Origin of the sequence: Nocardia uniformis NBRC 13702, from assembly GCF_001613345.1 — a bacterium.
In the GTDB taxonomy this organism is placed as follows: domain Bacteria; phylum Actinomycetota; class Actinomycetes; order Mycobacteriales; family Mycobacteriaceae; genus Nocardia; species Nocardia uniformis.
This window is the reverse complement of the sequence record NZ_BDCE01000087.1, coordinates 1-57,671: the sequence shown is the minus strand read 5'-3', so window position 1 is coordinate 57,671 and position 57,671 is coordinate 1. Positions and strand designations below refer to the sequence as shown.

The window sequence follows — 57,671 nt, the reverse complement described above, 5'->3', positions numbered from 1 at the left end:
CAGGATTCCCACGACACCCGCCGCCCAGCCGAACGCACGGAACTGTTGCGCCGCGCCACCGCCCCCGAAGACGCCACCGCCGCACTGGAACTGCTCTCCCGCACCCGCCTCATCACCCTCGAAGCCGACGCGGTCAACCTCACCCACGAAATCGTCCTCGGCGCCTGGCCCCGACTGCACGGCTGGATCGACGAGGACCGCGTCGGCTATCTCGTCCGGCAACGCCTCGAATCCGATGCGGCGGAATGGGCGGCACAGGACCGTGATTCGTCGCTGCTCTACCGCGGCACCCGCCTCCAGAACGCCGCCGACAATGCCGAACCACCACCGGTCGGCGACCTCGCCCGCGAATTCCTCACCGCATCAACCCGAGCCAGGGAACACACGCGCCGCCGCGCCACCCGCACCAAAGCCGCATTGGCGGTACTGGGTGTCGTCCTCCTGGTCCTCGGCTTCGCCGCCTACACCCAGAACGAGATTGCCCAGCAGCAGCGCGACGACAAGAATTTCGCTGCCATCCTGGAGGAAGCCGATCGGATGCGGGCCGCGGACCCCTCACTGGCAGCTCAGCTTTATCTCGTCGCGCAGCGGCTGCGCCCGGACGATGCCGATGTGCGCATCCGGCTGCTACAGACCCAAGATCTGCCGCTGGCATCGACGAGCCTCAACGACTCCGTCTGGCAGATGGCTTACCGGACCGGTGAGGTCCTGGCGACGATCAATACGAAAAACGAACTCCGACTGTGGAATATCCGGGATCCGCAGCAGCCGCAGCAGCTGGGCAACGCGATCAACACAGTCGCCTCGGTCGATTTCCATCGCGACGGCACCCTGATGATGACCAGCTCCGACACCGACATCCGGCTGTGGGATGTGAGCTCACCCGCGACTCCCCGCGAAATTTCCCGCCTGCCCGGTCTGACGGACGAAGCAGGGGCGATCACGGGGTCCTTTGTAGGCGACAGCCGGACACTGGTGACGCTGACACCCGCGGGCTTCACGCTCTGGGATGTGAGCAATCCCGCCACACCGGTGCCGGGTCCACTCCATCGGGTACACGACGAGCCCCCGAAGCAGGGACAACACCGAGCCATGGGCAGTATTCGGGTCAGCGCGAACGGCAATCTGCTCGCGATCGGCAGTGACCGTGACGGCGACAGCCTCACCGAATCGATCCAGTTGTGGGACATCACCAATCGCGCGGCCCCGATCAAGACCGTCGACCGATTGAGCATGGCCGAGGCCCACTTCAGGGACTTGGCCTTCAACCCCGCGGGTACGGTGCTGGCAGTCGGTAGAAACAGGGCAGCCAGATTCACATCCGACGATAAGGACGCGAGTGTCGAACTGTGGGACCTCACCGATCCCGCCCGACCCCGTCAGTTGGGAACACCATTGGCGGGCGGGGGTGATGTGGTGATATCGCTGGCGTTCACACCGGACGGCAGCACGCTGGCGGTAGCCTCCGACAGCGGAATCGCCCTCTGGAATGTCACCGACCCGACCAATTCGACCCTCATAACCGACCAGTTGTCGGTCCGCGCGGGTACCTGTCGATCACGCGTCGCCGCATACCCGTGTACTCGCAGAGCCCAGGGTCTCCATTTCACCCAGGACGGTCGCACGCTGCTCGCCCACGGTTCCAGCGGTGAACTCCTGGCCTGGTCGGTGCCGCCGTCCGTCCTTCCCGCGCACGTCGAGCAGGTCATCGCCTACGAGTTCGATAGCTCGGGCGACCGCATGGTGACCCTGTCGATAGCCGGACGAATCGCGGTCTGGGACATTCGGGATCGGCGACGACCGCAACCCATCGGGGAGTACCGAATGCCGCCGAACCTCTACTCGATGGCGCTGTCCCCCGACGGACGCACCCTGCTGGTCACCACCTACAAACCTGCCGAGACGCAGGTGCTGGATCTAGCCGATCCCGCAGATATCCGGTCGGTTGCGGGATGGCCACAGCCGCCCAGAGACGCCGGTTCGCCGTATTTCAGCAGAGATTGGCGATTGGCGGCGATCACCACCGATGACAAGGTCGAACTCTGGGACCTCACCGATCGCGTCGACCCGACCATGCTGTCGACCCTCACCATGCGGACCGCCTTTGCGTGGGTGGCCGACATCAGCCCCGACAACAAGACACTGACCGTTCTGCAGCGAATCAACCCCGGCGACAACGATGAACTCGTCGTCACCCGCTGGGACATCAGCGACCCGGCACGACCGGTCGAACTGGCGGATCTGCTGCGGCAAGCCGACGCCGGGGTAACCGCCGACGTACACATCACACCCGATCAACGCACCATGGTCGTAGTCGTCAATGAAAAGCTACGCAGCTGGGATATCAGCGATGCTCGGCGACCGCGCCCGCTCGGCGACGCGTTCGCCGCACACACCCTGATGGTGAATTCGGTCGGCTTCACCGACGATGGGCGAACCATGCTGACCTCCAGTACCGACGGCACCGTTCAACTGTGGGATTTCACTGATCCAGCCCAGCCGCATCGCATGGGTGGACCGCTGGTGGAGCCCGGTAAGAGCGGTCGGACCGTTGTGCTGCACCCGGATGGCCGGTCCGCGATAGGCAGCGACTCCAACAGCGGGCTTCGCATGTGGGACTTGGACGTCCAGCGCGCCGTCGACCGAATCTGCGCCGTGACCGGCGGAGGGTGGAGCGAGGAACTGTGGCAGCGCTACCTTCCGGCAGGAATCGGCTACAACCCGCCCTGCGACTGACCCCAACCTCAGGCCCATTTTCAGGGTTCCCCCCGATGCGCATCCCCCCTGCTCACGACGACCATGGAAGCCATGAACTCAGCGAGCGACTGGTCCAGTGGCGCCGGACGGGGCAGCTTCGGCGATCAGGTACACAAACTCTGGCAGACCCGGCCGGTGCGATTGCCGCGGCAGGGACCGATCGCGGGTGTCGCCGCCGGATTCGGACGGCGGTACAACGTCGATCCGGTTCTGGTGCGGGTCGCGTTCGTGATCTCGGCCTTCTTCGGTGGTGCGGGCATTGTGCTGTACCTGGCCAGTTGGCTGCTGCTGAATCAGCAGGGAGATCAGGCGTCGGCTGCCGAATCGCTGTTCGGTAAGGGACGTAGTTCGCAGTCGCCGACGAAGACCATTGTGCTGCTGGTGGCGCTCGGTATCGCGGTGACCACGGCGGGCCCGGTCGGGATGGGGCTCGGCGGATCCGGGCTGATCAGCTTCGTGCTCATGCTGGCCGGATGGTGGCTGCTCTATCAGCGGCAACCGGAACCGCCCGCGGGCGTGCTGGATCCGGGATTCCCGGCGGATGGCTACCCGGCCACCATCGGATACCCGGGCTCCACCCTGCCCAATGCGCCACAGTGGACCGGCTACCCCGGCACCACCTCCCCGTACGGTCCGTACACGCAGCTGCCCGACCACTACGAACCCGACCCGGCGCGGCGCGCCGCCCACGACACGGCTGTCCTGCGTTCGGAAGCCCCTGTGGAGCAACAGGCTTCGGAGCATCCTGGCGACGACGCGGCGGCACGGACCGAGGTACTACCCAAGGGCGATACCACACCCACCGAAGTCCTACCCACCGGCGCTGAGGCACGGACCGAAGTCCTCCGTATCGGAGGCGATGTGGTGGAATCGGTAGTCCTACGCAAGGATTCGACTCCCGACGACGCGTCGAAGGACTCACCGTCCCGCGATGCCGAAGAACAGATCGGCAATCCGACCCCGGCGCTGAAGCAGGATTCCGAGATCTCACCCTCGGAATCCGGTGCGGGTGCCGACATCCCGGAGAACCCCGAGAACGATCCGGGGGCCGGTTCGGCGGGACCCGATCTCCGCAAGGGCAGCGAAACCCCTGGACCACACCGGATTCCACTCGCATCCGAACCCGTCCGACGCGCCTACGGTCCGGCACCGGTCTCCCCCGACTTCGGCCCGACACCGCCCGGCTGGGACCCCCTCGGCGTAGCGCCGTTGGCCTGGGACCTCCCCGAGCCCAGCACATCTCAGGCCGTGGCGGTACAGCCCGCGCCGAAAGGCCCACGCTCCCGATTGACACCCATGGTCATCGGTCTAGCCATCCTCGCGGCGGCGGCCGCCGGTGCGGCCGCGGCATCGGGTGTGGACTGGATGACCCCCGGTCGCATCGGAGCAGCCGCCCTCGCGGTGGTGGGCCTGGGCCTGATCGTCGGAGCGTTCCTGCGACGCGGCTACGGACTCATGGTGTTCCTGGCTCCGCTGGCCGGATTCGTGGTGCTGGCCTCGCTGATCGGCCCGATCGACTTCGACCGCGGCGGTATGGGCGACCGCGTCTGGGTCGCACAGTCCGCCACCGACCTGCAGCCGGTGTACCAACTGTCGCTGGGCTCCGGCACTCTGGATATGACCAACCTGAAACTGACCGAGGACCGTGCCACCACAGTCGACGTCCAGATGGGCGATGTGCGGGTACTGCTGCCCGACGACCTGCGGGTGAACACCACCTGCAATGTCGATTTCGGCGACAGCAACTGTCGGGAGGGCATCACCGGCCCGGATACCGGACCTGTCCTCGACCTCACCATCAATGTCGAATTCGGATCAGTGGAGGTGCAGCGTGGCTGACAACAAGACCCGACGTCCGTCCTTCTCCCTCCTGCTCGCGGGCATCCTCGCCGTACTGGTGAGCGTCTGGGCCTTCATCGGCCCCGCCTCCTGGCCCGACGGCCTGTCCTTCGGCTGGATCGTGGTGATCACGGCCATCGTGGTCGGGGTAATCCTGGTGATCTCCCCGCGAAAACACAGGGAGTAGAACGACGAAAGAACCCCCGATCCGAAAGGTTCGGGGGTTCTTCACATTCCGGTGTTTGTCGCCCCGGTCACGCGGGGAGCTTCAGCAGACCTCACAGGATCGAAGCCCCCGATCACAGTGGTCGGGGCCGCCGTGGCTTTCACTCCCATTCGATGGTGCCCGGCGGCTTACTCGTCACATCGAGAACCACGCGGTTGACTTCCTTGACCTCATTGGTGATGCGCGTCGAAATGCGTTCCAGCACTTCGTACGGCAGGCGGGTCCAGTCGGCGGTCATAGCATCCTCCGACGACACCGGACGCAGCACGATCGGGTGCCCGTAGGTGCGGCCGTCGCCCTGGACACCGACGCTGCGGACATCGGCGAGCAGCACCACCGGGCACTGCCAGATCTGCTTGTCGAGACCAGCGGCGGTCAGTTCCTCGCGGGCGATGGCATCGGCCTGACGGAGCAGGTCGAGGCGGTCGCGAGTGACCTCGCCGACAATGCGAATGGCCAGACCGGGACCCGGGAAGGGCTGGCGCGCAACGATTTCCTCGGGCAGACCGAGTTCACGGCCGACGGCGCGGACCTCATCCTTGAACAGCAGGCGCAGCGGTTCGACGAGATCGAACTCGAGATCGTCGGGCAGGCCACCGACATTGTGGTGGCTCTTGATATTCGCGGTGCCGGTGCCGCCGCCGGACTCCACCACATCCGGGTAGAGGGTGCCCTGCACCAGATATTCGACCTTGGTCTCGCCCTGCTCGCCCACGACCTCGGCCACGGCGTCCTCGAAGGATCGGATGAACTCCCGGCCGATGATCTTGCGCTTCTCCTCCGGGTCGCTGACACCCTTCAGTTCGCCCAGGAACTTGTCGACCGCGTCGACGGTGACCAGCTTGGCCCCGGTCGCGGCGACGAAATCGCGCTGCACCTGCTCGCGCTCACCCGCGCGCAACAGACCGTGGTCAACGAAAACACAGGTCAGTTTGTCACCAATGGCACGCTGCACCAGGGCCGCCGCCACCGCGGAATCGACACCGCCGGACAGACCACAAATGGCGTGGCCGTCGCCGATCTGCGCGCGCACATCCTGAATCAGCGCGTCCGCGATATTGGCGGGCGTCCAAGCGGCCCGAATACCGGCGATCTCGTGCAGGAACCGGCTCAGGATCTGATGACCGTGCGGCGAATGCAGCACCTCCGGGTGGTACTGCACACCGGCGAGCTTGCGCTCCCGATCCTCGAACGCCGCGACCGGCGCACCGACCGTGGTGCCGGTGACCTCGAACCCGGCGGGCGCGTCGGTAACCGCGTCGCCATGGCTCATCCACACCGGATGCGTACCGGGCAGACCCCCGTGCAAAATGCCACCGTCGATACTGATCTCGGTGCGGCCGTACTCCCGGGTCCCGGTATGGGAAACCGTGCCACCCAGCGCCTGCGCCATGGCCTGGAAGCCGTAGCAGATGCCGAAGACCGGTACCTCGAGATCGAACAGCCGCGGATCCAATCGCGGTGCGCCCTCGGCATACACGCTCGAGGGGCCGCCGGACAGAATCACCGCCTGCGGCTGCTTGGCCGCGATCTCCTCAACGGTCGCCGTATGCGGAATCACCTCGGAGTAGACACTGCACTCGCGCACCCGGCGCGCAATCAACTGCGCGTACTGCGCGCCGAAGTCGATAACAAGGACGGGTCGCTGGGTATCTGCCACCCACGCAGTCTAGTGAGCGACCCAGAGCACACCTCCCCCGGCTCCCACGACTCCCCGAATCTTCAGCGGACAAACGTGCCTCCGCAAGGGCGGCGGGCCTCGCATCGTGCGTCTGCCATCGGTGACAACTGATTTCGGGCCGATCGGGGTAACTCACCGGGTACGCCCAGAATAGATTCGACTCCCAACCGCCGGCACGCGTGCACGACAGCCGACGGCTCTCGGCCGGGCGCTGAAGATTCGGGGAGGCGGGGGAGTCGCAGCCACACCGATTGGGCGTGACGACAGCGGGCAAAAGCATCGATCTCTGTCACTAGGTCTGGCTATCCTCATCTTCGTGCCATTCGCCCACGCGATCGATGCCGAAATCCATTACGAGGACAGCGGCGGCGACGGGCCGGTAGTGTTGTTGGGGCACGAATTCCTCATGGACCGAACGATGTTCGCGTCCCAGCGGGCGGCGCTGACACCGGAGTTCCGCATCGTGACATGGGATGCGCGCGGCCACGGTCGCACCCGCGACAAGGGTCTGCCCTTCACCTACTGGACCAGCGCCCGCGATGTGTTGACCGTCCTGGATCAGCAGGGCGTGCGCCGAGCCGTCGTCGGCGGCACCTCCCAGGGCGGCTTCACCGCGCTACGCACCGCGCTCCTCGCCCCCGAACGGGTTGCCGCGCTCATCCTGATCAGCACCGAGGCGCACGAACCCTCCGACCTGGAACTCGAGAATGCCAAGAAGTTCCTCGACAAGTGGTACGAGGACGGCCCCCGCCCGGCCCTCGCCGAACATCTCGCGCAGTGGCTGATCGGCGATGACGCCTGGTATCGCGCGGTCTGGGTGAAACGCTGGCTGGCCCGCGACCGCTACGCCACCGCGGTAGCGGCGGGCTGTTTCCTCACCCGCGACTCGATCCTCGACCGACTACCCGAAATCACCTGTCCCGCATTGGTAATCCACCCCACCAATAGCGGCTTCTCCCGCGCCCACGCCCGGGAACTGGCCGAGCGCCTCCCCGACTCCCGCTATCTCGAGGTCGAGGGCGCGCGCCAAACCGTCAATATGACCCACCCGGTCACCGTGAATGCCGCCATCCTGGAATTCCTACGCGAACAGGCGGTTTCACGCGCCCTCACCCACTCCCGCTGACACCACGCTCGTCACGCTGGTCGGATACTGATCCTCGAAACGCGAACAGCCCGTGTCGTTGTCGACACGGGCTGTGCGGTCAGAGATCTCAGGCGCGGACGTTCAACCCGACCCGCTGGAATTCCTTCAGGTCGCAGTAACCCGTCTTCGCCATGGAACGGCGCAGGCCACCAACCAGATTCAGCGAACCGAACGGGTCATTGGAGGGACCGTCCAGCACCTGGGTCAGTGGTACCCGCTCCTCCTCGATGGCATACGGCAGCAGCGCGCCGCGCGGCACCGACGGGTGCGCGGCAGCCGACGGCCAGTACCAGCCATTACCGGGAGACTCCGCGGCCAGTGTCAGCGGCACACCGAGCATGACAGCGTCCGCACCACAGGCAATGGCCTTGGCGACATGCCCGGAGGTGAGGATGTCGCCATCGGCGATGACATGCACATAGCGACCACCGGTCTCATCCAGGTAGTCGCGGCGCGCGGCGGCGGCATCGGCAATGGCGGTGGCCATGGGCACACCGATACCGAGCACCTCACCGGTCGACGTCGAACCCTGCATGGAGCCGTAGCCGACAATGACGCCCGCCGCGCCGGTGCGCATGAGGTGCAGCGCGGTGCGGTGATCGCTCACGCCGCCCGCCACCACCGGCACATCCAGTTCGGCGATAAAGGTCTTGAGGTTCAACGGCTCGCCGTCGCTTGCGATCGCTTGCGGATCGCTCGAAACAGCACTGCCCACATGCTCGGCGGAGATAATGGTGCCGTGCACCACCAGCAGGTCGATTCCGGCCTGCACCAGCGCGGGAGTGAGGGCGCGCGCGTTCTGCGGGCTCACCCGCACCGCGGTGGTCACCCCGGCGGCCCGCACCTGCGCGACCGCGGCGGCCAGCAGGTCCGGCTGCATCGGCGCGGCGTGCAATTGCTGCAGCAGTGCGACGGCGGCCTCGGTGCCTTCCTTCTCGGCCACATCGGTGAGCTGCTGGATCTTGGCTTCGACATCGGCGTGCCGAGCCCACAGGCCCTCACCGTTGATAACGCCCAGACCGCCCTGCTTACCCAGTTCGATAGCGAACTCGGGAGAGACGAGCGCATCGGTGGGGTGGGTCAGGAATGGAATCTCGAACCGATAGGCGTCGAGCTGCCAAGCCACCGACACCTGCTTGGACGAACGGGTCCGCCGCGAGGGAACGATGTCGACATCGTCCAGTTCGTAAGTGCGCCGGGCGGTCCGCCCCATGCCGATCTCGACGAGGTCGCGCATCGTCTCCAATTCCTCTTCTCGGTGACAGCCCTGTCGGCGAAAGCCGAACTCAGCGGGTGGTGTAGTTGGGAGCCTCGACGGTCATGGTGATGTCGTGCGGGTGCGACTCCTTGAGACCCGCCGCGGTGATCTGCACGAACTGCGCGGCCTGCAGATCCGGAATGGACTGCGCGCCCGTGTAGCCCATAGCGGCCCGCAGACCGCCCACCAGCTGGTGGATCACCTGGTCCAGCGGACCACGGAATGGCACCCGGCCCTCGATACCCTCGGGAACCAGCTTCTTCTCCGACAGCACATCGTCCTGGAAGTAGCGGTCCTTGGAGTAGGACTTGGCCTCACCACGTCCCTGCATGGCACCCAGCGAACCCATACCGCGGTAGCTCTTGTACTGCTTGCCACCCACCAGGATCAGTTCGCCCGGCGATTCGGCGGTACCGGCCAGCAGCGAACCCAGCATGACGGTGGAGGCGCCGGCCGCGATGGCCTTGGCGATATCACCGGAGTACTGCACGCCACCGTCGGCGATCACCGGCACACCGGCCGGAGCACAGGCCGCATTGGCCTCGAGAATCGCGGTGATCTGCGGCGCGCCGACACCGGCGACCACGCGGGTGGTGCAAATGGAGCCGGGGCCCACACCCACCTTCACCGCGTCCACACCGGCGTCGACCAGAGCCTTGGCACCGGCGCGGGTGGCGATATTGCCACCGATGATCTGTACCCGGTCGCCGACCTCGGCCTTGATCTTGGAAACCATCTGCAGCACACCGGCCTGATGCCCGTGCGCGGTATCGACGATCAGCACATCGACGCCGACATCGGCCAGGGTCATGGCGCGGGCCCACGCGTCCTCGCCCACACCCACGGCCGCACCGACCAGCAGGCGGCCGTCGCGGTCCTTGGTGGCGTTCGGATACTGCTCGGTTTTGACGAAGTCCTTGACGGTGATCAGGCCGCGCAGTTTGCCGTGGCCGTCCACGATCGGCAGCTTCTCGATCTTGTGACGGCGCAGCAGACCCAGCGCGGCGGGGGCGGTGACGCCCTCCTGCGCAGTGATCAGCGGAGCCTTGGTCATGATGTCGGCCACGAGGCTGTTCTGATCGACCTCGAACCGCATATCGCGATTGGTGATGATGCCCACCAATTGGCCCGAGTCATCCACCACCGGCAAACCGGAGATGCGGTAGCGCGCGCACATGGCGTCGACTTCGGCGAGCGTATCGGTGGGGCGACAGGTCACCGGATCGGTCACCATGCCCGCCTCGGACCGCTTCACGGTTTCCGCCTGCGCGGCCTGCGCCTCGACCGACAGATTGCGGTGCAGCACACCCATGCCACCGGCCCGGGCCATGGCGATGGCCATCCGAGCCTCGGTCACGGTATCCATGGCGGAACTCACCAGCGGCGTGCGCAGTGAGATCTCCCGCGTCAGCCGGCTCGACGTATCGACCGAGCTGGGAATCAGATCCGAGGCGGCAGGCAACAGCAGTACATCGTCGAACGTGAGCCCGAGCATGGCGATCTTGTTCGGATCGTCGCCACCCGTTACGGGACTGCTCATCGAATCGACCCCTCCTGGACCTCGGCAATGTCCCCGGACCGGCCCCGGCGGACGAATGGATTGAGAAGACACCGAGAATTACCACTCGGCATCTGCCCGTCCATGGTATCGGTCGCACAAAAGCGAGGAGTCCACGGCCCGCACCCCACCCGACTATGGAGACAACAGGGTGAGACGAACTCAACCCTAGTCGTCCGACCCCCGGTTCGTTCGCCACCCGCCCCGGTCCGGACCGAGCACACGGAAGCAGCACAACACAACCGAGAACCACCACAGCCGACCGTAGCCAGAAGACGCACTCCCTGCCTACTTCCCCCACCTTCACCTCGCTTGTTCGCGGCCCCGCCCCGTTCTGGACTGAGTGGAGCGGGGGATCGAAGCGGAGGAGCGGAGGGAGGGAAGAACCGGGTTACGAGGGCCGCGAACCCGCCGGAGCGCAGCGGAGGCCAAAAACACAGCTATGTGAGGGCAAATGGGTGTCAGCGCTGGCGCGAGGGGGGCATCTCTGCGTACCGTGGACCTGTGCGTGACCATCTACCACCTGGCCTGCCGCCGGATCCATTCGCCGGAGATCCCTCCGACCCGTCGGCCGCGCTCGATGCCATCGAGCCGGGGGAACCGTTGGATCCTCACGAGCGCCTAGCGGTCGAAGAGGATCTCGCCGATCTCGCGGTCTATGAGGCGCTGCTGGCGCATCGCGGTATCCGCGGCCTCGTTGTCAGCTGCGAGGACTGTCGGCAGGATCACTACCACGATTGGGATATGTTGCGCGCCAACCTCCTCCAGCTACTGGTGGACGGTACGGTGCGCCCGCACGAACCCGCGTACGACCCGACCCCGGAGGCCTACGTCACGTGGGACTACTGCCGCGGTTACGCCGATGCGTCGATGAACGAGGCGCTGCACGGTGACGGGTTCGACGGGTTCGACGTCTGATCCGGTAGCTCAAATGAGTGTGGGCCCGCGCTTTTCACACGGGCCCGAAGCTCAGCGCCACGAAAACCCTGAGAACCAACCCCGGGAACCCTTGTCGCCAAGGGGTATTGCGGCGCGATATGAAAGAACCGACCACCGGTAGGCGGTCGGGCATTGCTATTTCGTGCACCAGCATGCGGCCTATCGGCCGGTCAGCGTCCCCTCACCGGACACTGTCCCGGACCCGTGTCCGCGGTGTCGTATCCCTACCGGATAGTGCCCGGAACCAGGGTGGGTACGACCAGCGTCTGCTGAGTCGGCACCACCGGCGCCCCGTCGAGCGGTGGCACCGGTGTCACCGGCTGTTCGGGTTGCTGCGGCCCGCCGGTAATACCACCACCCGTCGGCGTCACCGTCTGTGTCGGGACCACCGGGGTGGTCGGCTGCGTCGGCACCGTGGTGAGCGGCAGAGTGGGTTCCGTGGACGGCACCGTCGGTTCCGCACTCGGCAGGCTCGGATCGGGCGCGGTCGAGCTGCCGGTATTGGGATCGGTGGTGTCGAGACTGCGCGGATCGTAGGTCGGCGACGGGCTGATCGACGTATCCGGCTCCGAAGGCGCGGTTGTCACACCGCCAGCACCCGGTTCCGTCGTCACACCGGTCGGCTTCCCCGGCGTCGTGGTCGGCGTCAGCGAGGCCTGGATATCCGGGGGCAGTAGCGCCACCAGTTTCTGCAACTGCTGCTGCAGATCGTCCTTCTTGCCGGTGTCATTGACCTGACCGACATTGGTCTCCGCCCGCTCCAGCAGTGCCTTGGCCGCCTCCGGCTTGCCCTGCTGAATCAGCACCTGCGCCTGCTGCATATCACTGCCGGCCCGATTCACCACGGTGGTCTGGGCCTGTTCACTGAACACGACCTCCTTGACCCTCCACAGCGCATCGCCCGGTTCCGCACTGTAGGAGAACGCCGTCGCACCGCCCATGATCAAGGCGATGGCGGCCGCTGCTCCCATAAGGGGACGCACGAGCCGTAGTCGCCTACTGCCCTGTGCCCCGATCCGCGCCGTACGGGCGCCGATCTCCTGATTAACCGCGGCGACAATGGTGTCCAGGTCCGGTCCGGCCGGTATCGGCTCGTTGACGATCTCCGCCCGCCAATTGGCGAGCAGAGCCGCGAGCTGATATTCATCCGCGCTACCCGTTTGCACGGCACCGTCTCCGGCGATCGCTTCGATCAGCTCGTCATCGCGACGTACCGCCGCGATGTCCACCGGCCCGGTGTCTTTTGGATCAGATCCAGCACCACCGGACGCCTCGGCGTAGGGACCGCTGTTGTGCGATCCAGATCGCGCCTTCCAGTCGCCCCGACCGCGCTCGCCATCCCTAGCCATACATTTCACCTGCCCTCGCCACTTGAGTCTTGAGTTTCGCGAGCGCCCTGTGCTGGGCAACTCGTATAGCACCCGCTGTACTGCCCACAGCGACTGCGGTTTCTTCGGCCGACAAACCCATCACCAAGCGCAAGATCAGGATTTCTCGATGCTTCTCCGGAAGCGTCGCCAGCAGTTTGTTCATCTGGCGACTGGTTTCGGATTCGAGAGCTCGCTGCTCCGGCCCATGGTCGGTGGATATGACATCCGGTACTTCGGCCATAGCGTCCGCCTTGTTACGGGCGGCGTTGCGATGGGCGTCGGCGACCTTGTGTGAGGCGATGCCGTACACGAACGCCATGAACGGTCTGCCCTGGTCCTGGTAGCGAGGCAGGGCTGTCATGACGGCCAGACATACCTCCTGCGCCACATCGTCCGCGGAGAGCTGTCCACGTTCGGCAGCTCCGATACGCGCACGGCAGTACTTGACCACCAGTGGGCGGATGCTCTCCAGTACGTGGGCCAGGGAAGACCGGTCGCCCTGCGCAGCGGCAGCCACGACGGCGGAATCCAACTCCTCGCCCGTGTTCTTCATCGTCAGAGCTGTTCCTGGCGTTACGAGTGGCACGTCGGCCGAATGACCGGTGCTTCCGCGAGGGCGGAACGGTCCCAACAATAGCGGGCGGCGCGAGATACGGGTCACGCGCGGGGCAGGCCGAGACGCTCACCGGGGCAAGGCGAGATATCAGCTCGCCGAACGCAATCGCCCGCCACGCGCGGCCAGCAGCATTGCGCATTCGGATGCTTCGGACGCGCCGTCGCTGGCCGGATCGATTCCGGCGCGCAGCATGGCGCATGCCCACCGCAGCGGCAGCAGGTCGAATTCCAGGCTCTGACGGGCGACTTCGTCCGCGAGCGCACGGGCCCGGTCGAGATCACCACCGGCCGCCGCGGCAGCCGCGACGATCAATCGGGACTTGACCCGATGCCGCACCGAGGGCGATCGCTCGGACAGCGCCGACGCGGCCTCGGCATGCGCCAGCGCGGGATCGGCGGAAGCGGGACCGGGGACGGCGAGCTCCGGCACCCACCCCGGCTCGGTCGGTGCCGCGATGAGCCCCGCGCCGGGGTGGTAGAGGGCGGTTTCGGCGGATACCCAGTGCAGGCGAATGCGGGGACGCCATGAATATTCGGGGTCGGGGAGGTAGGTATCGAGGTGGATCCGGCAACGGTTCAGCAGTCGGGCGGCAAGTGCGGGGCGCGCGGTGCCGAGGGCGTCGGCGGCCAAACCGGTCACTGCGTCGCAAACCGCCGTCACCGCACCGTAGGGAGCGGCGGCGGCTCCGGATTCGGCGTGCGATTCGGCCGGGTGGCGACCGGCGACCGGCAGGTCGGGTAGTACCAGAGCGGCGGCGCGGCCATCGGATACCGCGGCGAGCGCGTGCCAACCGAGTTGGCGCAGCAGGGAACCCTCGGTGCTGTGGACGAGTGAGCGCAGGACCGGGTCCCGGGTACGGCGGCGAGCTCGGTCGAGTTCAGCACGGGCCGCCGCGTAGTGCCCGACGCCGCCGAGGGATACCGCGCGCAGCCAGGATTCGGTGGCGTCCGCAGGCGCTGGCAACTCGATAGCAGCGCGGCCGGGGGTGGCACCGAAGGCGGTCTCGGCGAGTACGGAGTTCACTCTGAGCACAGGCACGGCAGCACTCTATATGCGCAGTCAGGAGCGTCGACGAGAACAGGCATAGCACATTAGTTCAGCTAACTTTCAGCATTCCAATGCATCGTTCTGTTTCCGTTCGGTAAACCTGTGCTCGCAATCCTCTAGCACGTGCGTATGGAATTCGTATGCGTATCGCATTATTAACCTGAAGGCCTTGAAGTGGCCATCTCTACCGCACTCATATTGCACCCGGCAATGGCTGAGATCACCCATAGTCACATCCGCACATGACAGTGCAACGTTGCTTTCCATAGGGGAAAATATGTTCTGAGCTGGCTTTTCAGTGCCCTCGGTGGGTCGGTGGCGCACCAACCCGAAGCTGGGCAACCGATCAGTATCACCTCGGAACACCCTTGTTGTAAATAGTATGTGCGTTAAATTTCAAATGCTAAGGAATTCGAATCGGTCATGGGGAAACTATTGACGCGATTTCGTTATGGGACCTAACGTACGACATCGCCGTCATCGGCGCGCCTCGAAAATTGTGTCGCCCGATGAAGTGCGATCGCCGGGCGCCGGCGATGCGGCCCATCGACACACCAGCACTGCTCGACAATGCCGACGAGCTCGCACCATGAGGAGTTCACAATGCCTATGCCGACCCACCTCCCTGGTCCGAACGCCGACGTCTGGGACTGGCAGATGCGCGGTTCGTGCCGCGGACAGGATTCGTCTGTGTTCTTCCACCCGGATGGTGAGCGCGGTCGCGCCCGGTCCCAGCGCGAGATGCGGGCCAAGGAGGTCTGCCGATCCTGCCCGGTACTCATGCAATGCCGCTCGCACGCCCTGAAGGTCAGCGAGCCCTACGGAATCTGGGGCGGAATGTCAGAAACGGAACGGGAGATGCACGCGCGGCGCAACCGGCGGCGTGTTGTCGCCTGAGGCGCCGGGACAGCGGAGTGACGCCTGTACACACCGTGTGACTTCGGATTTTTTCCCATCCGCGGGGGTCGATGCCTCGAATTCCTAGCAAACAACCGGCCACTGCCAAGGAGTGGGCCGTTGTGAGCAGTTGTGTCCGACCTTCACGGCGTGTCTCACAAGACCGGTGTGCGTGTCGGGTGAAATGTCGGAAAACCACTGGGCGCCAGGCATTTTGCCGCCCACCCCCGCGACAGGAGGTCATAGCGGCACGCTACGGTTGTGCCCGATGACACAGAACGGAGCGTTGTGACAACGCGGCCGCCGGCCGCAGAGGGCGACTCCTTCCAGGACGCCATCCCACCTCGCGTGGACTCTGCGGTGACGGCTCGCGCCGCCGAAAGCCTTGAACTCGCCGCACTTCTCGAACGCTGCGGGCAGTCCGATCAGCAGGCGTTCGCCGAGCTGTACGACCGCACCAGCGCTCGGGTATTCGGGCTTGTCCTACGTGTGCTACACGATCCCGGGTATGCGGAGGAGACCACTCAGGAGGTCTACCTCCAGATCTGGCGTACAGCAGCGAATTTCGATCGGGCGAAGGGTTCGGCCGTCACCTGGCTCATGACTCTCGCTCATCGTCGCGCCGTCGACCGTGTCCGCGCTGAACAAGCCCACGCCCTGCGCGAGGTCGCCTACGGAACCAGCACCCTCGGTAACGAATTCGATGAAGTAACCGAAGAAGTTGGACGAAGGCTGGAACAGCAGGCAGTTCGACAGGGTCTGGCCACACTTACGGAGACACAGCGGGAAGCCATTTCGCTCGCCTACTACGGCGGGCGGACATATGCCGAGGTAGCGGCCTATCTGGGCGTAGGGTTACCTACCGTTAAGTCCCGTATCCGAGATGGACTGACGAGACTCAAGAAAAGTTTGGGAGTGACGTGAGATGAACGAAAGCCAGATCGATCTCGCGCACACTGTCGCGCTTGCATCGATCGGCGACGAAGATCAGCGCGCAGTGCAGCAGCTACTGGATGCCGGCGATCCGGCCCTGCGCGCGGATTTCACCCTCGAAGTGCAGCAGACCCGGGAAGCCTTGGCGCTGTTCGCAGCCGCCACCGCCACCACACCGCCCGCCGCCCTCCGTGACCGCGTGCTGAGCGCGGTCGCCGCCGACCAACCCCCGGCCACCCTCATCCCCCATTCGCACGCAGCGGGCCATCCAGGCAGCAATGGCCGAACCGCCGCTGTTCACGACTGAGGTCACCCGCCGCAAGCTCTGGCAGCGTGCTCCGAATCGAGAAGGCCCCCGGACATCCGGTCCCGGGGGCCTTGCTCGTTCTTGGGTGAGTCCCCAGCCCTGCATGCACCTGTCCGGGCTGATTGTGCGCCATGGGAAAACCGTCGGCCGAACAGGCACGACGAGTTTCGGGACCGCCTAGCCGTCTTCGTACCAAGGCGATGTCACTCATAGGAGTCGCCCGGCGATGTCGACCGAAGAATCCGGCAAATGCCGCGGCCCCCGGACATTTCGTCCGAGGGCCGCAGTCAGGTTGTGCTCAGCGCACGCTACTCACGCTCAGTGCGCGTGGCCGTGGCCCGCGTGGCTCTGCTCGTCCTCGACCGGCTTCTCGACGATGGCGCTCTCGGTGGTGAGCACCATGCGCGCCACCGAGGTGGCGTTCTCGACCGCGGAGCGGGTGACCTTGACCGGGTCCACGACGCCCTCCGCGACCAGGTCGCCGTAGGTCAGCGTGGCGGCGTTGTAGCCGCCCTGGCCCTCGGACACCTTGGCCACCACGACCGCGCCGTCGACGCCGGCATTGCTGGCGATCCAGTACAGCGGGGCGGTCATCGCCAGGCGCACGACCTCGACACCGGCCGCCTCGTCGCCGGACAGCGAATCACGCAGCGCGACCAGCTCGGTCGCCGCCTGCACGAGCGCGGAACCGCCACCGGGGACGATGCCCTCGGCGACCGCGGCCTTGGCGGAGCTGACCGCGTCCTCGACCCGGTACTTGCGCTCCTTGAGGTCGGTCTCGGTGGCCGCGCCGACCTTGATGACGGCCACGCCGCCGGCCAGCTTGGCCAGGCGCTCCTCGAGCTTCTCGCGGTCCCAGTCGGAATCGCTGTTCTCGATCTCCTTGCGCAGCTGGGAAACCCGCGCCTCGATGGCGTCAGCGGTGCCCGCACCCTCGACGATGGTGGTCTCGTCCTTGGTGACGACCACGCGACGGGCCTGGCCCAGCACCTCGAGCCCGGCCTCACGCAGGGTGATACCGAGATCGGGGTTGACGACGGTGCCGCCGGTGACGATGGCCAGGTCGTCGAGGAACGCCTTGCGACGGTCACCGAAGAACGGGGCCTTCACGGCAACGGCCTTGAGGGTCTTGCGAATCGCGTTGACCACCAGGGTGGACAGCGCCTCGCCCTCGACCTCTTCGGCGATGATCACGAGCGGCTTACCGGACTCGGCGATCTTCTCCAGCAGCGGCAGCAGATCCGGCAGCGAGCTGATCTTCTCGCGGTTCAGCAGGATGTAGGCATCCTCGAACACGGTCTGCTGGGTCTCGGGATCGGTGGCGAAGTACGGCGACAGGTAGCCCTTGTCGAACTGCACGCCCTCGGTGATCACCAATTCGGTCTGCAGCGAGGAGGATTCCTCGATGGTGACCACGCCGTCCTTGCCGACGGTGGTCAGGGCCTTGGCGACCAGGTCGCCGATTTCCGGATCGCGCGAGGACACGGTGGCGACCTGGGCGATGGACTTCTCGTCCGACACCGGGGTAGCCGCCTTCACCAGCGCCGCGGTGATCGCATCGGCGGCCTTGTACATGCCCTTGCCGAGGGTCATCGGGTTGGCGCCGGCGGCGATATTCTTCAGGCCGCCCTTGATGAGCGCCTGGGCCAGCACGGTGGCGGTGGTGGTGCCATCGCCGGCGACATCGTTGGTCTTGGTGGCGACGCTCTTGACCAGCTGCGCGCCGAGGTTCTCGAACGGGTCCTCGAGATCGATCTCGCGCGCGATGGTCACGCCGTCATTGGTGACGGTCGGGCCACCGAAGGCCTTGGCGAGCACCACATGCCGGCCACGCGGGCCGAGGGTGACCTTGACGGCGTCGGCGAGCTTGTCGACGCCGCGCTCCATTGCCCGACGAGCCTTCTCGTCGAACTCGATCTGCTTTGCCATGTGTTTCCTACTCCTGTGGGTACGGAGGATTCGGGGGTCTTGCCCCCGCACCCCCGAAGGGAAGTCCGGTGAGTCGAATCAAGTAGGGGAACGCACTCCGCCCCGGGTCGGTTGCTGAATAACCAGCGACGACACCGGGGCGGCAACGCCCGGAGGTTCAGGGTCGAAACCCCTCGGCCGCCGGGCGACGTGCCCGGGGAGTCGGGAGTGAAGCCCCTGAAAGGCCCCGGAGGGTTGAGCGTTTCTTACTTGGTGACGACGGCCAGCAGGTCGCGCGCCGACAGGATCAGGTACTCGGCACCGCCGTACTTGATCTCGGTGCCGCCGTACTTGCTGTAGATGACGACGTCGCCTTCTTTGACATCCAGCGGAATCCGCTTCTCGCCCTCATCATCCCAGCGGCCGGGGCCGACGGCGACGACGGTGCCCTCCTGGGGCTTTTCCTTCGCCGTGTCGGGGATGACCAGGCCGGAGGCGGTCGTCGTCTCGGCCTCGTTGGCCTGGACGAGGATCTTGTCCTCGAGCGGCTTGATGTTCACGCTCGCCACGTTGAGCCCTCCACTTTCAGGGGATACTTCTCGCCCGGGGCGGTTCCCCGGACTCACGGTTTCGGTCACGTTGTCGACCGCCGAGCACAGCCCCGTCGTCGCGGGTGCCGGAGCCCCTGCTCAGTAGTCAAGTACGACACTCGCAAGACATCGCGAGCGCCAACTAGCACTCTATACACGCGAGTGCCAGCGCTCAAGGCCAGGGTTTGCTACCGCATCCAGATGGCCGTCGTGTCATGGGGCCTCGACACGCAGGCAAGCGCGCCACGCCGAACAACGGGCCGAAGAATCTGAGGGCTTCCAAAGAAAAATGAAAATCTGTAACGTTCGGATAACGGATCGTGACATTATTGACGACGGTCGCGAGACACGGACAGCACAGGGTCCGGCAACGAGCACGGCAGCGCTCGGATCGCGCGGTTCGTTGAGGTCTACACAGCGTTGAGATCCACCCAGGCTTCTCCAGATCCATCCAATGCTTCACCCCCTGCGCGGCAACGCGCAGAAACCTGAGACGAGAGCAAGACCGCAAGTGATCGAAGGCTGGTTCCGACACCCCATCGGGCGAGGTCCCAGCCGGATCCGCAGCTCGGAACCGACCGTCATCCACGTGGCGGTTCCGCAGTCCGTTCGAGATGGTCGTCGACACCAGGGCCATCCGCTCGAAGGGAGGTGAACATGCGAACATCCCTCGGCATCTCGGCCGGGAGCGAAGTGGTGTGCTCGGCGACTGTCGCCACCGCGCCGAACGGCTTTCAGCTTTTCGACTACCGCGTCGTGACCGCGGACACCGCGCACTCCGATCTCGGCGATCTGGTGGCCTCCTCGATCGAGTTGATGACCACACACCAGGTCTCGCGCGACATCGTCCACCCCGTCGGCACCCACACCTCCGCACTATCGGCGTCGCGACACGACGACCCGACCCCGCCCGGTGATATCGCGGTGGCGTACCGCGACCGGGAACAGGCCCAGGTCATTCGCTCGGCCATCGGGCGACAGCGCCGCGATGTGCAGCTCATCCCGGAAAGCACCGCGGCCCTGGCCTATCTGCGGCATACGGGGCTGCTGGAACGCTATGAGACGATCGCCGTCATCGATCTCGGCGCTTCCGGCGCGACGGTCACGGTGGCCGATCAGGCGGACGACACCGTACTTCGCTCCGAGCGCACCACCGCCATCAGCGGCAATGCGATCGACGAGCTGATCCTGCAGCATCTGCTGGACTGCCACCTGGCCCGACGCGGCACCCGCCCCAATCGGGGCATGCTGCTCAATCGCAGCCGGGCGGCCAAGGAACATCTGTCCATCGCCCAGGCCGTAACCATCGACCATGTGGCCGGACAGCCACTGAAACTCACCCGCGCGGATTTCGACGAGCTGATCTCCGATCTGCTGCGCGAATTGGCCGTTTTCGCGCGCGGTGTCTTCGCACGGGCACCGAAGTTCCCGGAGTCCGTGGTGGTGATCGGCGGTGGGGCGAATGTCCCGACCGTGGTGACCGCACTCGACGAACAACTCGATGTATCCGTCGGCACCGTGCCGGAGCCGGAGGCGGCGGTCGCGAAAGGCGCGGCGCTGATCGCGGATTCGATACAGCCGACCGCACTCACTGTGATGGGTCGCGGGACCGACGCACCGATCGGCACCTTCACCAAGTTGGCCGGAACCCTGGCGGGGGCGATCGTGGTGGTCGGCCTGATCATCGGCTACGGCGTCAAGGAGCTGGTCCCCCAGGATCGCGACTACTCTCCCGTCGGCACCACCAGTGGCGCGGAGGAGCCCCTGGCGCCGACCTCGACCACCACCGCACCGACCGGCACCGCGCCCATGACTCGAGACACCACCACGCGCCCCGATCCGGCCACACCGCCGACCACCCCGGCCGCCGGAACAACCGCGCCCAGCCGCAGTACCCCGCCCGCCCCGACCACCACCGCGCAGTCACCACCGCCGCTGCGCCCGGATCCGGGGCTGCCGCAGATCCCATTTCCGGCTGAGCTTCCCCAGCTCCTCGGCCCGCTGCTCGGCACCCCGGCCCCGTCCACCGATGTCCCGGAGCCGAGTACCACCGCGCCGACTACTCCGACCACGCCGACCAAACCGGCTGCCCCGTCGGTCCCGCGCTCGAACTCGGGCTCCGCGGGCGCGGGCAACACCACTGTGATCCGCCCGCACTACTGATCCCCGCCGCACCCCTTCCCCGACTGAAGAGGGGTGCGTCGCTGTGCGGATCAGAGCTGGCTGGTGGCGACCGAGAGGCCCGGATCGGTGGCCACGGTGAATTCGGAGGGCTGCGCGCCACCGGCGATTACATGTGCGCCGAGGGTGGCGATCATGACTCCGTTATCGGTGCACAGACGCGGTTTCGGAACGCGGAGCGTGAGACCCGCGGCGGCACTGCGCTCTTCGGCCAGAGAACGGATGCGGGAGTTCGCGGTCGCGCCACCGCCGAGCACGATGGTGTCGACGCCGACATCCTGGGCGGCGCGAATCGCCTTCATGGTCAAGACATCCGCGACGGCCTCCTGGAAGGAGGCGGCGATATCCGGGATGGGGAGCTCGCGGTTTTCGCGCTGGGCGGCTTCGACGTAGCGGGCGACCGCGGTCTTCAAACCGGAGAAGGAGAAGTCGTAGCGAGGGTCACGAGCGCTGGTCATACCGCGCGGGAACGGGATAGCGCTCGGATCACCGTCGACCGCAATGGCATCCAGCACCGGGCCGCCCGGGTAGCCGAGGCCGAGGAGGCGCGCGACCTTATCGAAGGCCTCGCCCGCGGCATCGTCGACGGTACTGCCCAGTTCGACCAGGGGCTGAGCCAGATCGGCCACCTGCAGCAGGTGGGTGTGGCCGCCGGAGACCAGCAGGGCCACACACGGCGGCATCGGGCCGTGCTCGAGAGTGTCGACGGCGACGTGGCCACCGAGGTGATTGAGTGCGTAGAACGGGATATCCCACGCCGCCGCATAGGCTTTCGCGGCGGCGACGCCGACCAGTAGCGCACCGGCCAGGCCCGGGCCGATGGTGACGGCGAGCGCGTCCGGCTTATCGATTCCGGCGGCGGCCAGTGCCCGCCGCATGGCCGGGACGATGGCCTCGAGATGCGCGCGCGAGGCGATCTCCGGCACCACACCACCGAAGCGGGCGTGCTGGTCGACGCTGGAGGCGACCTCATCGGCGAGCAGTTCACAGGTGCCGTCGGGCAGCCGCCGCACAATGCCGACTCCTGTTTCGTCACAGGAGCTTTCGATACCCATCACGATCATGAGAAGACCTCTGTATCCTGCGGCTGCGGGAAGCCGGTCATGGCGGGGCGGCGCATGGTGTAGGCGTCCGCGCCACTGGGCTGGTAGTAGTTCTTGCGCAGGCCGATGATGTGGAACCCGTGCTTCTCGTACAGCGCGATGGCGGCGACATTGTCGATGCGCACCTCCAGGAAGACCGGTCCACCGCGCCGTCCGGCCTCAGCGAGCAAGGCTTTCACCAGGGCGGTGCCGATGCCGAGACCCTGGCACTGCGGATCGACACCGATGGTGTGGATCTCGGCCTCGGGATACTCGAGATTGCCGAGCAGTGCGATACCGGCGTAACCGACCATCCGGCCGTCGTCGTCACGGGCGACGATATAGCGATTGTGCGCCCCCGCCAGCTCGGATTGGAAGGCGATCTCGTGCCACGGATCGTCTTCGGGGAACAGCACTAATTCCAGTTCGGCGCAGCGAGGTATATCGGTGAGCCGCATCGGTTCGATGCGGATCATCGACTCACCTGCGCATAGCTGCGCTCGACGGCATCCGGACGGCGCAGGTAGAGCGGCGTCAGCGGCTCCGGCGCAGCACCGGATAGCAGGGCCCGGGCGGCGCAGCGCACCAGCCCGGCCGGGGACGGGGTCTCCACCGGCAGTACCGGCAGATCGAAATAGTCGACGTGCGAGGCGGACCCGGCGATGAGGGTGGCCGTGCTCGGATCCAGATCGGCGGGTTTGGCTACCTCGGGCCCGGCGATCCGACCGCCCGGATTCTCGGGGGTCAGCGCGCGGTAGCGAGCCCAGTACACCTCGCGGCGACGCGCGTCGGTGACCACCAGCAGCTCGACCGGCTCCTCGGGGTCCTTCTTGATATAGCTCTGGGTATCGGCGGCAATGGCGTCGAGACTGCATACGCCGTACACGGGCTTGCCGAGCGCATCGGCGAAGGCGGTGGCGGTGGCCATACCGACCCGCAGGCCGGTGAACGGTCCCGGTCCCACTCCGACCACGACGGCGTCGATTTCGCTTCTGGCCCGGCCGGACTCGGCGAGGCAGGCCAGGATCTGCGGGGTCAACACCTCGTTGTGCGCGCGGGCGTCCACGGTCACCCGGGAGGCGATCGTGGTGATTCGAGGTGCGTTATCCCCGGCGTTTGCCGGGTCCAGTTCCACCAGTCCCGCCGTTACGGCAGGTGTCGCGGTGTCGACAGCCAATACCAACATGATTAGAGCCACGATACTGTGTCGTCTGCCTACGCTTCGCTCCGGCGGTTTGCGGCCCTACTAACCCCGTTCTTCCCTCCCTCCGCTCCCCCGCTTCGCTCCTCCGCTCCACTCAGTCCAGAACGGGGCGGGCCGCGAACATGCTGGTTAGAGGGTTCGGAAGCTAACTGGCTGGGATGTGTCGGGCCGCGACGGCGAAGTATCGGTGCGGCCAGAGGGCTGTTGCGACCATCTCATCGGGGTCCGCCACCGTCAGTTGGCCGACACCCATTCCCATTCGGCGGTGCGAATGTCGGATTCCGGTTCGCGGTGCAGCAGCACGCGGAGATGGCGGTCGGCGAGGTGTTCGACGACACCGAGGCCCCACTCGACCACCACGACCGCATCATCGAGATCGGTATCGAGGTCGAGGGCGTCGAGTTCATCGAGGTCGCCGCCGAGGCGGTAGGCGTCGACGTGGACGAGGCCGACCGAACCCGGATCGGATCCGGCACGATGCTGGCGGGCGATGATGAAGGTGGGGGAACTCACCCTGCCCTGTACGCCGAGGCCGGCGGCGATACCGCGGGTGAGCGCGGTTTTGCCGGCACCGAGGGGGCCGTCGAGTACGACCAGGTCCCCGGCATGGAGTTGGGCGGCGAGTTCACGCCCGAAGGCCTCGGTGTCCTCGACGGTCGGGAGCACCCGATGTCCACGTACGTCAGACATTCGTCATCTCCCCGGTGTAGCGGCGCGCGACCCGGCCGCGCGGCGAGCACACCACCTCGTAATTGATGGTGCCGAGTAGGTCGGCCCACTCCTGTGGGTGCGGGTCGCCGGGCGTGCCACCGAACAGCACCGCCGTATCGCCCTCGCGGACTCCGTCGGGATTGTCGCCGAGATCCACCATCACCTGGTCCATACAGACGCGGCCGATACTGGGGTGGCGCGCGCCGCCGACCAGTACGTCGAAGCGGCCGCCGAGAATGCGCGAGACACCATCGGCGTATCCGGCGGGAATGAGGGCCACCGTGGTGTCACGGTCGGCGATCCACTCGTGACCATACGAAACACCCTCTCCGGCAGCCACATCCTTCACCAGGGCGACTCGGGCGCGGAAGGACATGGCGGGGCGCAGACCGAAATCTCCCAGCTCCGGTATCGGGGACAGGCCGTAGACCGCGATACCGGGGCGCACCATATCGAAGGCCAGATCGGGGCGGGTGAGAGTGGCCGCCGAATTGGCCAGGTGCACCAACTCCGGTTGTAGTCCTTGCTCTTTGGCGGCGGCGATGTAGTCGAGGAAACGGCCGCGCTGGATGTCGTTGAAGGGATGGTCCGGCGAATCGGCGAGCGCGAGGTGGGAGAACATGGCGCGCAAGCGCACGACCCGCTCGTCGACCAGCTCGCGTAGTCGCTGTAGCACCACCGGATATTCGGTCACCGAAACGCCATTGCGGTTGAGGCCGGTATCGACCTTCAGCGTGACGGTCGCGATCTTCCCGATTCGCCGGGCGGCCGCGGCGACGGCATCCAGATGCGCCACCGAGGACACTCCGATTTCGATATCGGCGGCAACCGCGGGCGCGAAATCGACATCAGATGTATTGAGCCAGCACAGAATCGGCGCGGTGATCCCCGAGTCACGCAGTGCCACCGCCTCCGCGACCGTGGTCACCCCGAGTTCGCGCGCCCCCGCCGCCAGCGCCGCCCGACCGACCTCGACGGCACCGTGGTTGTAGCCGTCGGCCTTGACCACCACCATGAGGGCGGCGTCCCCGGCATACTCGGCCAGAATTCGCACATTGTGTGCGATGGCGTCCAGATCTATGACGGTTTCCACCTGCGGCTCGAGGGTGCTCACGCCCCCGATCCTGCCATCCCGGTCGGTGCGCTTCCGCTCACACCCGGCCGTCGGCTGGTCGTACCGGCGCTGCCGAGTGCGCACGGCATCGCCACTTTTTCTCCGCTGGACGCACATGAGCCGCTTGTAGCTTGATCGGGAAGCGGCGGGCGCCCGGCACCGTCGCAGGGGAGGAATGACGACCGTGAACTCTACTGCCCGAACCGTGCTGTGCTGCCTGGTAATCCTGCCCGCCGCCTGCTGGGCGCTCGTGCGACTCACCGGTTCCGAGCGCGGCCCGCTGGTGCAGTTGCTGGCGTTCACCCCGTATATCGCGGCGTGGTCGCTGCTGCCGCTGGTATTGATGCTGGTGCTGCGGCGCCGGTGGCTCGCCGGTATTGCCGGTTTGGTGGTGGTTGCCTTGGCGTGGGCGGTGCTGCCGCGCGCGTTCGGAACGGCGGAGACGGGCGCGGCCGGAGCCGTGGCACTGCGGGTGCTGACCGCGAATATGCAGTTCGGGGCGGCGGACCCGGTGGCCCTGGTCGATCTGGTTCGGGACCAGCGGGTGGATGTGTTGGCGTTGCAGGAGTACACGCCGGAGGCCGCTGCGGCATTGCGCACGGCTGGGCTCGACCGCGAATTGCCGTACGCCGAATCTCATCCGCTGCCGAAAGCATCAGGCTCCGCACTGTATTCGCGGTACCCGCTCACCGACGGCGGTGTGCGCGTCAATCCCGGGCAGTTCGCGCAGGCTCACGCCATCGTCACGGTGCCGGGCGCGCAGCCGGTACTCGTCGAATCGGTGCACACCACACCCCCCGCGCACCTGGACAACCTGAATTACTGGCGCACCGATCTGGCAAGTCAACCGAACGCGACCGCACCCCCGGCAGGTGTGCCACGCATCCTGGCCGGTGATTTCAACGCCACCCTCGACCACGCTCCACTGCGCGATCTCATCGCCCGCGGTTATCGGGACGCGGCCGCGACGGTGGGTGCGGGCTTCGTCGGAACGTGGGGTCCGTACGCGGGCCGCCATGGCACGGGCAGACCCATTCCACCGATCGCTATCGATCGCGTTCTCGCTGATCAGCGCATCGGCGTGGGCGAGGTCTCGGCGCACAGCGTGCCGCATACCGATCACCGGGCGCTGGCCGTGGTGTTGTTCGTACCGACGCGTCCCTGAGCTCCGAGATGTTCCGAGCCCGAGCACCTGGTGATCGCCCTCTCGTCATTCCGGCGCGCTTGTGGTCGGAATCGACCTTCGATCCGAGTGGTTCCCGCCGAAATCGCACCGGGATGCCGGTGGGCGGCAGACGACATCCGCGAGGAACCTCAGCAGGACGGCCTGAAACCACCTCCGCCCGAGATGTTTCCGGTGCGCCGCTGAGTCAGCTCGGCCCGCGTCTCCGCACGGAGGGGTGCGGCCTGCGGTGATGAGGCGTACCCAGCCACCGACCGGGGCGCGCTCAGACCTCGGCGAGGTCGCGGAGCACTCCGATGGCTTGGCGGACGTGAGCGAGCAGGGGGGAAGCGGAGGTGGGGGAACCGGCTGCGGTGGTGTCGTGGGCGGCGAGGTTGGCGGCTAGGGCGTGGACCCGGGCGGCGGCCGCCGCGGCCCAGGACGGGTCGCGGCCCGCGGCGAGGAGGGCTCCGATAATGCCGGAGAGAACGTCGCCGGACCCGGCTGTGGCAGCCCAGGATCCGCCCGCCTCATTGACCAGGACAGGGTGGTCGGGGGTGGCGATGAGGGTGGCTCGGCCCTTCAGGAGGACGGTCACCTGCCAGGAGTCGGCGAGTTTACGGACGGCGGCGACCCGGTCGGGGCTCGGATCCTGTCCGGTGAGGCGGGCGAATTCGCCCGCGTGCGGGGTGAGAACCGTCGGGGCCGTGCGGCCGGAGATAAGGGTGGGGTCCGCGGCGAGGAGGGTGAGGCCGTCGGCGTCGACGACCACCGGGAGATCGGTGGCGAGGATTTCGGCCAGGCGATCGCGGGCAGCATCGTCGGTACCCGCGCCCGGGCCGAATACCCAGGCCTGGACGCGGCCGGTGGCGGAAACTGTCGGTGCGGCAATTACTTCCGGGAAGTGGGCCAGCACATCGGCCGCACCGGTTCCGGAGTAGCGGACCATACCGGAGGTGGCGGCCACGGCCGCGCCCGTGCACAGCACGGCCGCACCGGGATAGGTGGCGCTACCTGCACAGACGCCAGTCACACCCTGGGTGTACTTGTCATCGGCGGCCCCCGGCACCGGCCAGTCCGCGCCGATCGACACCGGCTCCAACGCAACAAGACTCGGCTGGGGCAGCCCCTGCGCGCCGGACGAATCCGGGACCTGGGCGGCAGCACGCGACTGTAGCGGTCGCGTCGTCCCCGGCGAACCTGGTTGGCGGGTAGCAGGACTCGGCTCAGCCTGCCCTTCCGCGCCGAGCATCTCCGTCTCCCAGTCGGCGAGGCTCGGGTGGAGCGCGTCTTCCACGCCGCTCGAATCCGGTTCCAGCGCAGCATCACTCGAACGCGATGACCGCCCCACATCGGACGACCGCGGGTCCGCCGGATTCAACCGGTCCCGATCAATCGACCGCGATACCAGCGGCGGTACCTCCAGCGCCAGCCGCAATCCGATGGGCACCAGTTCGATTCGCCCGCACCAGGGGGCGGCGAGGGCATGCACCGGTTTGTACGCACCGAAGGCGACCGTCACATCGGCACGCACCGCCGGACCGACTACCGCGCCGGTATCCGGGTCCACACCACTGGGTAGGTCGGCGGCGATAATCGGGACAGTCACGGTGGCAACGAGTTCGACGGCCCGGGGACGCAGAGCGCCCCGCCCGGAGATACCGACAATTCCGTCGATCACCAGATCTGGCTCGCCCACCTCGTCCCGCACCCGCCCGCCCGCTCGCCGCAGCGCGGCCAGCCCCTCCCGGTGCACGCGTTCCGGCGACAGCAGCACCGCGTGCACGGCGACACCGCGCCGCCGCAGCATCGACCCGGCCCACAGCGCATCGCCACCATTATCACCGGACCCGACCAGTAGCGTCACTACCCGCCCGCCCACTCCTCCGGTCCGCGCACGCAATTCCCTCGCAACCACAGCCGCGAGCCCGAAGGCCGCCCGCCGCATAGGCATACCGGCCGGAACCCGCGTAAAAAGCTCCACCTCAGCGGCCCGCACCGCATCGGCCGTGAAGTATCCGCGCACAGGTGCTTCGCCTCCTACTTCCGCTCGACCAGCCGGATGCCGACCCGCAGCCCGACCCACCCACCAGCGACGGCGCTCGAGCAACCGGCCATAAGGCCACGATATCCGCCCACCCGCGCCGGTCCCGCCCGAACCGCCCGACCACCGCCAGCCGCATCCACCATGGACTACTGAGCGCGAACTCGCGATGACGCCCGGTCACCGTCGTCATTCCGGCGTGTTTGTGGCCGGAATCCACACGCCGCAGCACTGGATCCCGGCCATAAGCATGCCGGGAGGACGGGGCCGCGCCTTCGAACTCCGAGTGGCGGGCACCGCGCACCGCCGCCACCAGTTCCTGTCGATCATCGGTGCAGCCCAATGCTGCTCGACGGTGTGAGCGGCGCGATCGCCGAGCCGTTCCAGGACGGCCCCGCCAGCGGGATGGAGCGACGAGCAGCGAGAGGGCCGGGGGGCGCGTGGCGGCACTTCGTCGCGGCTCCGCCCGGCCGCGAATGGTCTGCCAACGGCGAAGACTACGCTGGCCAGCATGCCGACTACCGCTTCCCGTAGTACGTCCGTGCGTGTCCTGCTCACCGCGTTCGTCGCGGCAGGGGCACTGCTAGTCGCTGGGTGCGGATCCGACACGAAGACGTCGGACAGTACGCCCACCACAACCGGTTCGACCTCGGCCGCCGCGACCTCCGGGCCACCCGCGGCCACGAGTGTCACAGTGACCGTCGACGATATGAAGTTCTCGCCCGCCGCCATTACCGTCAAGGCGGGTGACACCGTGACCTGGAAGTTCGAGGACAGGGTGCCGCATTCGGTGCAGGGGATCGGGGATGCGGCGATGGGGATCAACAGCCCGATCTTCACCTCGGGCGAGTGGAGTCATACCTTCACCGTCCCGGGAACCTACCGCTACCTGTGCCCGCTGCATCCGCAGATGAAGGGCACCGTCACCGTCGAATAGGTGGCGTCTCCCCCGCCTCCCCGAAACTTCAGCGCCCGGCTCCCAGCCGTCGTCATTCATGCATGCGTGCCGGCGGTTGGGAGCCGAGCCGATTTTGGGTGTACCCGGTGAGTTACCCCGAACTCCCCCGCCTCCCCGAGACTTCAGCGCACGGCATAAGAGCCGTCGACCGTTTCGCACGCGTGCCGGCGGTTGGGTGCCGCGCGGATTTTGGGGGTCCCCGAGGAGTTACCCCGAACCTTGCGAGATCAGTTGTTGCGTTGGCATACCGTCCACCGATCGGCGGAGCTATTCGACGGTGACGGACTTTGCCAGGTTGCGCGGCTTATCCACGTCGTAGCCGCGAGCCTGCGCCACCTCGGCGGCGAAGATCTGCAGGGGAACCGTTGACAGCAGGGGCTGGTACAGCGTTGGGGCGGAGGGGATTTCGATCAGGTGATCGGCGAAGGGACGGACCGTATCGTCGCCTTCCTCGGCAATGACAATGGTGCGCGCGCCACGGGCCTGGATTTCGCGGATATTGCTGAGCAGTTTGGAGTGCAGGACGGCGCGGCCCTTCGGCGAGGGCATGACCACGAAGACGGGGAGACCGTCTTCGATCAGGGCGATCGGGCCGTGCTTGAGCTCGCCCGCGGCGAAACCTTCGGCGTGGATGTAGGCCAGCTCCTTGAGTTTGAGCGCACCTTCGAGAGCTACCGGGTAGCCGACGTGGCGGCCGAGGAACAGCACCGTCGACTCGTGCGCCAATTGCCGGGCGAGGGCACGTACCTGCGGACCCGTCTCCAACACGCGCGCAACGAGTTTCGGCATGGCTTCCAGTTCGCTGAATTCGCGAGCCACCTCATCGGGGTACTTGGTGCCGCGGGCCTGCGCCAGCGCCAGACCCACCAGGTAGTTGGCGGTGATCTGCGCCAGGAACGCTTTGGTGGAGGCGACGCCGATTTCGGGGCCGGTGCGGGTGTAGAGCACGGCATCGGATTCGCGGGGGATCTGCGCGCCATTGGTATTGCAGATGGCCAGGACGCGCGCCTTCTGCTCCTTGGCGTGGCGCACCGCCTCCAGAGTGTCGGCGGTCTCGCCCGATTGTGAGATGGCCACCACCAGTGTGGATCGGTCCAGAACCGGGTCGCGGTAACGGAATTCACTGGCCAACTCCACCTCGACGGGCAGGCGGGTCCAGTGTTCGATGGCGTATTTGGCGAGCAGGCCCGCATGGTAGGAGCTGCCGCAGGCGACGACGAAGACCTTGTCGACCTCGCGCAGTTCCTGATCGGCGAGGCGCTGCTCGTCGAGCACGATCTTGCCATTGGCGAAGTGGCCGATGAGGGTATCGGCGACGCCCGCGGGCTGCTCCTCGATCTCCTTCAACATGAAGTAGTCGTGGCCACCCTTCTCGGCGGCGGCCAGATCCCAGTCGATGGTGAACGGGCGGGTGCGCACCCCATCGGCATTGCCGTCGAAATCGGTGACCCGGTAGGAATCGGCGGTAATCACCACGGCTTGGTCCTGGCCCAGCTCCACCGCTTCCCGGGTGTGCTCGATAAAGGCGGTCACATCGGAACCGAGGAACATCTCGCCCTTGCCGACGCCCACCACCAGTGGGGTGGAGCGGCGTGCGGCGACAATGGTGCCGGGATGGTCCGCGTGTGCGAAGACCAGCGTGAACGCGCCCTCGAGGCGGCGTACCACCGACAGCGCGCTGGCCACGAAATCGCCCGCGGTCGCGCCCTTGGCGTAGGCGCACGACACCAGGTGTACCGCCACCTCGGTATCGGTATCGCTGCGCAGTTCGATCCCGGCCTCTTCGAGTTCGCGCCGCAGCGGTGCGAAGTTCTCGATAATCCCGTTGTGTACGACCGCCACCCGGCCGTTGTTATCGCGGTGCGGGTGGGCGTTGCGGTCGGTCGGCGCGCCGTGCGTGGCCCAGCGGGTATGGCCCATACCGGTGGTTCCAGCGAACCGCTGCTCCCCCGTCTCGGCGAGTTCGGCCTCCAAATTGGCGAGCCGCCCGGCCTTGCGCTCCACAGCGAGGCCGCCGGCCCCATTCAGGATCGCCACTCCGGCGGAGTCGTAGCCGCGATACTCCATGCGGCGCAACGCATCCACCACAACATCGAGCGCGTCCCGATACCCCACGTACCCCACGATTCCGCACATGGGTCTCCAGCGTACTGGGGCTGTTTCACGCCACGAACCCGACGGCTCACCGCTCGCGACAAACCGGACAAACCTGCGCCGACGGCGGATCGCGACCTCAATGCGGCGACCAATCTCGCCGACTGGCCGCGGTGAAACCACCCCGGAAGCCACGGGGATCCCGACGCGCCCGGTCTCGGTGTGAGTAGGGAACGCCCGAGAAGGGTGCCGCCGAATATCCTTGTCAAACCAGGATTACTCGACAGGCTGTAAGTTCATCATCGTGTCGGCGTCTGTGAAATCGCTTCTGAGCACCCTGACCACCCGGGGTCCGCATCAAGTGCTGCGTGGGAATCTCGGCATCGCCGGGCAGCCCGGCGTGGTGTACACCCCGGCCAAAGGCCGCAATCTGCCCGCTGTCGCCTTCGGGCACGGGTGGTTGACCGGGGCCGGGAACTATCGCCGCCTCCTGGAACATCTGGCGTCCTGGGGATATGTCGCGGCCGCGCCCGATACCGAACGCGGCCCGATTCCCTCGCACCTGAACCTGGCCAATGATTTGCTCACCACCCTCGATATCTGCGCCGGCGTGCGATTGGGCACCGGCGATATCAGCGTGCATCCCGACCGTTTGGCCCTGGCCGGGCACGCCATGGGTGCGGGCGCGGCCGTCATTGCCGCCTCCCAGCGCGAGGTGGCCGCCGTCGCCGCGCTCTTCCCCGCCCCCACCGCCCCGTCGGCCGAATCCCTCGCCCCCGGTATCGAAGCGCCCGCGCTGATCCTCGCGGGCAGCTCCGATATCGATTCGGTCAGTTCGAATGCCATCCCGCTCGCCGCCGCCTGGGGCGGCCCCGCCATCCTGCGCTCGGTGGAAAAGGCCTCCCCCAACGGTTTGGTCGAAGGTCGCCGCGCCCTGTCCGCCCTCGGTGCGGGCAAATACGAACCCCGAACCGAACGCCTCACCCGAGCCCTGCTCACCGGCTTCCTCAACTACACCGTCCTCGGCGACAAGACCTACAAGCCCTTCGCCGACCCGGAAGCTCTACTCCCGCACAGCGAAATCGTGGACCCCGAAGCGGTAGACGAAGAGCACGAGGCCGAGCCGCCCCAAAAGCTCCCCATCCTCCAACTGGTGCAGGCGCTCCGCAAGTAGCCAGCCCACGCACGCTGACGTTTCACACACGTTCCGCATTGCACGAATTTCGCACGAAGGTAGTCCTCGCGCGCCTGTTGCACCGGTCGCCGACACACGACCTCTTCGCGAAGGCCGGATCCGCATGAGACGCACCGGATCCCAGCACTCCGCAGCCGCGTGGGCGATATGTACACGGAGTACCAGCGATATGCCGATGGTGACGCTTTCGCCCTGGTCCACGGCCGAAACCATCTGGTCCGCGCCTGGAAGGGCGGGTGTCATGCACGGGCCCTCGGGTGGCGGGCCGCGGCCGATGATCGAACGGCTACGGCATCGCGCCGTCATCCGCGAGTGGTGGTATCGGTGGCACCGGAACACCACTTACGCCAGGGGGATCGGGCAGTGAACCGTCGCCGAGGGGCGCGACGCCCGGGTAGCCGGGCAGCGGGGCCGAATCATCAGGCGGCAGAGCTGCGCCGTCGGGCCGCACACCGGAACCGTCGGGAACCGCACCGGGACCATCGGGTGTAGTGCCCGGGTTCTCCCCGGGCGCGCCGGGGTCTTCCGGAGTCACCCCCGGTTCGACTGGCGGGGTGCCCGGTGCTTCCGGGTGCGGTCCTGCGCAGTCGGGTGGTGCTGGCGGTCCTTCCTGCGGTGGCACCGGACAGGCTGGCGGTACGGGCGGGCAGTCGGGCGGCAGGTCTGCGGTCTCGGACGGCTGGGCCGGATTACCCGGCATTCCTTCGGGATTCGACGATGGCTGCTCATTGCCTGCCGGGGGCGATGGGGCGGCACCTTCGTAGGACAGCGGCGCATCACCTCGCGGGGACGGCGGCCGGGCATCACCCTCAGGCGATGGCGGCGACATACCCGAGGACTGCTCGTCCGGTTGGGTGTCGGTTGGTGGTTGACCGTCGGCGGAAATCGTCGGGATGCCGTGTTCGTCGAGTTTCACTGTGAAGGACTGGGATTCACCGGTGGGTTCGGTAATGACGAGTCGCAGTTCGCCGTGGGGGCCGGGTTCGAGGGTGAGATGCTTTCCGGCCAGGTCGAATTCGACCTTCTCACCGAAGAGCGTCGAGGTGAGCGGTTGATCGGACCCCGGGTTCCGGTCCGGTTCGGTGGCCGGATTCTGGAGCTGCTCGGATTCGGTGAGGTCTTGCAGGGTGCCGAGGACCGTGTCGATACCCGCCTGGACTCCCGTCGACAAGTGGGCGAGGAGCTGGGTGAGCGAACTGCCGATACCTTCCAGGAGCGAGTCCAATGACGTAGAAGCTGTGGACGATTCGGAAGTTCTGTCAGCTGGGACGGCGAGGTCCGATTCGACTGGTTCGCCGGAGCCCGGTGACGGATCGGAGCGGACGGAGCGACCACCGGATCGAGTGGGGACATCCTGCGTAGTCGAGGCACCCGGTCCAATCGACGCGGCAGGTGCCGTCTGCCCATCACTGGAGGGAGCCGCCCCGAGCTGCATGGTCGGGCCGCTCGCCGCAGTGGGCCCGTTGGATACGGTCGGCCCGGCCGCCGGAGGTGAGCCCGTCGTCGCGGCTGGCGCGGTAGCCGGTACGTCCGGACCGGGTCCGGTAGAAGTCGGCCCGCTCGAGGGTATATCGAATTCGGACAACGGCCGGGGCTGCACTCCGACAGGTACCTCGAAGGGCCCGTCCGGGCGCGGGTACGGAGCATCCAGTAGACGACTCAGGGCCGTGGTGACGACCTGATATTGGTCCGCGACGAATTGGTCGGTAGCCGTGCAGATTGTGGCGAAACCATCCAGTTTGTGCTCGACATCCGATTTGAACGTCTCTCGGAGCCAGTGCCTTCCGGCATCGTCGGGTTCGGACACCAGGGCTTCGATTTCCGCGGGCGACTTGCCGCCGAGCGCGAGTTCCGGTTCACCATCCGCATTCTGTTCGAGCAGGCCGATGGTGCGTTCGGCCTTGGTGAATACGGCCTGCCGCAGTGGTTCGATCACCGCGTCGATCGCGGTGACCACCGAGTGCGCGGCGTCCAGATCGTCGCGGGCTCGGCGCACCTGCCCGTCCACCAGGTCGAGGGCCGCCGTTCCACCGCGACCGGACCAGATGACCGGCAACCGGTGGGCGACGGACCGCTGGGCCGACCACTGCTGTTCGGCTCCGGAAAGCGCCTCGGCCAACTCTTTTCGCGCGGCTTCGAGCTTGCCGAGATCCATACCGCGCTGTTCGTCGTACCGCGCCTGCAATTCGGCGAGTACGACGCCGGGCAGCGGCCCGAAAGCCTGCTCGTACAGCGGCAGGAAGTACTCCCAGTACCCCAGGCCGGGCGCGCCGTAGTCCAGGATGTCGTCTATCGACTTCCCACTGCTATCGAAAGTCACAGTCCCCCCAGCTGTTTTCGCGTCTACCCGCCGGTTCGCCCCGCCCGTTCTCGATCGTTGCGCACGTACTCGGCGGCGGCGGTATCCAACCCGGCGGCGGTGACCGCACTGGATGAACCCCAGTCCCGTAGCCAGCCCGCCAGGCGTTCGAAGCCACGGTGCACGGTCATCCCCGGAATCGAATAGTTGCGTCCGGCCTCGTCATTACCGACGCCGAACCTGTGGTCATCGACGCGCAGCGCCTGCTGCCGCAGGGATTCCGCGGAATCCCGCAGTGTCCCAGCCGCAAGCCGCAGCGCGTCGATATCGACCGCGAACCCATCCGGCCCGCCACCCATCGGTCCCCCATCATCCGAATGCGAGCTGATCAACTCCCGAGGCGGCCCGCATCCGTGCGTACCCACTCCGTGGTCCCGTCCGAATGGTGCCGGAATTCCCAGGCCGCGTAGTCCCCACCCTGGTCCACAAGCGTGACATGGTCGGCGTACCCGTCGTGGTCGAGATCGGTCCACACATGCATGGCGCGATCGCCATTGGTGGTCACAGTATCCAGCCGACCATCGCCGTCGATATCTTGGACGGGATGGCCTAGCTCCACCGCGCCCAGGGCACCCAGTTCCGAGTGCGTGTCGAGATTGGGCAGATCCAGGCCGGGCAAGTCACCAGATGTGACCATGTGCTCTCCTCCGCAGCGACGTAGCTACCATCCTCGCACCAGCGGAGGCGACGCGTGGGCCCTTACCGTCGAGTTGTGGATGACTCGCGGCGTGTGGATAACTTCGGCGTGGCCGCCCGCGAGCCGTATCCGGCTACCACTGAGCGACGTTCGGTGTCTTGTTCTTCGGAATAACCAGCCAGAGCACCAGATAGATAACGAACTGCGGTCCGGGCAGCAGACAGGACAGCACGAACAGCAGTCGAACGACGTTGGCGCTCCAGCCGAAGTACTCGGCTATGCCGCCGCAGACTCCGGCAATCCACTTGTTGCTGTTGGAGCGGTAGAGGCGGCGCGTGGGGGTCGGTGTTGTCATACCTCCACTGTCCTCACCACGAGCGCGCCGCGCATCCGTCCAATGCCCGATTCCGACCCTGACTTTCCCTGGACCCCGACTCAGGGTCCAACCCTGAACAGGGCAGACTGCATGCAGTGAGCGCAACTCTGCACGCCCGCGGGCTATCGGCCGGACATGGTGAACGAACCCTGTTCGAGAACCTCGATCTGGTGCTCGCGCCCGGCGATGTGATCGGTCTGGTCGGCGTCAACGGCGCTGGAAAATCGACCCTGCTGCGCATGCTCGCCGACCGGCGCGCGACCGCGGGCACGATCACCCTCAGCCCGCCCGATGCGACCGTCGGCTACCTCGCGCAGGAGCCGGAGCGCATTGCCGGGGAGTCCGTCATGGAATTCCTGGCGCGCCGCACCGAAGTCGCGGCGGCACAACAGCGGATGGATGCGGCGGCGGAGCGCCTGGGCGACGGTGGCGAGGACGACTACTCCCCGGCACTGGAACATTGGCTCGCCCTCGGCGGCGCGGATCTGGAGCAGCGGGCCGCTGAGGTGGCGGCGGATCTCGGTCTCCTCGCGAGCCTGCCGCACGGCCTGGACACCCCCATGACAGTCCTGTCCGGCGGGCAGGCGGCGCGGGCCGGATTGGCGTCGGTGTTGTTGTCACGCTTCGACATTCTGCTGCTGGACGAACCCACCAACGATCTCGACCTGGACGGCCTGGAGCGGCTCGAGCAGTTCGTCAATGGCATCCGGGTGCCGCTCGTGGTGATCAGCCACGATCGAGAGTTCTTGGCGCGCACCGTGAACCGCATTGTCGAACTGGATCTGGCCCAGCAGCAGGTCGGGATCTACGACGGCGGCTACGAGTCCTATCTGGAGGAACGCGAGATCGCCCGACGGCATGTGCGCGAGGCGTTCGAGGACTACGCCGATACCAAGGCCGGGTTGGAGGCCCGCGCGGTCATGCAGCGCAACTGGATGGAACACGGTGTGCGCAATGCCCGCCGCAAGGGCAAGAACGACTCGGACAAGATGGGCCGCAAAACGCGCGCGGAATCCACCGAGAAGCAGGCGTCGAAGGTGAAGCAGACGATCAAGCGCATCGAACGCCTGGACGCGGTGGAGGAACCGCGCAAGGAGTGGGAGCTGCGCATGGAGATCGCCGCCGCGCCCCGGAGCGGCTCGGTAGTGGCGACGCTGTCGAATGCGACGGTGGCACGCGGCGAATTCATCCTCAGCCCGGTGACCGTCCAGGTGGACTACGGCGATCGCATCGTCCTGACCGGAGTCAATGGCGCGGGCAAATCCACCCTGCTGTCGCTCTTGCTCGGAAAGACGCGTCCCGACAGTGGATCCGCCAGTCTCGGCTCCGGCGTCGCCATCGGCGAGGTCGATCAGGCCCGCGGCCTGTTCCGCGGAACCGCCACCCTGGCAGACACTTTCAGCGCCGAAATCCCCGAATGGCCCGAGGCCGAGGTCCGCACCCTACTCGCCAAATTCGGCCTGCGCGGCCCACATGTAATGCGCCCCAACGACACCCTCTCCCCCGGCGAACGCACCCGCGCCGCCCTGGCCCTCCTGCAGGCCCGCGGCGTAAACCTGCTCGTCCTCGACGAGCCCACCAACCACCTCGACCTGCCCGCCATCGAACAGCTGGAGCAGGCCCTCGAATCCTTCGAGGGCACACTGCTGCTGGTCACCCACGACCGCCGCATGCTCGACAATGTGCGAGCAACCCGCCGCTGGCACCTGGACGCCGGAAAACTCACCGAGGCGCAGTAGCCGCCGACAACCCATCCGACAGTGGCCGGATGCCCGCCACGGCGAGAGCCGAGCCGGGTGTCCGTCCGGTCAACTCCGCCATGCTGCGGATCAGGTGCGCCTGATCCGCGAATCCGGTGCGCACCGCGACTTCGGCGGTCGGGAGGAATGGCAACAGTAGGCCCGCCTCGCGTACTCGATGCCAGCGACGCAGCTTGGTGAGCGAGCAGCCCACCATCGACGCGGAGAGTTGCCGCAGTCGCCGCGCGGATAATCCGACACCGTCAGCCAACTCTGCGAGGTCCGCACCGCCGCCCAGCATGGCGAGCGCCCGCGTCAGCCGCGGATCCACGACGGGCGGATCGCCCAGCGCCCGGTGCACGGTCCGCCGCAGTCGATCAGGATCGAACTCGTCCTCGAGGTCGGCGAGCAGGCGCCGGACATGCGCCTGGTCCAGGGCATGAATCCCGCGTGGCAGCGTGAGCCGGTGCGGATCGATCCACACCGAGGTCACCCCGGCCGGATGTCGCATGGTGTGCCACAGTCCGGGCGACACCAGCACTCCCGGCCCGGCCGTCTCCCGCCCCTGCTCGTCGGTGACCACCACCAGCCCATCCCACGAGAGCGTGAGCTGCCAGGTCGGGCTCCGGGCTCCCGGTCCCGGCGGCCCGGAAACCTCCGCGTAGCAGGTGAACTCGTCGCCGACCGCCGCGAAGACGGCATTGCCGTTTCGTTCAAGACGCCAGTATCGCGGCTGCCCGATCATCAACCCATGGTCCCATCACAACCGTTGACGATTCGGATGGAGTTCGACACATGAGGATCCCGAATACCGAATTCACCGAGCGCCCCTGGCGAGCGCACGAGATCACCCAGGACTTCCTCATCGAGGACGTATGGGTGCTCCCCACGCCCGGCGGCCCGGACGACCTCGACCGCCTGGTCGCTCAGATGACCGATGGTGATGGCGAGGCCATGAGCATTTCGTCGAATGTCATTGTCGGTACCCTCTGGACACTCCGGTGGAAGCTCGGGGCACTGCTGGGCTGGGACAAGCCCGAAAAGGCCGTCGGCCGCCGAGTGCCCTCACTACTCGAACGACTGCCGGCAGACCTGCGCGCCGTTCGCGGGCCGGATGTACAGGGGACACCATTCACCTCGGTCTTCCAGACCCCCGACGAATGGCTGGCAGAGTTCGCCAACAGCACCGTGCACGCCCTGATGCATATGGGTTGGGTCGAAGACGACAACGGTGGCTACCACGCGCAGATGACAGCGCTGGTGAAGCCGAACGGCCTCTTCGGCAAGCTCTACATGCGCGCGATCTCACCCCTGCGATACCTGCTGGTATACCCGCATCTGTTCCGAGAGATCGGAAAGACTTGGCGGGCAGGAACTCCGTCTAGATCCGGCAAGCCGTAAAGAAGGGGTGGCAGACGGCAATGGCAGTAACCACGCTCGGATGACAGTGCCGGTGAAGCCGAACGGGTGGTTCGGACGGCTCAGACCGCCGCGACCAGCTTCGCCAGATCATCGGCCAGGCGCTGGGCCTGATCGAGGTCGGTGGCCTCCACCATGACGCGGACGAGTTGTTCAGTTCCACTGGGGCGCAAAAGAACTCGTCCGGTTTCGCCGAGCACCCGCTCGGCTTCGGCCACCGCGTCCTGAACGGTGAGGGCCGCGGCGACCGCGGTCTTGTCGCTGACGTGGACGTTCACCAGCACCTGCGGGACCGTCTGCACAACGGAGGCCAGATCGGCCAGGGTGCGGCCGGTTTCGGACATGCGGGCCATGAGTTTCAGGCCGGTGAGGATGCCGTCGCCGGTGGTGCCGAAACGCGGGAAGATCATGTGGCCGGACTGTTCACCGCCGAGGCTGTAGTTGCTGCGGCGCAACTCCTCGAGGACGTAGCGATCGCCGACCGCGGTGGTGAGCACCGTGATTCCCGCCGCGCGCAGCGCGATGTGCAGGCCGAGATTACTCATGACGGTGGCGACGAGTGTGTTCTCGACCAACTCGCCCGCATCGCGCATGGCCAGCGCCAGCACCGCCATAATGGCGTCGCCGTCCACCACCGCGCCGGTGGCGTCCACAGCCAGGCAGCGGTCGGCGTCGCCGTCGAGGGCGAGGCCGAGATCGGCGCCGTGCTCGACTACCGCGCGCTGGATCTGGTCCAGATGCGTTGAACCACAACGGTCATTGATATTGAGGCCGTCCGGAGCGGCGTGAATCGGAATGACGGTCGCACCCGCCTCCCGATACGCGGCCGGGCCGACCTGCGATGCCGCGCCATTGGCGCAGTCCACCACCACGGTGAGTCCGCTCAGGTCGCGCCCGGTGGCCTCCACCAGGTGCTCCACATAGCGCTCGTGGGTACCTTCCAGGCTGTACTGATCGTGGGCGTCGAAGACATGGCCGCCCAAGCCGGACTGCCCGAGTACCCGGCCGATGGCGGCACCGGTGGGGCGAACGAACGCCGCTTCGGTGACCAGTGCCTCGATGCGGTTCTCCACGGCATCGTCGAGTTTGTGCCCACCCGCGGTGAAGATCTTGATTCCATTGTCCGGCATGGGATTGTGCGATGCCGAGATCATGACCCCCAGGCATGCGTCGTACACGCCGGTCAGGTAGGCGACCGCCGGTGTCGGCAGTATGCCCACCGAAAGTACGTCCACCCCAGCCGAAGTCAGGCCAGCGGTGACCGCGGCCTCCAGCATTTCCCCACTCGCGCGCGAATCGCGGCCCACGACCGCTAGCGCGCGCTTCTTCCCCCGGCTCAAAACCTGCGCCGCGGCGGCCGAAACCCGCAGCGCCAGTTCCGGACTCAGCGACTCATTGGCGAGCCCGCGGACTCCGTCGGTGCCGAACAAACGTCCCATAACCTCACCCCTGGTCGGTGGATACAGCACGAGAGCAGGCACCCACGCCCTCTCCCAGCCTCTCGTATCTCGCTGCGTTCCGCAGCGAGATACGACCAGTGGAAAACAAGGGCTCCGGTTGCGAAAACCGGTGCGGGGAGCCTGCTCTCGTACAGGTTGCCGGATAGACCGTACCGTGCCCGATACCAGACCGGGCACGGTGTAGCCGTCCGACGTAGATCAGCGCTTCGAGTACTGAGGCGCCTTGCGGGCCTTCTTCAGGCCGTACTTCTTGCGCTCGACGGCACGCGGGTCACGGGTCAGGAAGCCGGCACGCTTGAGGGCGGGACGGTCATCCGGGGTGACCTCGATGAGGGCGCGAGCGATCGCCAGACGCAGCGCGCCGGCCTGACCGGACGGGCCACCACCGACGAGGCGAACGAAGATGTCGAAGCTCTCGGTGCGCTCGACGGTCACCAGGGGCGACTTCACGAGCTGCTGGTGCACCTTGTTCGGGAAGTAGTCCTCGATGGTGCGGCCGTTCAGCACGAAGTTGCCGGTACCCGGCACCATGCGCACGCGAACGACGGCTTCCTTACGACGGCCGACGGTCTGCACCGGGCGGTCGATCACCGGGACGAAGACCTCCTCGGTGGCGTACTCGGCCTCGGCCTCGTAACCGTCACCCTCTTCGACGACCTCGACAACGGTGTCCTCGACGACGTAGTCGTCACCGACGGGGGCGTCGTTGAATTCCTCAGGAGCGGTCACTGGGCCACCTGCTTGATCTCGAACGGGATGGGCTGCTGAGCGGCATGCGGGTGCGTCGGGCCGGCGTAGACCTTCAGCTTGCCGATCATGCTGTTGCCGAGCTTGTTCTTCGGGATCATGCCCTTGACGGCACGCTCCACCAGACGGTCCGCACGGTTCTCGAGCAGCTCACCAACGGAACGCCCCTTCAGGCCACCCGGGTGTCCGGAGTGGGTGTAGAGGATCTTGTCCTGCCGCTTGTTACCGGAAACGGCAACCTTGTCGGCATTGATGATGATGACGAAATCGCCACCATCGACGTGCGGGGCGTAGGTCGGCTTGTTCTTGCCACGCAGCAAATTCGCTGCCTGAACGGCAAGACGGCCGAGCACTACGTCAGTGGCGTCGATGACGTACCACTTGCGGGTAACGTCACCAGCCTTGGGGCTGTACGTAGGCACAGTGCTTCCCTGTCTGTAGTCGGTGTTGCCAGCCAAGCGTGGCGGTCGAGTTGATCCCCGGCGGCCGGTGGAGACCCGGGAGACTCGTGGGACAGCCGGTTGCCCGGCGGTACCGCACGCCAACCGGCCACGATACCAGGGGGTGGCCATCCCCCTGAAACCGGTCCCGGCCGGAAGCCATACCCGCACACTCTGCGGAAAGCAGCAGGTCAGGACCTAACCACCGAAACCGAAACCGAAACCGACACCGATGGTGACGACGGTCGCGTGGACCAGATTATGGTCCGACAGGCCGTCCACATTGTCCACCGAGGCGTCGGTGATGGTCGCGGCGCGGCCGACCACATGGTCGATGAACCGCGACTTCGCACCCGAAGTGCGTGGTCGGGTCGGCACGGCCTCCGATTCGAAGGGGGCGACGGTGAAGCTCGGGCCGAGGGCGGCGGCAATTCTCTCGCGGTCGCGGTTGAAGTCGCCGAGCAGAATCGTGCCGCCCGGGTCGGTGGACAACTGCGCGAGGCGGGCGAACTGGCTGGCGCGCCGCCTGTCGCCCGTCACATGCGTGGCGATGAAGGTCGCGCCGAAGGCGCTGACGGCGAGCAGGCCCTTGCCCGGGTCGTTGGCGAAGGATTCGGCGACGACTTCGCGGCTCGGCCCGTCCACCAACAGGGCGAGATACTCCCCGCGATCGCTCAATATCGTCTCGATGCGGCGGGGGCGGGGCAGGCGCGGGTAGCGGAAGGCGTGGATCGTCCGGCCGGGGAGGGCTCGACGCAGACTGGCCAGCTGATCGCCGCTCACCTCCTGCAGCGCGATGATCTGTTCGGAGCGGGAGGCCACGCGGGCGGTCACCGCCTTGATCCGGAGCTCCTCGTCGGGCCAGCGCTGGGCGACGTCCTCGTACCAGTTCTCGGCATGGACGCGATGCAGCACGTTCCAGGTGGCAACCGTGATCATGATTCGCGATCGCATGTGGGGCACGGGCGAATCTCAGCCCGGCGGTGCGGTTTTCGCGTCACCACCGAGGTCAGATCCGCAGGGGCGGGCCCGGGTCCATATTGCGGATCGGGCCCGGGATCGAGTAGCGGAGGGTGTCGATACCCAGGGGGACACAGTCCACCTCGGCGGGGTCGCCGATGGCGGCGATACCCGGGAACGGGGTGTTGGACGCGAATGGCGCCCGGGAGCAGGAGCCGGCTACGAGCCGAGCATTGCGGTCCACGGACGGCCAGGTGCCGAATGCCTCGATCCACGGACCCGCGAAGTCCGCGGATCGCAGGTCGAAGGCGGAAGGGGCTGCTGTCGCGACAGGTTCGATCGCGGTGAGTCGCGCTGTGGTGGTGGCGGTTTCGCTGCCCGCGCCGAATTCGACGGCAGTCACCGTAGTGCCGCCGGTGGCGGCCGCCGCGGTGGCTCCGGTGCCGGTCGCGGTGCCGAATCCCGTTGCGGTCGCCATGAATCCGGTATCGGTGGCACGCGGGCCCAGGGCGTACGCGGTCCCGATATCGGCCGGGACCGTTCGGGTATCGGCCGGGACGGTTCGGGGGTCGGCCGCGCTGATCTCATCGGCGGTACCGGCCGCATCGACCGACTGCCCATGGCCCTGTATGGCGGCCACGGCCAGTGCGGCCGCGCCCAACATGGTGGGAGCCCCGAAGCGCCCGGCCTTCATCAGCCCTTGCCCTTCATTTTGTTCCACAGGCCCTTGCGCTGTTTGCGCCCGCCCTCGTCACCGGAGTCCTTGGCAGACTGGTCGGCATCATGATCCGGCGGTGACGGGTAGGGGGATCGCGGCCCGGGGGACGGCATCGGTCCACCGTACATCGAGCCGCCCTGACCTGCGGGTGTTCCGGGAGACGAACCACCGGGTCCGGGTTGCGCGGGGGGCGAACCGTACCCGCCGCCGGGCTTCCCGTACTCACCCGGTGCGCCGTATCCGCCCTGCCCACCCGCTGCGGGGTTGTAGCCACCGGCCGGGCCCTGCGATCCGGGCGGACCGTAGGAACCGGTGTTCGGCCCCTGCGGACCGCCGCTGTAACCGGGCTGCGGCGATCCGGGAGCCCCGCTCGGTGTCTGGCCCGAATACCCCTGTGCACCAGAACCCGAATAGCCCTGTCCCCCAGGCCCTGCCGACCCGCCCTGCGACGACCGACCCATAACGGCCGTCATCTGATCATCGGCAGGCGTGCCGGGCGGGCGCGTGAAACGGCTTCCCACACCCTGCAGCCCGGCTGGCAAAACGCGCGTCGACGGCGTGGAAACCGGCGTCTCCCCGGTGGTGACGCGCCGGGTCTCGCCCTCGGCGGGATCGCTCGGCGACTGCGGCGCGGGCACCTGCGGCTGCGCTGGTGCCGATGCGTGCCGCGGGCCCTGTTCGAGGGATCGGCCTTCCGTGCGATGCTCCGCCGATCCGACTGCGGCGGAGGCGGATTCCGGTGTGCTCTCGGACCCTGCGCCGGGCGCACCCGCCGACCGCTGAGCCTGCGGTTGCGGTTGCGGTTGCGGCGGTGGTTGCTGCTGCACCGGAGCGGGACCTTGCTGCACGGGAGCCGACGGCTGTTGTGGGAGCGGGGCCTGCGGAAATCCCTCGCTGTCATTGACGAGCAGGTGCGTCGCGCCCAACACCATGGCGTGCATGGGATGGTCGGCCACCTGGAGCCGATGACCGAGGTGGTTCTGGAACGCCAGTCGAATGGCGTCATTGAACGCGACATTGCCGGTGAGCAGCACGGTGGAGGTATCGGCACCAATGGTGCGGGCCGCCGCCATCACCTCGATCACCACATTGTCGGCCGCGCGGGCATCGTGCAGGGCCTCGGCGCTGATCGACACACCCACCGACTCGGTGGGCTCGTCGTCATCGCCGTGGACGGCCACCACCAGACAGCCGCGCCCATCGGAGTAGACCCCGGTCGCCCCGAGCACGGGCCCCGGATCGGTGCCGCGCACCAGGCCGAGAGCGCGCACGTACCCGGACAGCGCCACCGATTCCGGCAGCGGTTCGACCGAAACACCCAACTGTTCTACCAGCCGCGCGTATTCGTCGACCTGCTCGTCCGGCCAGTCGTCCGGGAACGGCAGCGCCACCACATCGGGCGCACCGCCGAGGTGCTTGCCGACCGATGCCAGCGGATTGAACATCCGCGCCCGGAACACCAGTTCCGCGGGCCAGGTCGCGCCCGCCACCACAATCTGCGGATGCCCGATGATGTCGCGCACATCGGAGATGGCGATACCGACGTCGGGACGCCGGTCGACACCCGCGGTATGCAGTCGACCGGACGAATCCGCCAGTAGGTATGCGGGCGGTGTATATGTGCTTTCCACCGGGACCGGGCGTATCGGTTTGCCGCCGCCACCGGCGGCCACCGTCACCACGTCCCAGCCGAGGTGCACTGCCCCAACTCGAGCCGTCACAGCCACTAGTCTGCCTGCTCAGTTTGGGAAACGCGCGTCGCGCCGGTCATGCGGCTGTTTTCTTGAGTCGCAGCCGCGACCAGGTGAGCAGAGACAGCACAATCGCCAGCACCACGAGCATGCCCACATTGAGGAACCAGATCGGCGCCTCGTGCTTCCACAGCTCATCCGGTTGCGCGGCGGAGAAGATGTCACGGATATTCACCGTTGAGGCTCCGCTGGCGTATCCCCAACGCGCCGGGAACAGCCATGAAACCTGCTCCAACCCAATACGGTCGGTGACCGGGATCATGCCGCCCGCCATCACCAGCTGGAACATAATGGTGACCACCAGTAGTGGCATCACCTGCTCATTGGACTTGGCCAGCGTCGACAGCAGCAGACCCACGATCACGCAGGTCACCGCCGTGAGCGCGATGCCGACATACAGCTCCGCACTGCCATTGGAGATCACTACGCCGGGTCCCGGCCGCTTCTTGCCCACCAGCACGATGGCCATCATCACGCCCGCCTGCAGCAGCGCGGCGATGCTGAAGATAATGATCTTCGACATCAGGTACGCCCCCGACCGCAGGCCGACCGCGCGCTCCCGGAAGTAGATTGCCCGCTCCCCCACCAGATCTCGCACGGTGAGCGTGGAACCCATGAAGCACGCACCGAGGATCAACACCACCAACAGCTGTTGCGCTTCGGCGCCGCCCTCCTGGACGAAACTGTCGCCGACCTGTTTGAGCGCGCCCTTCTGAAAACCGTTGGTACCGGGCACCACCAGCGATAGTCCACCGAGTACGAACGGCAGGATCACCAGGAAGGCGAGATAACCGCGGTCTGCCAGAATCAATCGTAGCTGTCTGCGGGCAAGCGTTGAGAACTGTTTGAAACCACTGGATTTCGGTGGTATCGCGGGTTGCACCTGCCGCACCGGGGGCGGCGGTGGCGGCGCAAAGGCTTGGCGGGAACGGAAATTCGCGAAGGCGCGGTCGGGATCGGCTGCGACACGGGCGAAGATCTCCGCCCAGTCACTGGTGCCGAGGAAGTCGCGAACCGTACCCGGATGTCCGGCGAACGCGGTCTTACCACCGGGTGCGAGCAACAGCACCTGATCGCACATATCCAGGCAGGCCACCGAGTGGGTGACCACGATGACGGTGCGACCCGCGTCGGCTAGCTCACGCAGCATGGTCATGACCTGTCGGTCCAGCGCCGGGTCCAGACCCGAGGTGGGCTCGTCGAGAATGAGCAGCGACGGACCGGTCAGCAGTTCCATGGCCACCGAGGCGCGCTTGCGCTGGCCACCGGAGAGCCGGTCCACCCGGGTATCGGCGTGCTGGGTGAGCGAGAGTTCGCCCAGCACACCGTCGATGACGCGCTGCCGGTCGGCCTTGGTGGTATCGGGCGGCAGTCGCAGCTGGGCCGCGAAGCCCAGCGCCTGCTTCACGGTGAGCTGCTTGTGCAGCACATCGTCCTGCGGCACCATGCCGATGCGGGAGCGCAGCGCGTCGTATTCGGCGTGCAGATTGCGCCCCTCGAAGGTGACGGCTCCGGCCGACGGCTGGGTACTGCCCGCGATGAGTTTCGACAGTGTGGATTTACCCGCACCGGAGGGCCCGATGAGCGCGGTCAGCGATCCGCGCCCAGCCTGCATATTCACATCGACGAGCAGTTCCTTATTGCCCTCGACGGTGAATCCGACGCCGTGGACGTGCAGACCCTGCTCGGCGACCGGCCGCTGCCGGTGCTCCAGCTTGCCCTGCTTGACCACGAAGTCGACATTGCCGATGGTGACGGTATCGCGTTCGCGCAGCAGTGTGCGCTGCTCGCGACGACCATTGACGAAGGTGCCGTTGGCCGAACCCAGATCCTCGATGCTGAGGCCCTGACTGCCGCCGAACAGGCGAGCGTGCCGCCGGGAGGCCAGCGGATCGTTCACGACGATCTCGTTGTCGGGCGTACGGCCGATGTGCAGTCCACCCGGCGGCAGTCGGTCCGCGCTGGCGACGGGCTCATCGGAGGACCGCGCCCGCATCGGCGGCAGCGCGGAGATGTCAGCCTTTCCCGTTACCTCCATATTCACCGGAGCGCCCGGGTGCAGCGGCACCGACGGTTGTGGGGGCGAGGGCGGACGCTGCACCGGCTGCGGCGCCGAAGGTTGCCGCTGCACCGGCTGCGGCGCCGAGGGCTGGCGCTGCACGGGCTGCTGATTCGACGGGGGACGTTGCAGCGGTTGCTGATTCGAGGGTGGGCGCTGCACCGGCGCCTGGTTGGACGGCGGCCAGCCCACATTGGGCTGCTGATTCGACGGCGGACGCTGACCGTGCGGCTGTGGTCGCGGCTGCGGCTGCGGCGGCGGGGTGCGGCGCTCGGGCTGCTGCGGGGCCCCGACCCGCGCGGCCTGCGGCAGCAGCTGCAGCAGTGGCCCGGTTATCGCGTCGCCGAGACGCACCTGGGTGGGCCGGTGAATGGCGAGCGGGGCGGCGAGCCTGCGGGCATCCACGAAGACACCATTGGTGCTGCCATTGTCGCTGAGTACCCAGGCCCCGCCCTGGAAGGATAGGATTGCGTGCACGCGTGATACGAGCGGGCTATCGACGAAGAGAGTCACTTCGGGGGCGCGCCCCATAGTGATCTGCTGGCTCGCGTCGAAGACCCGTTCGGTTCCATCTTGACGCACGGTGATCTGCTGCGCCCCCGGTAAAGACATGCTGCGGATACTATTCGATTGCCCGGAATTCGGCGGAGCCCTGATCGGCAACAGGTCCACCGCGGGGCGATGAACTGGTCGGTCTGCAAGGGAGTGAATGTGTCGATGCGCCGTACGACCGGTCGATTGTTCGAGCCGGGCGGCCGGGCAGCGGCGCTACCCGTCGTGCTCACCCTCATCGCCGTACTGCTCACCGGATGCACCTTCACCGTGGACGGACGCGCCGTTTCCATCTACGACGACCCGTTCAAGGTGGCCGGACTGCCCACCACCAGCGGCCCCAGTGGGCCGCGCGCCGGGGTCGCCGACTCCACTCTCACCGCCAGCCATTCCGATGGCGGCGAGATGGACAAGCTGGTACTCAATGCCCTCGAGGATATCCAGACCTATTGGCAGAGTGAGTATCCCCGGGAGTTCGAGGGCGAGTTCACTCCGCTCGACACCTTCGTCTCCTGGAGTGCGCGCACGCCGCGGAAGGAAGCGGTCGAGTTCTGCGAGGACACCACCTACCGGCTCGTCAATGCCGCCTACTGCAGCCTGGACAATTCCATCGGCTGGGATCGCGCGGTACTGCTGCCCGCCGTGCAGGAGCAGTTCGGGAAGATGTCGGTGGTGACGGTCATGGCGCACGAGTACGGCCACGCCATCCAGACCATGGCCAAGATCGTCACGCGAAAAACCCCGACCCTGGTCAAGGAACAGCAGGCCGACTGCTTCGCGGGCGCGTTCATTCGCCATGTGGCCGAAGGCAAGTCCAAGCACTTCACCATCAATACCTCCGACGGTTTGAATTCGGTGCTGGCCGCCACCGTCGCCATTCGCGATGACAATCCCGACGATCCCGACAGCGTGCACGGATCAGCGTTCGAAAGAGTCACCGCCACCCAGATCGGATTCACCGATGGGGCCAAGGGCTGCAAGACCATTGACGCGGACGAGATCGAGAGCCGCCGCGGCAAACTGCCGCAGACCTTCGGTGACGACACCAATCGCGGTGAATCCGAGATCGACCAGGCGACTTTGGATGAAATGGCCAAGGCCATGGCCGCCGTCATGCCGATTTCCAACGAGCCCGAATATGACTACCGGACGGCGAAGATGAGCTGCCGCAACGGCGCCGACACCGTCCCGGTCACCTATTGCCCGGCCACCAACACCATCGGCACCGACCTGTCCGCCCTCGCGGAACGCGGCGCCTCCAATGCCGATGAGCAGGACGGACTTCCGGTGAAGGTGAGCGGCGACTACAACGCCTACGTGGTGTTCATCTCCCGCTACGCGCTGGCCGTACAACGAGACGCCGGACAGAAACTCACCGGCGCCAAGACCGGATTGCGCGCGGCCTGCCTGGCGGGCGTGATCACCAATAAACTGGCCGACCCGGGCACCAACGACCAGGTCGGAATCACCCTCTCCCCCGGCGATCTCGACGAAGCGGTCTCGGGTCTACTCACCGATGGCCTCGCCGCCAGCGATACCGAGGGCAAAACGGTGCCGAGCGGATTCTCTCGCGTGGACGCCTTCCGCGCAGGTGTTCTGGGCAGCCAGAACACCTGCGCCGCTCGGTATTCCTGACCGCTACAACAGCGGCACGCCCCGACATCCCGGCGAGGTGGGGCTCAGCCGAACGGTGGTGGGGCGACGGGTTCGAGCCGCAGCACCCGGTTGCCGAGCATGACCTCCGCGCCGGGCGCGAGTGTCATCGGCTGGTTCGGTTGTAGCCGAATCCAATCCCGGTATCCGGGATTTCGCACCCGGGTGCCATTGGTGGAGCCGCGGTCCACGACCGTGACATCCCAATTCAGCAAACGGATTTCGGCGTGCGCGCGCGACATTCCGCCGGAGGAGTCGTCGATACGCAGGGGCGCCAGGCCCGCTCGCGCCGCCTCGGACTGCTCCGGATCGCGGCCGAGCACGGCGTCGGCGGCCAACATGTAGGTCATCCCGTCATCGAGAACCAGCATGCCCAGGGGCGGCCGGATCACCTCGGCCAACGGCTGGGTCTGATCCACCGGCATACCGCAGACGCTGCAGAATGCCGAACGCGGATCACTGGGATGGGCTCGCGCGCATTTGAATCCGCGCACCTTCACGGTGAGCGCGGTGGCCTTCGCGGTGGCATCGAGCCGACTCTGCAGATTCGGATCGGGCTTCGGCGCGGGATTGGTACCCGCCTCCGTCTGGGTGGGCGCGTGATGCGGGTCGAAACCACCGGTGGCGGGCAATGATTCGGGCCGTGACGGCGGCGAATCGGCAGGTGCGGACCGAGGTTCGGGCTCCGGGGCGAAATCCGGTTCGGATGGTGGTCGCGTGGAAGTGCGGGTGGGGGTGAGGTCGGGGTCGTCGAATTGGGGCTCAGCGCGGTCGGTCACCGGATCGAAGGCCGAGGTCGGCGGCGGCACACTGCGCTGTTCGCCCGTGGTGGCGCGATGTCGCCCAGCCGTTTCGGACGCGCGCGGCCGCCAGGTGAGCACCGGATCCCCGACGAACCACACGATCGCCCCCGCAGCCTGCGCCACACCTTCGACCAGCGAACCGATTCCGCGCTCCGGCAGCTCCGGCACCCGGCCCTTGCCGTCATCGATATACAGCGCCGCCGCTCGCGCCGGATGTTCGGCAACCCGATCCACCGTGAAGGCGGCATCGCTGCCGCGGTAGTACTCGACCGTTCTACCGGCCAGCACCGCGGTCGCCGCACCATGCAGAAATATCGCCAGGCCACCGGTATCGGCGGCGGAGAGAATTCCGAAATCCACCGATTCACCGGGTGAGATACGGTCGGCCTCCTTCATGAGCCACCGGGTGGCCTGCCGTGCGACCAATCGCCCGGGCCCCTCGGGAGCCTGCTCGGAGGCCTCGACCACCAATTCCGCCAGGCCCCGCGCGGCCACCATGGCGCGTGAATCCGCGGTCGGCACGCCCCGTTCCCGATGTGCGACCAGGATCACAGCGCCCGCGATCCGGGTGAGCACATGACTGCCCGCGACAACCTCGACCTGCCGATCCATCAATGGACTCGGCCCTCGGTCGACCGACGACAGGTGGAGCTCAACACACGCACCAGGTTACGTGTCGCTGTCGCGGTTGCGTCCGGCCCGTCCGCCGACGATGACACCCGTGAACGATCTTCTCGTGCGACGCCGCTCCGGGCGGGACCATCGTCGGTTACTTTGAACGCATCGTCTGGGAGGAACGAGGACTGACATGGTTCGCAGTGCGCGCAAACCACTTTTCGCTGTGTACCTTTCGCTGACCGCGGTCGTACTCGCCGCGTGCGGCAGCGTGCACGGCACACCCGTCGCCGGCGAAATCGACGTCCGCGAGCTCGAGGTCGGCGCCTACTCCACCGACAAGTACCGCTACGACCAGGACGCCGGGAACAGCGGGGCGCTGCTCGAGGGCTTCCGAATGTCAGAGGCCGTGGCCCCGACCGTCGCTATCGACCCGGCACTGGTCTACGGTCGCGGCGGCCGCGCCACCACCGATGCCGCCGACGCCACCGAAACGGCATTGGCCGCGGTATCGGAACCGGTGCTGGAGCGCAATAACCTGTTGGCCGCCTTCGCCGCCAGCGGTTCGGACCGGGCCGACCTGTCCGGGCGCGAGGATGCGCCCGATTCCACCACCGTCACCAATATGGTGCTGCGCTTCGCGGATGAGCAGACCGCCGCCACCGCCGCACAGGAGTTGGAGGACGCGGACTTCGACGTCGCGCCGGAACTCAATCGCAAACTCTCGCTGAGCCAGTACCCGGACGCGCACATCCACTGGCGGCCGGGTATCGCCACCGTCGGCGCCTTCATGGCGTACCGCGACTTCGTCATCTCGCTGTTCATCGAGCGCCCCGAAGCCGTGGAGCAGGATCTGCTGGACTGGGTGCGCAAGGCCCTGGACGCGCAGGTGCCGGTGCTGGACAAGTTCGAACCCACCGCCCAGAGCCAATTCTCCAGCCTGGAGGTCGATCCGGACGGACTGCTGGCCCGCGTCACAGTGAAGGACCGCAGCGGTATGGAGCCCGATCCGCGCCTGTTCAATATCTACGGCCCCACCAAGCTCGTACACAACGCCAATGACCAGTCCAAGATCCGGAAAGCCGTGCAGGACAGCGGGGCCGAAGCCATGGCCAATGCCGATACCGGTTCGGTGATCCGCACCCGCGACGCGGCCGGAGCCGAACTCCTGACGACGGCCCTCCTCGCCGATGAGAGCGACCACTACGACACCACCGACGCGCCCAAGGAGGTGCCGGGTGCGCGCTGCGTGCGATTGAACAGCAAGGGCGACAGTGAAACCGAGTACAAGAACCGCTGCTACGTGACCTACAAGCGCTACATCGGCGTGGTCTCGAGCGATGATGAATCCGATGTGCGGCAGCGGGTGGCGGCGCAGTACGCATTGTTCGCCAATAGCCTCTGAAGCTAGCCTCTGAAGCCGCCACAGCGGCATTTTGTCAGCCCATCGCAGGTCGGAGCCGTCCAGTATGCTCCGGACAGCATCCAGCCCCACCGAATTACCAGGAGTTTCAGAGTTATGGCGATGAGTCCCGGCACCATCGTCGGCGGTTACCGCATCGAACGGGTGCTGGGCAGCGGCGGTATGGGAACCGTCTACCTCGCCAAACATCCGCAATTGCCGCGCATGGACGCGCTCAAGGTGCTCAGCGCCGACCTGTCCCGCGATGCGGAGTTCCGGGGCCGCTTCGAGCGCGAGGCCAATATTGTCGCGGGCCTGGATCATCCGAATATCGTGTCGGTCCACAATCGCGGCGAGGAACACGGCCAACTCTGGATCGCCATGCAGTACATCGAGGGCACCGACGCCTCGGCGGAGCAGAAGCGCGACCCGCACTCCATGACGCCGCTGCGCGCTCTGAGCATCGTTACCCAGGTCGGTAAGGGCCTCGACTACGCGCATCGCAAGAGTCTGCTGCACCGCGATGTCAAACCCGCCAACTTCCTGCTCTCCACCGCCAAGGACGACGACGAAGAACGCGCTCTGCTGGCCGATTTCGGCGTCGCCAAGTCCGCCGAGGACACCGTCGAACTCACCCAGACCGGCAGCTTCGTGGCCACCATCGCGTACGCGCCGCCGGAGCAGCTCTCGGGTCAGCCGCTGGACCACCGCGCCGATATCTACAGCCTGGCGTGCTCGTTCTTCAAATTGATCACCGGCCAGAACCCCTATCCGGCAACGCAACCCGCGCTGGTCATGATGGGGCACCTACACGAGCCACCGCCGCGCGCCACCAGCGTCAACCCGCATCTGCCCGGTGCCATCGATTACATCTTCGCCCGGGCGCTGGCCAAGAATCCGGCCGAGCGCTTCAACACCTGCCGCGAATTCACCGACGCCGCGGCCAATGCGCTGACCCCAGGGCACAACCCGGTCCGAACCAACACATCCCCCACCTATCCGGTCCAGGTACCACCGCCGGGCATGCTGCGGCCGAACTACGAAACCGGTCCACACACAGCCACTTCCATCTCCTCGCCGCACCACCCGATCCCCACCCCGGCTCCTGCGAAGAGCCGCAGGGGCCTGCTGCTGGGCGCGGGCGCGGCGACCGTGGCGGTCGCGCTCGCCGCCGGAATCGGCGTGTGGGCGTTGAACGGCGACGCCTCGACCGGGAATACCGGGGCGGCAGCGACTTCCACCGCGACGACGGCGCAGACCCCCAAGGACCGGGCACGCCAGGAGAATCCGGGCTTCCAGGGCAAGACCATCACCATGGTGGACGTCACCGATAGCAAGAATTTCTCGATCTACCTCGGCGGCACACCGCAGACACAGTTCCTCACCGACCTCGGCTTCGTCTACAACCTCAGCTTTACCCGGCAGGGCGACGAACCGTCACCGCGGCCGTCAACGGAATACGGGGAGCTGAAAGCCCCCGATGATTCCTACATCATCGCCGTCCGCAGTGACGAAAAGGCCGGGGGCGGTGGACTTCTCGGACTGCCCTATCAGATCACCGGCTCGCGCGCCGCGGTGATCCCGCTCGACGATGCCGCAGCCGTCGCCGCCATGCGCAATTGGACGCCCGATTCCGAGCAGGTGCTGCTGTCCAAACTCGTCCCGGTACTGCACGACCGCATCAAGTAAGGTGACCGGCGAAGTAGGAGGCCGAGGCCGCGGCGGGCATCGCGGATCGGCTCGAGGGGAGGGGACCCCATGCGTAATTTCGGCCGGGCGGCGTGCGCCGTCGGCATCGCCGTATCCATCGCGCTCACCAGCGCTTGCGGATCGGATTCGGACTCGCCGGCCGACCCGGCCGAGCCCGTCGTGGATCTGGCCAGCCTGAACGTCGGTGGTTTCCCGACCCAGATCAAGCCCTATGACAAGGTCAATTCCATCGAGCTGGCCAAACTCATCGAGGCCGAGCGGCTGGCGAACTACCTGCCGCTGCCCTCGGAGATCATGCCCGAGGTGAAATACGCGCCATCGGCCCAGGGCGGTGCGGTCCGGCCGTTTATCGACTTCAGCTCGGCTGCCATTCGAACCCGGGCTGACGCGGATCCGGATGCCATGAATGAAGCCGCGCAGGGGTTCGTCGGGGGATTCGTCACCACCGGCCGCTCCGATGCGGTCGCGAACCTGTCCTACGAACTCGACAACGTCGTCATGGTCTTCTCCGATGATCAGGCGGCGGCCGATGCGGCGGCGGCACTCGGGCGACTGGACCTGGAATCGGGCCCGGACGAGAACCAGGCCGTAGAGATTCCCGATCACCCCGAGGCGATCGCCTTCACGGTCGACAATATCTCGGGTCCGGGTCAGCTCCGATCCTGGTACGCCACCGGCAAATTCGTCATCTTCACCTATGTCTACGACAGCGTCATGTCGGTATTGAAGGAACGCGACCTGCCGAAGCTGTTGGAGCGGGCGAAGCGCAGTATCGAGGTCATCACCCCGCGGGTCGCGGAGTTCCCGGCGACCCCGTCGGACCAGCTCATGGACTTGCAGGTCGATCCGGACGGCGTGCTGGCGCGCGCGCTGTTCACGGTGCTCGACGATAACTCCCAGCGCGGTATGCCCGGTGTGTACGACCGCCAGGGTGGCCTACAGATCTCCAGCGCCCCCGAGGTCGACGGGCCACTGTTCGAGAAGACCGGCGTGGACCGCGTGGCCTGGCGCGGTTCGTTCCTGTACCGCACCAGGGACGCGGCGGCGGCCGCCGAATTGATTGCCGAGCGCACCGAGACGTCGCGGAAGTTCCAGCGCGCCGATTCCCCGCAAAATCTGCCGAATGCCCAGTGCCACCAGGCCGTCAACGCCAATAAGTTCGAAATCGCCTACTACTGCTTCGTTTCGCACGGGCGCTACGCGGCCGAGGTCGCGGCGAATCAGTTACTCGATGCACAGCAACGGATTTCCGCGCAGTACGCCCTGCTGGTCAACAGCAACTGATCACCGCCGAGGATGAACATGCTTTCACGAGGTATTCGTTTCGCGGCCCTGGCGGCGATCACACTGACGGTGGCCGGATGCGGATCCACCATTGACGGAACAGCAGCGGCGGGCGAGCTCGACGTTCGGGAATTGGAGGTCGGCAAGTACGCCACCGATCCGCTGGACCTGCGCTACACCTACTACCACGACCTATCCGGCGGTGCGAACCTGGCGCTCATGCGCCTGGCCGACCAGGTGGTGACCGGGCCGGAGATCGACGCGCGGTTGAAATACGGCACCGGGGCCGTCCCGATCCTGGATGCGGAAAAGGCGACCAAGACACTCGCCGATGTCACCCAACCGGTGCTCGAGAGCAATGGCATGATGTTCGGCTACGCCGTCGGGCATCGCGATACGCCCGCCGACAAATCCGGAAAGCGCCCGGAGGACGCCTCTTTCACGACGGTGACCGTTCTCCAGTTCCCGAGCGAGGAGGCGGCGAAGAAGGCCGCGATGGAGATCGAAGAGCTGGACTTCGAGCTGGCCGCCGATGCGAACCAGCCGGTCCAGCTGTCGAAATACGCTGATGCGCACACACATTGGCGGCCAGGCGTGCCAACTATCGGTTCCGTCATGGCGCGTTCGAACTATGTCATCAATGTGTACGCGGGTCTGAAGGACCCCGAACTCGACAAGCTGACCGAACTCGTCGAGCAGGTGTACGACGCCCAGGCCCCGCTCCTCGACGCGCTGAAACCGCTCAATCGCGAAGATATGCTGCGCCTGAAGTACGACACCGATGGCATGCTGCGCCGCACCCTCAATCCGGACGGTTTCGGTAGCCCCGATATCAGCAGTCAGGCGGCGTTCGAATTGCGCGGCTTCCTGCACCAGGTGAGCGATCAGGACCATTGGTCGCGTGTTATGCGTGACGTCGGCATGGACCGCTATTCGCTGAGCCGATCCATGTCGAACAGTTCGATGGTGTTCCGCACCCGCGATACGGAAGCCGCGGAGAACTTGATCACCGTCATTCTGGAGAACTCGTATCCCAATGCGGCGGACGCACCGGCCGCGATTCCGAATGCGCGATGCGGCGAAAGTCCCACCAAGGACGATTACAGCACCAAGCGGTTCCGCTGTGCGGTCACCTATCGCCAGTACGTAGCCACGGTGGAGGGCGATCAGCTCACCGACGCGCATCAGCGAGCGGCCGCCCAGTACGCACTGCTGACCAATAGCTGGTAGTCGACCAACCGGTCGGCACTGTGGGATTACTCTCGCGTGCCACACCTCGCGTAGCGGACATCAGAGCTGGTCAGACCGCATACCCGTCGGTTAGGGTGCTGACAAATTGCTGAACAGGGGTGGAACCGCAGGGCAATGACCCGCGTCCAAGACTGAGTAGGGGTCGTCCGCCCGCGAACCGAGAGGAGGCACCGTGGCAGGTGCATTCGAAGCGAGTAATGAGCTCATCCAGGCCAAGGCCCAGGAGTTCAAGAAGACGCACGAGATGCTGATGGGCCAGATCCGTCAGCTCAAATCCGATGAGGACGCCATCACCACCGGCTCCAATTGGAAGGGCGGCGCGGCCGATGCCTTCAACGCCTTCATGGAGCGCTATTACTTCCAGGCCGACCGGCTCAACGACAAGTTGATGCAGACGGCCGAGGGCCTCATCAAGGCCGGCTCCAACTACGAGGATCACGACCGCGACTTCGCCGCTCAGGTCAAGGCGCAGGTCTCCAGCCTCGACCTGCCCCCGGTGTAAAGAACCTCACACCCTCACTCTTTCCAACCTGAGCAAAGGACATCCCATGGCAGCATCGATGGGCCAGATTATTTCCGCCCAGTTCGCCGGTGTGGAGCAGAACGCCAACACCATCATCAAGCGGGCCGAAGGCATTCGCGATCAGCTCGAGGCCTTCCACCGCAGTGTCGAGGAATTCGTCACCAATAACTGGAAGGGTGACGCCAACGAGGCGTTCGCCGACCTCCAGCGCGTCTGGCGCTCGCACACCGACCAGCTCAATGCCACCCTCGGCGGCGCGGCCACCCTGGTGCGCACCGGCAATGCCGAACTCCAAGCCAAGGACACGGCCCTCGCGGGCTTGTTCTGACTCTGCACGAATAATGCCCCGGCAGTTGGACTGCCGGGGCATTGCCGTGTCTGGGGATGCGGGCAAC

General features: G+C 66.5%; 49 protein-coding genes (1 of these 49 running past the window's edge). 21 read left to right on the top strand and 28 right to left on the bottom strand.

What is annotated here, in order from left to right:
* The 3 genes from NU1_RS32175 to NU1_RS32165 form a co-directional block, all read left to right on the top strand.
* Positions 1–2,736, top strand: partial view of an NACHT and WD repeat domain-containing protein gene (locus tag NU1_RS32175; protein WP_067527240.1) — the 3' portion only. Its footprint begins 1,305 nt before the window's first position; the window shows 2,736 of its 4,041 coding nt (coding positions 1,306–4,041); its start codon lies beyond the left edge, outside the window; it ends in the stop codon at positions 2,734–2,736.
* A gap of 72 nt (positions 2,737–2,808) precedes the next feature.
* Positions 2,809–4,596, top strand: coding sequence for a PspC domain-containing protein (locus NU1_RS32170; protein WP_067527256.1), 1,788 nt, complete (start codon positions 2,809–2,811; stop codon positions 4,594–4,596).
* Positions 4,589–4,783, top strand: a complete 195-nt coding sequence (locus NU1_RS32165) for a hypothetical protein (protein ID WP_084522005.1) — start codon at positions 4,589–4,591, stop codon at positions 4,781–4,783. Before NU1_RS32170 ends, NU1_RS32165 begins: the two co-directional genes overlap by 8 nt.
* Before the next feature lie 139 nt (positions 4,784–4,922).
* On the opposite strand, the gene guaA is transcribed toward NU1_RS32165, so the two are convergent.
* Positions 4,923–6,482: a glutamine-hydrolyzing GMP synthase gene (gene guaA, locus NU1_RS32160; RefSeq protein WP_067527238.1), complete on the bottom strand. Its 1,560-nt coding sequence runs from the start codon at positions 6,480–6,482 to the stop codon at positions 4,923–4,925.
* Between the two features lie 337 nt (positions 6,483–6,819).
* Here guaA and NU1_RS32155 point away from each other — a divergent pair, with 337 nt between their 5' ends.
* Complete coding sequence (locus NU1_RS32155; RefSeq protein WP_067527237.1) at positions 6,820–7,629, top strand: alpha/beta fold hydrolase; 810 nt, start codon at positions 6,820–6,822, stop codon at positions 7,627–7,629.
* 88 nt (positions 7,630–7,717) lie between these two features.
* Here NU1_RS32155 and NU1_RS32150 read toward each other — a convergent pair whose 3' ends face one another.
* Together NU1_RS32150 and guaB are read right to left on the bottom strand one after the other, a co-directional pair.
* Positions 7,718–8,887 (bottom strand): GuaB3 family IMP dehydrogenase-related protein, encoded by a 1,170-nt coding sequence (locus NU1_RS32150; protein ID WP_067527255.1) that lies wholly within the window; start codon positions 8,885–8,887, stop codon positions 7,718–7,720.
* 49 nt (positions 8,888–8,936) lie between these two features.
* On the bottom strand, positions 8,937–10,448 hold the full coding sequence (gene guaB, locus NU1_RS32145) for an IMP dehydrogenase (RefSeq protein ID WP_067527236.1): 1,512 nt from the start codon (positions 10,446–10,448) through the stop codon (positions 8,937–8,939).
* 522 nt (positions 10,449–10,970) lie between these two features.
* Between guaB and NU1_RS32140 the strand changes: the two genes are divergently transcribed.
* Entirely contained in the window at positions 10,971–11,384 is a 414-nt protein-coding gene (locus NU1_RS32140; RefSeq protein ID WP_029923780.1) for a DUF5319 domain-containing protein, read from the top strand.
* A 245-nt stretch (positions 11,385–11,629) separates the two neighbouring features.
* Here the strand turns inward: NU1_RS32140 and NU1_RS43890 are convergent, their stop codons facing one another.
* The 3 genes from NU1_RS43890 to NU1_RS32125 all read right to left on the bottom strand — a co-directional run bounded on the left by NU1_RS43890 (position 11,630) and on the right by NU1_RS32125 (position 14,429).
* Entirely contained in the window at positions 11,630–12,754 is a 1,125-nt protein-coding gene (locus NU1_RS43890) for an anti-sigma-D factor RsdA (RefSeq protein ID WP_084522004.1), read from the bottom strand.
* Positions 12,747–13,328, bottom strand: coding sequence for a sigma-70 family RNA polymerase sigma factor (locus NU1_RS32130; RefSeq protein ID WP_067527234.1), 582 nt, complete (start codon positions 13,326–13,328; stop codon positions 12,747–12,749). Before NU1_RS32130 ends, NU1_RS43890 begins: the two co-directional genes overlap by 8 nt.
* 150 nt (positions 13,329–13,478) lie before the next feature.
* Positions 13,479–14,429: a hypothetical protein gene (locus tag NU1_RS32125; protein ID WP_067527233.1), complete on the bottom strand. Its 951-nt coding sequence runs from the start codon at positions 14,427–14,429 to the stop codon at positions 13,479–13,481.
* Positions 14,430–15,041: 612 nt separating this feature from the next.
* On the opposite strand from NU1_RS32125, the gene NU1_RS32120 reads away from it, so the two are divergent.
* The 3 genes from NU1_RS32120 to NU1_RS32110 all read left to right on the top strand — a co-directional run bounded on the left by NU1_RS32120 (position 15,042) and on the right by NU1_RS32110 (position 16,575).
* Entirely contained in the window at positions 15,042–15,335 is a 294-nt protein-coding gene (locus NU1_RS32120) for a WhiB family transcriptional regulator (protein ID WP_067527254.1), read from the top strand.
* Positions 15,336–15,683: 348 nt separating this feature from the next.
* The gene (locus NU1_RS32115; RefSeq protein WP_067527253.1) at positions 15,684–16,259 is read left to right on the top strand and encodes a sigma-70 family RNA polymerase sigma factor; all 576 of its coding nucleotides are present in this window, start codon (positions 15,684–15,686) and stop codon (positions 16,257–16,259) included.
* A 1-nt stretch (position 16,260) separates the two neighbouring features.
* Entirely contained in the window at positions 16,261–16,575 is a 315-nt protein-coding gene (locus tag NU1_RS32110; RefSeq protein ID WP_245720408.1) for an RskA family anti-sigma factor, read from the top strand.
* Between the two features lie 318 nt (positions 16,576–16,893).
* Here the strand turns inward: NU1_RS32110 and groL are convergent, their stop codons facing one another.
* A complete protein-coding gene (gene groL / locus NU1_RS32105) occupies positions 16,894–18,504 on the bottom strand; it encodes a chaperonin GroEL (RefSeq protein ID WP_067527232.1) in 1,611 nt (536 codons plus the stop codon).
* Positions 18,505–18,749: 245 nt separating this feature from the next.
* The gene (gene groES / locus NU1_RS32100) at positions 18,750–19,052 is read right to left on the bottom strand and encodes a co-chaperone GroES (protein WP_067527231.1); all 303 of its coding nucleotides are present in this window, start codon (positions 19,050–19,052) and stop codon (positions 18,750–18,752) included.
* A 678-nt stretch (positions 19,053–19,730) separates the two neighbouring features.
* Between groES and NU1_RS32095 the strand changes: the two genes are divergently transcribed.
* The gene (locus NU1_RS32095; protein ID WP_067527230.1) at positions 19,731–21,236 is read left to right on the top strand and encodes a DUF7159 family protein; all 1,506 of its coding nucleotides are present in this window, start codon (positions 19,731–19,733) and stop codon (positions 21,234–21,236) included.
* 50 nt (positions 21,237–21,286) lie between these two features.
* Here NU1_RS32095 and tsaD read toward each other — a convergent pair whose 3' ends face one another.
* The 5 genes from tsaD to alr all read right to left on the bottom strand — a co-directional run bounded on the left by tsaD (position 21,287) and on the right by alr (position 25,365).
* Positions 21,287–22,318, bottom strand: coding sequence for a tRNA (adenosine(37)-N6)-threonylcarbamoyltransferase complex transferase subunit TsaD (gene tsaD, locus NU1_RS32090; protein ID WP_067527229.1), 1,032 nt, complete (start codon positions 22,316–22,318; stop codon positions 21,287–21,289).
* Positions 22,315–22,812, bottom strand: coding sequence for a ribosomal protein S18-alanine N-acetyltransferase (gene rimI / locus NU1_RS42865; RefSeq protein ID WP_067527228.1), 498 nt, complete (start codon positions 22,810–22,812; stop codon positions 22,315–22,317). Before rimI ends, tsaD begins: the two co-directional genes overlap by 4 nt.
* Positions 22,809–23,522 carry a tRNA (adenosine(37)-N6)-threonylcarbamoyltransferase complex dimerization subunit type 1 TsaB gene (gene tsaB / locus NU1_RS42860; RefSeq protein WP_067527227.1) on the bottom strand — a complete coding sequence of 238 codons (714 nt, stop codon included), beginning with the start codon at positions 23,520–23,522 and terminating at the stop codon, positions 22,809–22,811. The genes rimI and tsaB overlap by 4 nt, the downstream gene beginning before the upstream one ends.
* Before the next feature lie 252 nt (positions 23,523–23,774).
* The gene (gene tsaE, locus NU1_RS32075; protein WP_067527226.1) at positions 23,775–24,230 is read right to left on the bottom strand and encodes a tRNA (adenosine(37)-N6)-threonylcarbamoyltransferase complex ATPase subunit type 1 TsaE; all 456 of its coding nucleotides are present in this window, start codon (positions 24,228–24,230) and stop codon (positions 23,775–23,777) included.
* A complete protein-coding gene (alr, locus tag NU1_RS32070) occupies positions 24,223–25,365 on the bottom strand; it encodes an alanine racemase (RefSeq protein WP_307645375.1) in 1,143 nt (380 codons plus the stop codon). The genes tsaE and alr overlap by 8 nt, the downstream gene beginning before the upstream one ends.
* 184 nt (positions 25,366–25,549) lie before the next feature.
* Here alr and NU1_RS32065 point away from each other — a divergent pair, with 184 nt between their 5' ends.
* The gene (locus NU1_RS32065) at positions 25,550–26,530 is read left to right on the top strand and encodes an endonuclease/exonuclease/phosphatase family protein (protein WP_212761663.1); all 981 of its coding nucleotides are present in this window, start codon (positions 25,550–25,552) and stop codon (positions 26,528–26,530) included.
* A gap of 283 nt (positions 26,531–26,813) precedes the next feature.
* Here NU1_RS32065 and NU1_RS43555 read toward each other — a convergent pair whose 3' ends face one another.
* Entirely contained in the window at positions 26,814–28,553 is a 1,740-nt protein-coding gene (locus NU1_RS43555) for an NAD(P)H-hydrate dehydratase (RefSeq protein WP_245720407.1), read from the bottom strand.
* Between the two features lie 529 nt (positions 28,554–29,082).
* Between NU1_RS43555 and NU1_RS32045 the strand changes: the two genes are divergently transcribed.
* On the top strand, positions 29,083–29,508 hold the full coding sequence (locus NU1_RS32045; protein WP_084522001.1) for a cupredoxin domain-containing protein: 426 nt from the start codon (positions 29,083–29,085) through the stop codon (positions 29,506–29,508).
* A 288-nt stretch (positions 29,509–29,796) separates the two neighbouring features.
* Here NU1_RS32045 and glmS read toward each other — a convergent pair whose 3' ends face one another.
* Positions 29,797–31,665, bottom strand: coding sequence for a glutamine--fructose-6-phosphate transaminase (isomerizing) (gene glmS, locus NU1_RS32040; RefSeq protein WP_067527222.1), 1,869 nt, complete (start codon positions 31,663–31,665; stop codon positions 29,797–29,799).
* A gap of 262 nt (positions 31,666–31,927) precedes the next feature.
* Between glmS and NU1_RS32035 the strand changes: the two genes are divergently transcribed.
* Positions 31,928–32,797 carry a dienelactone hydrolase family protein gene (locus NU1_RS32035; protein WP_067527221.1) on the top strand — a complete coding sequence of 290 codons (870 nt, stop codon included), beginning with the start codon at positions 31,928–31,930 and terminating at the stop codon, positions 32,795–32,797.
* 307 nt (positions 32,798–33,104) lie between these two features.
* Here NU1_RS32035 and NU1_RS32030 read toward each other — a convergent pair whose 3' ends face one another.
* From NU1_RS32030 to NU1_RS32015, 4 genes are all read right to left on the bottom strand, one after another.
* Complete coding sequence (locus tag NU1_RS32030) at positions 33,105–35,138, bottom strand: hypothetical protein (protein ID WP_067527220.1); 2,034 nt, start codon at positions 35,136–35,138, stop codon at positions 33,105–33,107.
* 23 nt (positions 35,139–35,161) lie between these two features.
* Complete coding sequence (locus NU1_RS32025; RefSeq protein ID WP_067527219.1) at positions 35,162–35,476, bottom strand: hypothetical protein; 315 nt, start codon at positions 35,474–35,476, stop codon at positions 35,162–35,164.
* Between the two features lie 29 nt (positions 35,477–35,505).
* Positions 35,506–35,814, bottom strand: coding sequence for a DUF6802 family protein (locus NU1_RS32020; RefSeq protein ID WP_067527218.1), 309 nt, complete (start codon positions 35,812–35,814; stop codon positions 35,506–35,508).
* Between the two features lie 133 nt (positions 35,815–35,947).
* Positions 35,948–36,169, bottom strand: coding sequence for a PspC domain-containing protein (locus NU1_RS32015; protein ID WP_067527217.1), 222 nt, complete (start codon positions 36,167–36,169; stop codon positions 35,948–35,950).
* Positions 36,170–36,285: 116 nt separating this feature from the next.
* On the opposite strand from NU1_RS32015, the gene NU1_RS32010 reads away from it, so the two are divergent.
* Positions 36,286–37,929, top strand: a complete 1,644-nt coding sequence (locus NU1_RS32010) for an ABC-F family ATP-binding cassette domain-containing protein (protein WP_067527216.1) — start codon at positions 36,286–36,288, stop codon at positions 37,927–37,929.
* Here the strand turns inward: NU1_RS32010 and NU1_RS32005 are convergent.
* Positions 37,913–38,674 (bottom strand): helix-turn-helix domain-containing protein, encoded by a 762-nt coding sequence (locus NU1_RS32005; protein WP_067527215.1) that lies wholly within the window; start codon positions 38,672–38,674, stop codon positions 37,913–37,915. The two genes, NU1_RS32010 and NU1_RS32005, sit on opposite strands and share 17 nt — an antisense overlap.
* A gap of 50 nt (positions 38,675–38,724) precedes the next feature.
* On the opposite strand from NU1_RS32005, the gene NU1_RS32000 reads away from it, so the two are divergent.
* Positions 38,725–39,330: a DUF2867 domain-containing protein gene (locus NU1_RS32000; protein WP_067527214.1), complete on the top strand. Its 606-nt coding sequence runs from the start codon at positions 38,725–38,727 to the stop codon at positions 39,328–39,330.
* Positions 39,331–39,410: 80 nt separating this feature from the next.
* Here NU1_RS32000 and glmM read toward each other — a convergent pair whose 3' ends face one another.
* The 7 genes from glmM to NU1_RS31965 all read right to left on the bottom strand — a co-directional run bounded on the left by glmM (position 39,411) and on the right by NU1_RS31965 (position 48,095).
* Positions 39,411–40,787 carry a phosphoglucosamine mutase gene (gene glmM / locus NU1_RS31995; protein WP_067527213.1) on the bottom strand — a complete coding sequence of 459 codons (1,377 nt, stop codon included), beginning with the start codon at positions 40,785–40,787 and terminating at the stop codon, positions 39,411–39,413.
* 219 nt (positions 40,788–41,006) lie between these two features.
* Complete coding sequence (gene rpsI / locus NU1_RS31990; protein ID WP_084522000.1) at positions 41,007–41,537, bottom strand: 30S ribosomal protein S9; 531 nt, start codon at positions 41,535–41,537, stop codon at positions 41,007–41,009.
* Complete coding sequence (rplM, locus tag NU1_RS31985; protein WP_067527212.1) at positions 41,534–41,977, bottom strand: 50S ribosomal protein L13; 444 nt, start codon at positions 41,975–41,977, stop codon at positions 41,534–41,536. The genes rpsI and rplM overlap by 4 nt, the downstream gene beginning before the upstream one ends.
* A 216-nt stretch (positions 41,978–42,193) precedes the next feature.
* Positions 42,194–42,934: an endonuclease/exonuclease/phosphatase family protein gene (locus NU1_RS31980; protein WP_067527250.1), complete on the bottom strand. Its 741-nt coding sequence runs from the start codon at positions 42,932–42,934 to the stop codon at positions 42,194–42,196.
* Positions 42,935–43,004: 70 nt separating this feature from the next.
* Positions 43,005–43,649: a hypothetical protein gene (locus tag NU1_RS31975; protein ID WP_067527211.1), complete on the bottom strand. Its 645-nt coding sequence runs from the start codon at positions 43,647–43,649 to the stop codon at positions 43,005–43,007.
* On the bottom strand, positions 43,649–45,394 hold the full coding sequence (locus tag NU1_RS43550) for a hypothetical protein (protein ID WP_245720406.1): 1,746 nt from the start codon (positions 45,392–45,394) through the stop codon (positions 43,649–43,651). The genes NU1_RS31975 and NU1_RS43550 overlap by 1 nt, the downstream gene beginning before the upstream one ends.
* 46 nt (positions 45,395–45,440) lie before the next feature.
* Positions 45,441–48,095, bottom strand: a complete 2,655-nt coding sequence (locus NU1_RS31965; protein WP_067527210.1) for an ATP-binding cassette domain-containing protein — start codon at positions 48,093–48,095, stop codon at positions 45,441–45,443.
* Between the two features lie 69 nt (positions 48,096–48,164).
* On the opposite strand from NU1_RS31965, the gene NU1_RS31960 reads away from it, so the two are divergent.
* The gene (locus NU1_RS31960) at positions 48,165–49,670 is read left to right on the top strand and encodes a neutral zinc metallopeptidase (protein ID WP_281221282.1); all 1,506 of its coding nucleotides are present in this window, start codon (positions 48,165–48,167) and stop codon (positions 49,668–49,670) included.
* Positions 49,671–49,714: 44 nt separating this feature from the next.
* Here the strand turns inward: NU1_RS31960 and NU1_RS31955 are convergent, their stop codons facing one another.
* The gene (locus tag NU1_RS31955; RefSeq protein WP_067527209.1) at positions 49,715–51,103 is read right to left on the bottom strand and encodes an FHA domain-containing protein; all 1,389 of its coding nucleotides are present in this window, start codon (positions 51,101–51,103) and stop codon (positions 49,715–49,717) included.
* A gap of 196 nt (positions 51,104–51,299) precedes the next feature.
* Between NU1_RS31955 and NU1_RS31950 the strand changes: the two genes are divergently transcribed.
* The 6 genes from NU1_RS31950 to NU1_RS31925 all read left to right on the top strand — a co-directional run bounded on the left by NU1_RS31950 (position 51,300) and on the right by NU1_RS31925 (position 57,604).
* Entirely contained in the window at positions 51,300–52,511 is a 1,212-nt protein-coding gene (locus NU1_RS31950) for a DUF7373 family lipoprotein (protein ID WP_067527208.1), read from the top strand.
* Between the two features lie 120 nt (positions 52,512–52,631).
* Positions 52,632–54,197 carry a serine/threonine-protein kinase gene (locus NU1_RS31945; protein ID WP_245720405.1) on the top strand — a complete coding sequence of 522 codons (1,566 nt, stop codon included), beginning with the start codon at positions 52,632–52,634 and terminating at the stop codon, positions 54,195–54,197.
* Between the two features lie 69 nt (positions 54,198–54,266).
* Complete coding sequence (locus NU1_RS31940) at positions 54,267–55,502, top strand: DUF7373 family lipoprotein (protein WP_067527206.1); 1,236 nt, start codon at positions 54,267–54,269, stop codon at positions 55,500–55,502.
* 18 nt (positions 55,503–55,520) lie between these two features.
* A complete protein-coding gene (locus NU1_RS31935; RefSeq protein ID WP_157553318.1) occupies positions 55,521–56,732 on the top strand; it encodes a DUF7373 family lipoprotein in 1,212 nt (403 codons plus the stop codon).
* A 193-nt stretch (positions 56,733–56,925) separates the two neighbouring features.
* Positions 56,926–57,255 carry a WXG100 family type VII secretion target gene (locus NU1_RS31930; protein WP_067527204.1) on the top strand — a complete coding sequence of 110 codons (330 nt, stop codon included), beginning with the start codon at positions 56,926–56,928 and terminating at the stop codon, positions 57,253–57,255.
* A gap of 46 nt (positions 57,256–57,301) precedes the next feature.
* Positions 57,302–57,604 (top strand): WXG100 family type VII secretion target, encoded by a 303-nt coding sequence (locus tag NU1_RS31925; protein WP_245720404.1) that lies wholly within the window; start codon positions 57,302–57,304, stop codon positions 57,602–57,604.
* Positions 57,605–57,671 lie beyond the last annotated feature (67 nt).

Bases quoted from the DNA above. Each gene is read 5' to 3' on its own strand.
- NU1_RS31965 (WP_067527210.1), bottom strand. From the start codon at position 48,095: ATGTCTTTACCGGGGGCGCAGCAGATCACCGTGCGTCAAGATGGAACC.
- NU1_RS32005 (WP_067527215.1), bottom strand. From the start codon at position 38,674: ATGATCGGGCAGCCGCGATACTGGCGTCTTGAACGAAACGGCAATGCC.
- tsaE (WP_067527226.1), bottom strand. From the start codon at position 24,230: ATGTCTGACGTACGTGGACATCGGGTGCTCCCGACCGTCGAGGACACC.
- NU1_RS31950 (WP_067527208.1), top strand. From the start codon at position 51,300: ATGGTTCGCAGTGCGCGCAAACCACTTTTCGCTGTGTACCTTTCGCTG.
- NU1_RS32150 (WP_067527255.1), bottom strand. From the start codon at position 8,887: ATGCGCGACCTCGTCGAGATCGGCATGGGGCGGACCGCCCGGCGCACT.
- NU1_RS32095 (WP_067527230.1), top strand. From the start codon at position 19,731: ATGCGAACATCCCTCGGCATCTCGGCCGGGAGCGAAGTGGTGTGCTCG.
- NU1_RS32120 (WP_067527254.1), top strand. From the start codon at position 15,042: ATGCCTATGCCGACCCACCTCCCTGGTCCGAACGCCGACGTCTGGGAC.
- NU1_RS32025 (WP_067527219.1), bottom strand. From the start codon at position 35,476: ATGGGTGGCGGGCCGGATGGGTTCGCGGTCGATATCGACGCGCTGCGG.
- NU1_RS32130 (WP_067527234.1), bottom strand. From the start codon at position 13,328: ATGAAGAACACGGGCGAGGAGTTGGATTCCGCCGTCGTGGCTGCCGCT.
- NU1_RS43890 (WP_084522004.1), bottom strand. From the start codon at position 12,754: ATGGCTAGGGATGGCGAGCGCGGTCGGGGCGACTGGAAGGCGCGATCT.
- NU1_RS32045 (WP_084522001.1), top strand. From the start codon at position 29,083: ATGCCGACTACCGCTTCCCGTAGTACGTCCGTGCGTGTCCTGCTCACC.
- glmS (WP_067527222.1), bottom strand. From the start codon at position 31,665: ATGTGCGGAATCGTGGGGTACGTGGGGTATCGGGACGCGCTCGATGTT.
- rimI (WP_067527228.1), bottom strand. From the start codon at position 22,812: ATGATCCGCATCGAACCGATGCGGCTCACCGATATACCTCGCTGCGCC.
- NU1_RS31975 (WP_067527211.1), bottom strand. From the start codon at position 43,649: ATGAAGGCCGGGCGCTTCGGGGCTCCCACCATGTTGGGCGCGGCCGCA.
- NU1_RS32110 (WP_245720408.1), top strand. From the start codon at position 16,261: ATGAACGAAAGCCAGATCGATCTCGCGCACACTGTCGCGCTTGCATCG.
- glmM (WP_067527213.1), bottom strand. From the start codon at position 40,787: ATGGGACGTTTGTTCGGCACCGACGGAGTCCGCGGGCTCGCCAATGAG.
- NU1_RS31940 (WP_067527206.1), top strand. From the start codon at position 54,267: ATGCGTAATTTCGGCCGGGCGGCGTGCGCCGTCGGCATCGCCGTATCC.
- NU1_RS31945 (WP_245720405.1), top strand. From the start codon at position 52,632: ATGAGTCCCGGCACCATCGTCGGCGGTTACCGCATCGAACGGGTGCTG.
- tsaB (WP_067527227.1), bottom strand. From the start codon at position 23,522: ATGTTGGTATTGGCTGTCGACACCGCGACACCTGCCGTAACGGCGGGA.
- NU1_RS32015 (WP_067527217.1), bottom strand. From the start codon at position 36,169: ATGACAACACCGACCCCCACGCGCCGCCTCTACCGCTCCAACAGCAAC.
- groL (WP_067527232.1), bottom strand. From the start codon at position 18,504: ATGGCAAAGCAGATCGAGTTCGACGAGAAGGCTCGTCGGGCAATGGAG.
- NU1_RS31925 (WP_245720404.1), top strand. From the start codon at position 57,302: ATGGCAGCATCGATGGGCCAGATTATTTCCGCCCAGTTCGCCGGTGTG.
- NU1_RS32000 (WP_067527214.1), top strand. From the start codon at position 38,725: ATGAGGATCCCGAATACCGAATTCACCGAGCGCCCCTGGCGAGCGCAC.
- NU1_RS32170 (WP_067527256.1), top strand. From the start codon at position 2,809: ATGAACTCAGCGAGCGACTGGTCCAGTGGCGCCGGACGGGGCAGCTTC.
- NU1_RS31935 (WP_157553318.1), top strand. From the start codon at position 55,521: ATGCTTTCACGAGGTATTCGTTTCGCGGCCCTGGCGGCGATCACACTG.
- guaB (WP_067527236.1), bottom strand. From the start codon at position 10,448: ATGAGCAGTCCCGTAACGGGTGGCGACGATCCGAACAAGATCGCCATG.
- NU1_RS31955 (WP_067527209.1), bottom strand. From the start codon at position 51,103: ATGGATCGGCAGGTCGAGGTTGTCGCGGGCAGTCATGTGCTCACCCGG.
- NU1_RS32020 (WP_067527218.1), bottom strand. From the start codon at position 35,814: ATGGTCACATCTGGTGACTTGCCCGGCCTGGATCTGCCCAATCTCGAC.
- tsaD (WP_067527229.1), bottom strand. From the start codon at position 22,318: ATGATCGTGATGGGTATCGAAAGCTCCTGTGACGAAACAGGAGTCGGC.
- NU1_RS31960 (WP_281221282.1), top strand. From the start codon at position 48,165: ATGAACTGGTCGGTCTGCAAGGGAGTGAATGTGTCGATGCGCCGTACG.
- NU1_RS31980 (WP_067527250.1), bottom strand. From the start codon at position 42,934: ATGATCACGGTTGCCACCTGGAACGTGCTGCATCGCGTCCATGCCGAG.